Origin of the sequence: Scandinavium lactucae (assembly GCF_033843265.1) — a bacterium.
In the GTDB taxonomy this organism is placed as follows: domain Bacteria; phylum Pseudomonadota; class Gammaproteobacteria; order Enterobacterales; family Enterobacteriaceae; genus Scandinavium; species Scandinavium lactucae.
Map to the genome: position 1 here is coordinate 344,096 of NZ_JAWXRD010000001.1, position 57,671 is coordinate 401,766.

Below are 57,671 nucleotides of genomic sequence, written 5' to 3' on the forward strand. Positions count from 1 at the left end.
CACAGGGTCAGCAGCAGGATGCGCACCCACTGATCGTTTTTCCACACGTCTTTAAGATCACGCTTGAGTTCATCGTTGGTTTGCACCGCCGGACGCACGCGTTCACGCACGGTGGCAAAGCAGAACAGGAACATACACATGCCGATAAACGCCAGCACGGTCATCGCCATTTGATAGCCTTTGGCTTTGTTCTCGCCGCCAAACCAGTCGGCCATCGGCAGTAAGGTCAGCGACAGCAACAGGGTGGCAATGCCGACCATCACGAAGCGATAGGACTGACACGCCACGCGCTCTTTCGGATCGTTGGTGATAACGCTCCCGAGCGAGCAGTAAGGAATGTTGATCGCCGTATAGGTTATCGACAGCAGGAAATAGGTCACGAAGGCATAGATAACCTTGCTACTGTAGCTCCATTCCGGAGTGGTGAACATCAGCACGCTGAACAGCGCGTAGGGGAAGGCAATCCACAGCAGCCAGGGCCGAAAACGACCATATTTACTGCGGGTACGGTCCGCCATTGCCCCCATTATCGGGTCCGTCACCGCGTCGATGACGCGAATGGAGAGCAGTAACACCCCAACCAGCGCCGGGGCTAAACCGAAAATATCCGTATAAAAATAGTTAACAAACAACATGATAGCGCCGAAGATGATGTTGCATCCCGCGTCGCCCATTCCGTAGCCGATCTTTTCTTTTACCGATAATTTGTTGTTGTCCATCGACACTTCTCCGCAATGAGATATGCAGATGATTATTCGCAGGCTTTTGAAAAAATGCGTAGCAGGAATACGGTGATGATATGGATAAATCAGCTATGGAGGGGAAAGTGTGAAGCAGGTAACATGCTGCTGTAGCGGTTTTCAGCCGCTACAGCATGTGGATAATCAGCGTAGTGAGAGAGGATGAGATTACGCGCGAACGGCTTTCGCCCCTCTCTGTTTAACCAGATAGCCAATACCCAGAATCACAATCCACACTGGGATCAGATATACGGAGATGGCCATGCCCGGTGTCATCAGCATGATGACCAGTACGGCGGCAACGGTAAACAGGCAAATCCAGTTCCCCAGCGGATAGAACAGGGCAGGGAAGCGAGTGCTCACGCCCTGCTGCTGCTTCGCCCGACGGAACTTCATGTGCGCCAGGCTAATCATCGCCCAGTTGATGACCAGCGCAGAAACCACCAGCGCCATCAGCAGACCGAAGGCCGATTCCGGTGCCAGGTAGTTGATCAGCACGCACAGCGCGGTGAACACCGCAGACACCAGAATGGTGTTAACCGGTACACCACGTTTGTCGACTTTAGTCAGCGCTTTCGGGGCATTGCCCTGCTGGGCCAGGCCGAACAGCATCCGGCTGTTGCAGTATACGCAGCTGTTATAGACCGACAGCGCGGCAGTCAGCACCACTACATTCAGCGCGTTCGCAACGAAGGTGTCACCCAGTTCGTGGAAAATCAGCACGAACGGGCTGGTGTCAGAGGTGACGCGAGTCCACGGCAGCAGTGACAGCAGGACGGCCAGCGAGCCTACATAGAAAATCAGGATACGGTAGATAACCTGATTGGTGGCTTTCGGGATGCTCTTCTGCGGGTCATCGGCTTCGGCAGCGGTAATACCGACCAGCTCAAGGCCGCCAAAGGAGAACATGATGATCGCCATCATCATCACCAGCCCCTGGATACCATGCGGCAGGAAGCCACCCTGTTCCCACAGGTTGCGCACGGTTGCCTGTGGGCCACCGTTGCCGCTAAACAGCAGCCAGCCGCCGAACAGGATCATCGCGACTACCGCGACAACTTTGATGATGGCAAACCAGAACTCCATCTCCCCGAACACTTTCACGTTGGTCAGGTTGATGAGGTTGATCGCCACAAAGAACACCGCTGCCGATGCCCAGGTCGGGATTTCAGGCCACCAGAACTGGATGTATTTCCCGACTGCCGTCAGTTCAGCCATCGCCACCAGGACATACAGTACCCAGTAGTTCCAGCCGGACGCGAAACCGGCAAAGTTGCCCCAGTATTTGTAGGCAAAGTGGCTAAAGGAACCTGCGACCGGCTCTTCAACGACCATTTCACCTAACTGACGCATAATCAGAAAGGCCACGAACCCTGCTATCGCGTAACCGAGAATGATCCCCGGCCCTGCGGATTGAATAACGGAGGCGCTGCCCAGAAACAGGCCCGTTCCGATAGCTCCACCCAGCGCAATCAGCTGAATGTGGCGGTTTTTCAGGCCGCGCTTCAGCTGTTCGCCTTGCTGTTGACCTTCCATTATGAAACCTCGTGAGTGATTAATTTTTCTACGCTTTTTAAGAGCCCAATGGGTTCTCAGCGTGTGTCATTATGAACTTCCATATCCTGTACATTATTTTTTACAGAGCGGACGGCTGAAAGTTGCGTGTGAGTCTTCCGCAGCTGGAAGAATAGTGGTAAGTGCAGCCGAATGCACCTGCTTTGTGCAGGGATGCTGACGAGTTGCATAAAAAGAAAGCAACTGTAAATGCAGAGGCGCGAAACTTTTTCGTTTCGCGCAGGTTAAATCTCCCTCTTTGTGGGTAAACGCAAAATATGTTCTAAGTTGCAGTTCTGAAACATGCCTTCTGTAAGGTTGTTAAAATGTGCCCGGTTTACTGATTTCAATCAAAACCTGTATGGACAGAAGGTGAATACTTTGTTACTTTACCGTCACGAACTATGAATTGGTAAGACCAATTGACTCCGGGTAAATGGCTTGAGACAGGGAACCATGGCCTACAGCAAAATCCGCCAACCAAAATTATCCGATGTGATTGAGCAGCAGCTGGAGTTTTTGATTCTTGAGGGGACGCTGCGCCCCGGTGAAAAACTTCCACCTGAACGCGAGCTGGCTAAACAGTTCGACGTTTCTCGTCCCTCTCTGCGTGAGGCGATCCAACGTCTCGAAGCGAAGGGCCTACTGCTTCGTCGCCAGGGCGGCGGTACCTTTGTGCAAAGTAGCCTTTGGCAGAGCTTCAGCGATCCGCTGGTAGAATTGCTCTCCGACCACCCTGAATCCCAGTTTGACCTGCTGGAAACACGCCACGCGTTGGAAGGCATTGCCGCGTACTATGCTGCATTACGCAGTAACGAAGAAGACCGTACGCGCATTCGCGAACTGCACCGGGCGATTGAAATCGCACAGCAGTCTGGCGATCTCGATGCCGAATCCAGCGCTGTCGTCCAGTATCAAATTGCCGTCACCGAAGCCGCCCATAATGTGGTCTTACTCCATCTGCTACGCTGCATGGAACCTATGCTTGCGCAGAACGTTCGACAGAACTTTGAATTGCTGTACGCCCGTCGGGAAATGCTTCCGCTGGTCAGCAGCCATCGCACCCGAGTTTTCGAGGCGATAATGGCCAGAGAGCCGGAGCAGGCGCGTGAAGCGTCGCACCGTCACCTGGCCTTCATTGAGGAAATCTTGCTGGACCGCAGCCGTGAGCAAAGTCGTCGAGACCGTTCGCTACGCCGCCTACAGCAAAGAAAGGACTAGCAACACCTATTTTTAAGCGCCAGTTTTTAGAGCGCGGCAACTAAACGCAGAACCTGTCTTATTGCGCTTTTCGTTGCCCAAAATAGTTCGGGATGTATCGCGGCGGCAAGTGCGCGAATCCTCAGGAACATAGCAATCTATGCGACTGGGGTGAGGAAGCGCAGCCAACACAGAGACAACCCGAAATATGCAGGGCAGAAAGCGCAATGGGACAGGTTCCAGACTAATCAACGAATAGATAAGGAATACCCCCCATGTCAGACCGTTTACAAAATGACGTGGATCCGATCGAAACTCGCGACTGGCTACAGGCGATCGAATCGGTCATCCGTGAAGAAGGTGTTGAGCGTGCTCAGTATCTTATTGATCAACTGCTTTCCGAAGCCCGCAAAGGCGGTGTGAACGTGGCAGCTGGTGCCGGGGCAAGCAATTATGTGAACACGATTGCCGTTGAAGATGAACCGGAATACCCGGGCAATCTGGATCTGGAACGTCGCATTCGTTCTGCTATCCGCTGGAACGCGATCATGACCGTTCTGCGCGCGTCCAAGAAAGACCTGGAACTGGGTGGCCACATGTCCTCCTTCCAGTCTTCTGCGACCATTTATGAAGTGTGCTACAACCACTTCTTCCGTGCGCGCAATGACAAAGACGGCGGCGACCTGGTGTACTTCCAGGGCCACATCTCTCCGGGCGTTTACGCACGTGCCTTCCTTGAAGGTCGTCTGACCGAAGAGCAGATGAACAACTTCCGTCAGGAAGTTCACGGCAACGGTCTGTCCTCATACCCGCACCCGAAACTGATGCCAGAATTCTGGCAGTTCCCGACCGTTTCCATGGGTCTGGGCCCAATCGGTGCTATCTACCAGGCTAAATTCCTGAAATATCTGGAACACCGTGGCCTGAAAGACACCTCTCAGCAGACCGTTTACGCCTTCCTGGGCGACGGTGAGATGGATGAGCCAGAATCCAAAGGTGCAATCACCATCGCGACCCGCGACAAACTGGACAACCTGTGCTTCATCATCAACTGTAACCTGCAGCGCCTTGATGGCCCGGTCACCGGTAACGGCAAAATCGTTAACGAACTGGAAGGCATCTTCAGCGGTGCTGGCTGGAACGTGGTGAAAGTCATGTGGGGCGGTCGTTGGGATGAGCTGCTGCGTAAAGACACCAGCGGTAAGCTGATTCAGCTGATGAACGAAACCGTTGATGGCGATTACCAGACCTTCAAATCCAAAAACGGCGCGTATGTGCGTGAGCACTTCTTCGGTAAATATCCGGAGACCGCTGCCCTGGTTGCCGACTGGACTGACGATCAGATCTGGGCCCTGAACCGTGGTGGTCACGATCCGAAGAAAGTCTACGCTGCACTGAAAAACGCGCAGGACACCAAAGGCAAAGCGACCGTTATCCTGGCTCATACCGTTAAAGGTTATGGCATGGGCGAAACTGCCGAAGGCAAAAACATCGCTCACCAGGTGAAGAAAATGAACATGGACGGTGTTCGCTACGTCCGCGATCGTTTCAACGTGCCGGTATCCGATGCTGACATCGAAAAACTGCCGTACGTTACCTTCCCTGAAGGTTCTGAAGAACACACCTATCTGCACGCTCAGCGTCAGAAGCTGCACGGCTACCTGCCGAGCCGCCAGGTGAACTTCACCGAGAAACTGGAAATGCCTGCGCTGGCTGATTTCTCTCAGCTGCTCGAAGAGCAGAACAAAGAGATCTCCACCACCATCGCTTTCGTGCGTGCCCTGAACGTGATGCTGAAGAACCCGTCTATCAAAGACCGTCTGGTTCCAATCCTCGCCGATGAAGCGCGTACCTTCGGTATGGAAGGTCTGTTCCGTCAGATTGGTATCTACAGCTCCAACGGCCAGCAGTACACCCCGCAGGACCGTGAGCAGGTAGCGTATTACAAAGAAGATGAGAAAGGTCAGATCCTGCAGGAAGGTATCAACGAACTGGGTGCTGGCGCATCCTGGCTGGCTGCTGCGACCTCTTACAGCACCAACAACCTGCCAATGATCCCGTTCTACATCTACTACTCGATGTTCGGCTTCCAGCGTATCGGCGATCTGTGCTGGCAGGCTGGCGATCAGCAGGCTCGCGGCTTCCTGGTCGGCGGTACCTCCGGTCGTACGACGCTGAACGGCGAAGGTCTGCAGCACGAAGATGGTCACAGCCATATTCAGTCTCTGACTATCCCGAACTGTATCTCTTACGACCCGTCTTACGCGTACGAAGTTGCTGTCATCATGCATGACGGTCTGGTTCGCATGTACGGTGAGAAACAAGAGAACGTGTTCTACTACATCACCACCCTGAACGAAAACTACCACATGCCGGCGATGCCGGAAGGTGCTGAGGAAGGTATCCGTAAAGGTATCTACAAACTCGAAACCGTTGAAGGTAGCAAAGGTAAAGTTCAGCTGCTGGGCTCCGGTTCTATCCTGCGTCACGTTCGTGAAGCAGCGCAGATCCTGGCGAAAGATTACGGCGTGGGCTCTGACGTGTACTCCGTCACCTCCTTCACCGAACTGGCCCGTGACGGTCAGGACTGTGAGCGCTGGAACATGTTGCACCCGATGGAAACGCCACGCGTTCCGTACATCGCTCAGGTGATGAACGACGCGCCGGCAGTGGCATCGACTGACTATATGAAACTGTTTGCTGAACAGGTTCGTACTTATGTACCGGCTGATGATTACCGCGTACTGGGTACTGACGGCTTTGGTCGCTCTGACAGCCGTGAAAACCTGCGTCACCACTTCGAAGTTGATGCTTCTTATGTGGTGGTTGCAGCCCTGGGCGAACTGGCTAAACGTGGCGAAATCGACAAGAAAGTGGTGGCGGAAGCAATCACCAAGTTCAACATCGATGCAGATAAAGTTAACCCGCGTCTGGCGTAAGAGGTAAAAGAAGAATGGCTATCGAAATCAATGTGCCGGACATCGGGGCTGATGAAGTTGAAATCACCGAGATCCTGGTCAAAGTTGGCGACAAAGTTGAAGCAGAACAGTCGCTGATCACCGTAGAAGGCGACAAAGCCTCTATGGAAGTTCCGTCTCCACAGGCTGGCATCGTTAAAGAGATCAAAGTCTCTGTCGGTGACAAAACCGAGACCGGTAAACTTATCATGATTTTCGATTCTGCCGACGGTGCAGCAGCTGCACCTGCTCAGGCAGAAGAGAAGAAAGAAGCGGCACCTGCTGCTGCCCCAGCTGCGGCTGCGGCGAAAGATGTTAACGTACCGGATATCGGCGGCGACGAAGTTGAAGTTACCGAAATCATGGTCAAAGTGGGCGACACCGTTGCCGCTGAACAGTCGCTGATCACCGTTGAAGGCGACAAAGCCTCGATGGAAGTTCCGGCTCCGTTCGCGGGCGTTGTGAAAGAGATCAAAATCAACACCGGCGACAAAGTGTCTACCGGTTCCCTGATTATGGTCTTCGAAGTGGCGGGTGAAGCACCGGCTGCTGCACCTGCTCAGGCCGCTGCTCCAGCCGCCGCTGCGGCTCCGGCTGCAACCGGCGCGAAAGACGTTAACGTACCGGACATCGGCGGTGACGAAGTTGAAGTGACCGAAGTGATGGTGAAAGTGGGCGACAAAGTTGCCGCTGAGCAGTCACTGATAACCGTTGAAGGTGACAAGGCTTCAATGGAAGTTCCGGCTCCGTTCGCAGGTACCGTAAAAGAAATCAAAATCAGCACCGGCGACAAAGTGTCTACGGGTTCTCTGATCATGGTCTTCGAAGTTGAAGGCGCAGCCCCTGCTGCGGCTCCGGCGGCTGCACCCGCTGCTGCGGCTCCAGCTCAGGCAAAAGCGGCTCCGGCTGCAGCCCCTGCGGCGAAAGCGGAAGGCAAATCTGAGTTCGCTGAAAACGACGCTTACATCCACGCGACTCCGCTGATCCGCCGCCTGGCGCGCGAATTCGGCGTGAACCTGGCGAAAGTGAAAGGCACCGGTCGTAAAGGCCGTATCCTGCGCGAAGACGTTCAGGCCTACGTGAAAGACGCCGTCAAACGCGCAGAGTCTGCACCTGCCGCTGCCACAGGTGGTGGTCTGCCGGGCATGCTGCCATGGCCGAAAGTTGACTTCAGCAAGTTTGGTGAAATCGAAGAAGTGGAAATGGGCCGCATCCAGAAAATCTCTGGTGCTAACCTGAGCCGTAACTGGGTGATGATCCCGCACGTTACGCACTTCGACAAAACAGATATCACCGATCTGGAAGCGTTCCGCAAACAGCAGAACGAAGAAGCCGCTAAGCGCAAACTGGACGTGAAATTCACCCCAGTGGTCTTCATTATGAAAGCCGTTGCAACCGCGCTGGAGCAGATGCCTCGCTTCAACAGCTCCCTGTCTGAAGACGGTCAGAAGCTGACGCTGAAGAAATACATCAACATCGGTGTGGCGGTTGATACCCCGAATGGTCTGGTTGTTCCAGTCTTTAAAGACGTGAACAAGAAGAGCATCACCGAACTGTCTCGCGAGCTGATGGCTATCTCTAAGAAAGCCCGTGATGGCAAGCTGACCGCTGGCGAAATGCAGGGCGGCTGCTTCACCATCTCCAGCCTGGGCGGCATCGGGACAACTCACTTCGCGCCTATCGTTAACGCGCCGGAAGTGGCTATCCTCGGTGTGTCCAAGTCGGCGATGGAGCCGGTGTGGAATGGTAAAGAGTTCGTTCCGCGTCTGATGATGCCGATGTCTCTCTCCTTCGACCACCGTGTGATCGACGGCGCTGATGGTGCTCGCTTCATTACCATCATCAACAACACCCTGGCTGACATTCGCCGCCTGGTGATGTAAGCGAAAAAGCCGGCCAATCGGCCGGCTTTTTTCTGGTAATCTCATTGCGCACCATGAGGTTATCGCTGCAAAAGACAAATCGTTTGCCGTTTGTTGTTTCAAAATTGTTAACAATTTTGTAAAATACGGGCGGATAGAACGTCCCGGTGGCAATGGGCGTTAAAGACCAGGGACCGCCGGAAATAAATTACAGAGGTCATGATGAGTACTGAAATCAAAACTCAGGTCGTGGTACTTGGGGCAGGCCCGGCAGGTTATTCCGCTGCCTTCCGTTGCGCTGATTTAGGTCTGGAAACCGTCATCGTCGAGCGTTACAGCACCCTCGGTGGTGTTTGTCTGAACGTCGGCTGTATCCCTTCTAAAGCACTGCTGCACGTTGCGAAAGTTATCGAAGAAGCCAAAGCGCTGGCTGAACACGGTATCGTCTTCGGTGAGCCGAAAACCGATATCGACAAGATTCGTACCTGGAAAGAAAAAGTAATCACCCAACTGACCGGCGGCCTCGCTGGTATGGCCAAAGGCCGTAAAGTGAAAGTGGTCAACGGTCTGGGTAAATTCACCGGTGCTAACACGCTGGAAGTGGAAGGCGAAAACGGCAAAACCGTAATCAACTTCGACAACGCGATCATCGCGGCGGGTTCCCGTCCGATCGAACTGCCGTTCATTCCGCATGAAGATCCGCGCGTATGGGATTCCACCGACGCTCTGGAACTGAAAACCGTACCGAAACGCCTGCTGGTCATGGGTGGCGGTATCATCGGTCTGGAAATGGGTACCGTGTACCATTCGCTGGGTTCAGAGATTGACGTGGTTGAAATGTTCGACCAGGTTATCCCGGCTGCCGATAAAGACGTGGTTAAAGTCTTCACCAAGCGCATCAGCAAGAAATTCAACCTGATGCTGGAAACCAAAGTGACTGCCGTTGAAGCGAAAGAAGACGGTATTTACGTTTCCATGGAAGGCAAAAAAGCCCCTGCTGAAGCGCAGCGTTACGACGCGGTGCTGGTGGCTATCGGTCGTGTGCCGAACGGTAAAAACCTCGACGCAGGCAAAGCAGGCGTGGAAGTCGACGACCGTGGTTTCATCCGCGTTGACAAGCAGCTGCGCACTAACGTGCCGCACATCTTTGCTATCGGCGATATCGTCGGTCAGCCAATGCTGGCACACAAAGGTGTTCACGAAGGTCACGTAGCCGCGGAAGTTATCGCCGGCATGAAGCACTACTTCGATCCGAAAGTGATCCCATCCATCGCGTACACTGAGCCAGAAGTTGCCTGGGTTGGTCTGACCGAGAAAGAAGCGAAAGAGAAAGGCATCAGCTACGAAACCGCCACCTTCCCGTGGGCTGCTTCTGGCCGTGCTATCGCTTCCGATTGCGCAGACGGTATGACCAAACTGATTTTCGACAAAGAAACTCACCGTGTTATTGGTGGTGCGATTGTCGGCACCAACGGCGGCGAGCTGCTGGGTGAAATCGGTCTGGCTATCGAAATGGGCTGTGATGCAGAAGACATCGCGCTGACCATCCATGCTCACCCGACTCTGCATGAGTCAGTGGGTCTGGCGGCAGAAGTGTTCGAAGGTAGCATCACCGACCTGCCGAACCCGAAAGCGAAAAAGAAATAAGTTTTCTGAATGTAAGAAGCGGCCTTAGGGCCGCTTTTTTTATGTCTGTAAAAAACCAGTCAGGACAAGGTTTGGAGCTAACTTGTTTATTTAAAAACATTTCTACGTAAACATCTGTGCACATCTATTCGTTATCATGAGTATAATAACTAGGTAAACTTATAGGGTGAAAACTATAAATGAGGTGCAGCATGAAAACTTTTCTGACTACCGCAATCCTGGCAACGACGCTGTTTTCTGGTCTGGCATTGGCCGACGATCCGGTTATCCCGTGGGCGGATAACAGCGGTGGAACTGAAACCACGCACATCGCGGCCATGGGCGAGAACCTGAATGCGCAGCATCAGGCTATCTCTAAAACTCAGGAAGGCGTTTGGGCCGCCAACTCCGGCAGCATTAAAGCTGATGAAGGCGCACTGTCCAGCACTCGACCTGCCGTTGTCGCACAGCCAGGCCTGATGCCGCATCAGGGCTAAGCTGTAGTCGGGTCAGCACAGCGCCACCCGACACAAATATGACAGTAGGTCGGGTCAGCGCAGCGCCACCCGACACAAATATGACAGTAGGTCGGGTCAGCACAGCGCCACCCGACACAAATATGGCAGTAGGTCGGGTCAGCGTAGCGCCACCCGACACAAACAGAGCTTAGCGTTTAACGTTATCCAGTGCCGCTTGCGCACAAGCTTCGTCCAGGTTGCCACCCGGCGCACCGCCGATACCGATAGCCCCGATCACCTCATTCCCGTCTTTTACCGGTAATCCCCCGGCCAGCAATAACAGGCCCGGGATATCACGTAAATTCTGCGCACCCGCGTTGTTCTGCGCCGCCTCCATCACTTTGCCACTGGCATTTTTCATACTCAGGGCTGTAAAGGCTTTCATTTCGCTGGCCTTCACGGTGTGCGGCCCGGCGTTATCGGTACGCTGAACGGCTTTGATCACACCCGCGCGGTCGACCACGGTTACCGTTACCTGATAGTTGTTCGCGGTGCAGGATTTGATGGCTTCCTGCGCCAGGCTATTGGCCTCGGCCAGCGAGATGTTTTTCTGGCTCAGTGATTCGGCCTGGGCGGCAGTGGTCGCGAACCCGGCAAGCAATGCAGCGGTAATGATGAATTTGTTCATGGCGTTGTTCCTCGTTGTTGTTGGTCATTATCCTAACAACGTGGAACAGCCAACGTAATTCGGAGGAATACGCAGCGATCCTGGTAATTATACGTAGTGCAGCTTGTCGTATTCGCGGATCGCCTGCACCAGACTGCTGACGCCGAGTTTGTTAAAAATGGCCGCCCGGTGCGCCTCGACGGTTCGCGTCGACAGGGCCAGACGCACCGCCACCTCTTTGTTGCTGGCCCCGGTGATCAGTTCGTGCAGCACATCCGTTTCGCGAGCGGTTAGTTGGGCGAAAAGCTGTTTGGCCTGGATATGTTCCTGCCAGGCGTGCGAGCGGGTTTCGCTTTCGGCAAAGGCTAAATGTACCGTTTCGATTAGCCGGTCCGCATCCAGCGGTTTGGTGAAAAATTCAAAAACGCCGTGATGAAATGCCCGACGGCAGGCGTCGATAGAGCCGTGACCGGTCATCATCACCACTGGCAGCAGCGGATGTGAGGCACTGTTCTGCTCAAGCCAGGTCAGCCCGCTGCTACCCGGCATCCGCATATCCAGCAGCAGACATCCCGTCAACATCCTGTCGGGTGTGCAGGCCGTACTAAAGGCATCGATCGAGTCGAAACTCTGTGTCGTCCAACCCAGGGTGGAGAACAGAAAAGAGAGCGACTCCCGAATTGAGGCATCGTCATCGACGATAAAAATATGCTTTTCCATCGAGTGCTATTTCTCTCTTATTAGCCACAAACTAATTTGTGCCCCGCCACCCGGGGCGTTCGCCAGCTCAAGGCTACCGTTCATACGGGTCATGAGTGATTCGCTCAGCGTCAGGCCGAGGCCTAATCCGCCAAGGCGTTCGCTGAACAGCGGCATCAGGGCGAGCTTCAGGGCTTCAGGGCTCAAGCCGGGGCCACCATCGGAAATCGTCACTTTCACCCGGTAGCCTGCCGCTTCACTGGCAATGTGTACCCAGCCCTGTGGACTGTCCGCCTGAGCCTGAATCGCGTTGTTTAACAAATTATGCAGCACCTGCTCCAGCCACAGCCTGTCGGCCTGTACGTACAGCGCGCTGAAATCGTGGGTAATGTAAATCTGTTTTGAGCCTGGCTCACGTTCCAGCAAATTGCCCACCCGCTGCCAGCTATCGGCCAGATTGACGCGGGTCATCGTGACTTCCTCCTGAACCAGATGGGCGCGAAAACGGGTCAACAGGTCGTTAATCCGCTGCGTCTGGGTCAGGGCCGAGCGCATGGCGTGTTGTGCCTCGTCAATACGTCCTTGATCCAACTGACGGATCCCGCCCTGGATCCACATCTGTGTAGCGGTCAGCGGTTGGTTAATTTCATGGACCACGCCCGCCGCCATTTCCCCCAGGGTGTTCAATCGAGCGTGTTGATAATAGTCCGCCCGCTGGCGATCGCTGCGCTGCTGTTTACGTCCCCACAGCAGCAGCATCGTCATGCTGATGATAAAAGCCCATCCGGCGACCAGCAGCACATGAGGTAATAGTGCCACCCTGAACCAGTGAGGCGTGGCGCTGGCCTGCAAAATAAACGGCTGAAAATGTTGTGGGAACTGTCGGGTCCAGTGCCAGCGATACGACCCGGGCGTCGGATTTTCCGTCAGGCTCAGGCGAATATCAGCGAAGTGCGCATCCGGGTGAAGCTGAGGGGCCAGATTGACCTGCACCCGAATCTGGCGATAGGGGTTATACAACCAGTAGCTCGTGGCAGAGAGCGGTTCGACGCGAGGCGCATCCAGCGCTCTGCCAGTGGTCTTTTCCAGAGACTGAATTTGCGGGAACTTTTGCCGTAGCAACGCCAGGTCTTCATCACCGTTGAGGATGGGGATGACCGATTCATTCTGGGTCAGAGCGGTACTGATGGTACTGAACAGCGCGGTGAATGCCCGATCATATTGCCAGTATTGGCGACGAATCTGTTCCGCGTATAGCAGAGCGCTGCACACCAGGCAGGCGGCCAGCCAGAGAAGCATGCCCCGGGCGATATAAGCGCGTTGAGTTGTCATCTGCATCCAAAAGTCCCGCGGTTAAATGTGATGATAAGTACCACAGAGAACAGGGGCTCGTCAGCAGGAAGTTGAAATGTGCATGAGTTCACGCCATTGCCACACTGCACGCCCGAGATTCTGAGATCCCGTTTCCTCCTTAGTCATTTATTTGCGTTGTATTTGCTGAGTGTATGTAATGAATGTCCTGCATAGATATTTATAACTTAACCCTTAATATAATCCGAAAATATATCATGGTTAATGGGGATTCATCCTGTATCTGGTAGGGTGAGTATGATGTTCATAATTTTTTGACAATTATAAGAAGGTCGGAATTCGTAATGGTCTTATAAGGAGATGTATATGTTAAAGATAGTCTCATTATTTTTCCTGGTGATGATGCAACTCTGTTTGTCAGTGTCTCATTCTGCCCAAAAAGAAGAGGTCAGTGAAGGTCAGCGGCATAAGCTGCCGATGCAGAGGTTTATGGTCTATGTTGAAAAGCCCGGCGACTACAGTCTCGATATTTTAGTGAAGCGTAAATACCCTTATGGGAAAGATTTAAATGCTGAAGACACTTTATCACACGACGAAGAAGAGAAAAATATTCGAGATTTTATAAAAAAACTTTCAGGTGTGATTGTTGTTTATGATTTATCGGCCAAGAAAAAAATATTAGAGTACAACCTTCCATTTTCAATTGAAAATACCAATGGCTTTTGCTGTAGTCAATTTTATTGGGGGGGCGAAGAATTATGGGAAGGTTTGACTTTATCAGGTGGGAAGGTAAAGAGTGTTGGTAATTACATGATATATTCTGAACTTTATACTGCAGATAAGCGTTACGATGAATATGTTTTAACATTCATTGCTGCGCATGGCTTTAAATAATAATCTGGGGCGAGTAGTGAATGATTCGTTTAGAAAGGATAGTTAAAGAGCCTCCGAAGATAAAGACCAGGGGCTTATCTATAATGCCACCATTGAACTGTCGCAAAAGAATTTAATCATTGATGGGCGAGAAATGGCGTTCGAGTCTGGAATGCAGGTAACAGCTTTTCAAGCGGCCAGCCGGAAATCGCCTGGCCGCTTAACTATTTTACTGTACGGGCTGCCAGGCTTTATCCGTCCTGAAAGCTTCCAGAGTTTGGGCTTTCTGCTGTGACTCAATTCCCAGGTCGGTCTGATAAACGGTGTCATTACCGTCAATCATAAAGCTCATGATCCCGGTCTCTCCGTATCTAACCGGCCAGGCAATCAGAGCGAATCCCTGTTTGTCGCTATCCGGAATAATGCGGAAACGATAGCCATGATAACCTGCGTCAGGCTCTGTCGGGCTGTAGGCCGGGCCCAATGGGCTTGGTTCTTCACCCGGCTGTGTTGGCCAGTACAGGCCGTCTTTCTGGCCTTCAGAACTTAACAACTTTTGTGCATAAGTCTGGAAGCGCTGATAGTAATCCTGCTGTGCGTCAACATAGGCATGCATCGCCTGAATAGCTGACAGCTCGTTGCGGCCGATTTCACGGGTCTGAATTTCATCCGCGGCTTGAGCCATATCGAAATGCCAGCCTTCTGCGGTTTTTATCATCGGGATAGGCAATTGCCACTCTTCACGCCCGACGTTCAGGAATGCGGTATCGGCCTCAGTCACAATTTTATGGCCCACTTTCCAGTCGCGCAGGAAACGCGCCACCGCCTGTGGATCAGCCCCTTCCGGTGGTAAATATTGCTGCCAGTTATCGCCGAGCAGATCGTTGAGGGCGGTTTCATTTTGCGTAGTAATCGCGTCGACCAGGGCCGTTGAGGCCTTTTCCGGCGTAGTAAAATGCTGTTGGGCCAGGGCGGGCAGGGCAAACAGCGCCAGCCAGCCGGTCATCATCAGTTTTTTCATAGCTGCTCCTTAGCGGTGACGCAGTTCGCGGTGTTGAGAGACATTACGCTGGACTGCCGCGCGCTGATTGCTGTCGAGATGCGCGGAATTGCGGCTTTGCGTTCCCCGCTGGCGCTGAGCTTCCCACGACGGCGAACGGCTATCGTTGCCACTCAGGGCGTTGGAACGGAAGTTTTGCGCCTGCTGCTGGCGTTGTTGATGCTGCTGCGGCGTCACTGAGGCCCGATGCTGCTGTACCTGAGATTTCGCCGCTTCACGGTGCTGCTGTTGCTGCGCAGTGGGATTTTGAGCCCGTGATTTCACTTCCTGACGGTGCTGCTGTTGTTGCGCCGTCGGATGCTGCACTCTGTTTTTCGCCGCCGCCCGGTTCTCTGGCGTGTCATAGCCACGGTAGTTACTCCGCTGGGTTATTTTGTTGAGCTGCTGCGATGCGGCCTGACGCTGGACGTCACGATTACCCGCTTTGGCTGCCACACCGCCCGCTGTCAGACCTGCCGCCGCGCCGTTGTGGGTGCGCTGCTGAAACTGATCCAGCGCTGCCTGGCGCTGATCGGTCCGGTTGGCTGGCGCATGCTGGGTGGCACTCAGACCGCCGGAAACGTTGGTCTGATGGAATCGCTGTGCCACGTTGTTGTTCGGGTACGGCACGTTGTTTCGGAACGTCGGGTTGTGCTGCCAGTTCAGGTTTTTACCGTCTAAATGCTGATTACTGAAATGGTTATAGTTGTTGACGTCGATATCGATGTTGTTATTTCCGCCGCCGTGATAGCCCCCGTGTCCCCAGTCATCGTCATGATGATGGTAGTCATCATCCCAGTCGATGCTGCTGAACAGCGCCCAGGTAGTGGCCACGCCCAGGCTGTATCCGAGGCCATTCATATAGCTGTTGGTGAATTGCTGGCCCGGCGTCGGCGGTAAATAGACTGGCGGATAAGAGGTATTCGGCCAGGTGCCGTACACCGTGTTCGGGTTATAGGTTGGAACATACACCACGTTCGGATCGGTGGACTCTATCTTGATAATTTGTGTCGTCGGAGCCGGTTCAACCACCGTGGTCGTGCTGGTTTTGGTCGTGGTGGCGGACGCCGGTGGCGGCGCGATGCTGGTGGTGGTCACTTTCTGCTGCGGCGACGATTTCAGCGTCCCGGTTTGCTGAGCCACTGCGCGCAGTTTTTGCACCGAGTCCATCACGTCCTGCGGTTGGGCCAGAAACGCGTTGCCTAAGTCCTGCACCCACTGCGGGTTTTCACCCATCAGCGACAGCAGCGCCGGGAAGGCAACCAGCGATTTCACGCTTGGATCCCACGGTTGGTTGGCGACCGCCTGCACGGCGGGATCGCCCTGCATGGTCGGGTTATCCTGCGACCACTGTACCGCTTGCAGAACGTTGCTCGGGTAGGTTGAGGCCATCAGCACCTGCGACAATAAATTGTCCGGATAGAGCGCGACAGGTGCCACCCACTGATCGATTTGCGCGGCGGTATACGTCGTAGCGACCGGTTGAGCAGCGACAGGTGCAGGTGCAGGTATTGTTGGGGTCGCTGGTGTAGCGGCAACGGGTTGGACGACAGGGGCAGGCGCGGGAGGCGTTTCGGCGGCCCGGCTTTTAACATACAAAGTACCCGAGGCGGCTAACAGCCCGGCGCTACAAATCAGCGCAAGGATATGGGGCTTGAAAGGCAACGTCATTTTGATCTCCTGGCGCAAAAATTTTGGCCTGTGTCAGAGAGTATTGCCGAAAATGGCAACCATGCCGCGAGTATAGGGAGACTTATTTTTTGTTTTTGACTTATGTGGTGATTTCACACATTGGTACGATTCCGTAGGAAAGATTACCCCGTCAAAAAGCCTTTCAGACTGCATTATGCTGGCCTTAACGATTCAGCAAAATTTTAATGTTGCTTTTTTGTAAACGGATTAACACCCCCCCTAAATCCTGCTATGCTGCCCGACGCGGTATCGGGCAAAGTACCCTACTAACTGCTGTCTCACAGGAGCGTGAAGAGAACGCCGGCCGCATGCACATTGTGATCATGTGCATTACGATAATGAGAGCGAGGAGATACCGTCGTGCTAGAAGAATACCGTAAGCACGTAGCTGAGCGTGCCGCCGAGGGGATTGTTGCAAAACCTTTAGATGCAACCCAAATGGCCGCACTCGTCGAGCTGCTGAAAGCACCGCCCGCGGGCGAAGAAGAATTCCTGTTAGACCTGCTGATTAACCGAGTACCGCCAGGCGTTGATGAAGCCGCCTATGTGAAAGCCGGTTTCCTTGCCGCTGTCGCCAAAGGCGAAGCAACCTCTCCACTGGTGTCCCCTGAAAAAGCTATCGAACTGCTGGGCACCATGCAGGGCGGCTACAATATTCATCCGCTGATTGACGCGCTGGACAGCGCAACTCTGGCTCCGATTGCAGCCAAAGCCCTGTCCCACACCCTGCTGATGTTCGATAACTTCTACGACGTGGAAGAGAAAGCGAAAGCGGGCAACCGCTACGCCAAACAGGTGATGCAATCCTGGGCAGATGCTGAATGGTTTACCAGCCGTCCGCAACTGGCGGAAAAAATCACCGTCACCGTGTTCAAAGTTACCGGTGAAACTAACACCGATGATCTGTCACCGGCCCCGGATGCCTGGTCTCGTCCGGATATCCCCCTGCACGCCCTGGCGATGCTTAAAAACGCCCGTGAAGGCATTGAGCCGGATCAGCCGGGCGCGGTTGGCCCAATCAAACAAATTGAAGAATTAAATAAGAAAGGCTTCCCGCTGGCCTACGTCGGCGACGTCGTCGGGACCGGTTCTTCGCGTAAATCCGCCACCAACTCCGTTCTGTGGTTTATGGGCGACGACATTCCGCACGTGCCGAACAAGCGCGGCGGTGGTCTGGTTCTCGGTGGTAAAATCGCCCCTATCTTCTTCAATACCATGGAAGATGCGGGCGCGCTGCCAATTGAAGTGGACGTGAATAACCTGAACATGGGCGACGTTATCGACGTTTATCCGTTCAAGGGCGAAGTGCGTAACCACGAAACCAACGAACTGCTGGCGAGCTTTGAGCTGAAAACCGACGTGCTGATCGACGAAGTGCGCGCCGGGGGCCGTATTCCGCTGATCATTGGCCGCGGTCTGACCACCAAAGCGCGCGAAGCGATGGGCCTGCCGCACAGCGACGTGTTCCGTCACGCGAAAGATGTGGCAGAAAGCACCCGCGGTTACTCTCTGGCGCAGAAAATGGTTGGTCGTGCTTGCGGCGTAGCCGGTGTGCGTCCAGGCGCTTACTGCGAACCGAAAATGACCTCCGTCGGCTCTCAAGATACCACCGGTCCAATGACCCGTGATGAGCTGAAAGACCTGGCGTGCCTGGGCTTCTCGGCAGATTTGGTGATGCAGTCCTTCTGCCACACCGCGGCTTATCCGAAGCCGGTTGACGTGAGTACGCATCACACCCTGCCAGACTTCATCATGAACCGTGGCGGCGTGTCCCTGCGTCCGGGCGACGGTGTTATCCACTCGTGGCTGAACCGTATGCTGCTGCCGGATACCGTGGGCACCGGCGGTGACTCCCACACCCGTTTCCCGATCGGCATCTCCTTCCCGGCGGGATCTGGCCTGGTGGCATTTGCCGCCGCGACCGGCGTAATGCCGCTCGACATGCCGGAATCCGTGCTGGTGCGCTTCAAAGGTAAAATGCAGCCGGGTATCACCCTGCGTGACCTCGTACATGCCATTCCGCTGTACGCTATCAAGCAAGGTCTGCTGACCGTAGAGAAGAAAGGCAAGAAGAACATCTTCTCTGGCCGGATTCTTGAAATCGAAGGCCTGCCGGATCTGAAAGTCGAGCAGGCGTTCGAACTGACCGATGCGTCGGCAGAACGTTCTGCGGCGGGCTGTACCATCAAACTGAATCAGGCACCGATCGAAGAGTATCTCAACTCTAACATCGTCCTGCTGAAGTGGATGATTGCAGAAGGCTACGGCGACCGTCGTACCCTGGAGCGTCGTATTCAGGGGATGGAAAAATGGCTGGCGGACCCACAGCTGCTCGAAGCCGATGCTGACGCCGAATACGCGGCGGTGATCGACATCGATCTGGCCGACATCAAAGAGCCAATCCTGTGTGCACCGAACGATCCGGATGATGCGCGTCTGCTGTCCGACGTTCAGGGCGATAAGATTGACGAGGTGTTTATCGGTTCGTGCATGACCAACATCGGTCACTTCCGCGCGGCGGGTAAGCTGCTGGATACCCATAAAGGCCAGTTACCAACCCGTCTGTGGGTAGCCCCGCCGACCCGTATGGATGCCGCACAGCTGACGGAAGAGGGCTACTACAGCGTCTTCGGTAAGAGCGGCGCACGTATTGAGATCCCGGGTTGCTCCCTGTGCATGGGTAACCAGGCGCGTGTGGCGGACGGATCAACGGTGGTCTCCACCTCGACCCGTAACTTCCCGAACCGTCTGGGTACGGGCGCTAACGTGTACCTGGCATCTGCTGAACTGGCGGCCGTTGCGGCGCTAATCGGCAAACTGCCAACGCCGGATGAGTATCAGACCTTCATGGCGCAGGTCGATAAGACTGCGGTGGATACCTACCGTTATCTGAACTTCGATAAGCTCTCTCAGTACACCGAGAAAGCCGACGGCGTGATTTTCCAGACCGCAGTATAAAAGCTAACCCTCTCCCGCCCGGGAGAGGGTTTTATTTCCATTCTTCACCTCCACCACGCTTTTTTTCTCCTCCCTAACTGCGATAATTACCTCAGGTGCAATGCAGCGGTGACGCGTTGCCGTATACGAGGAATACACTATGGATTACGAATTTCTGCGCGACATTACCGGAGGCGTAAAAGTGCGGATGTCGATGGGCCATGAGGCCGTCGGACACTGGTTCAATGAAGAGGTGAAAGATAACCTCGCGCTGCTGGACGAGGTTGAACAGGCGGCTCAGACGGTAAAAGGCACTGAGCGATCCTGGCAACGAACGGGCCATGAGTACACGGTCTGGATGGACGGTGAAGAAGTGATGGTGCGTGCCAATCAGCTGGAAATTTCCGGCGATGAAATGGAAGAAGGGATGAGCTACTACGACGAGGAAAGCCTGTCGATGTGTGGCGTAGAAGACTTTCTGCAGGTGGTGGCGGCTTACCGCGAATTCATCAATCAGAAGTAAAGTGCATGACCGGGCGGAGCGTCCCTGCTCCGTGATGGCTTAAACGGCAGGCATATTGCGGCCGGAGTAGATTTCGCGCATCTCTTTCCAGAGCAGGTCGGTAATGGCCTTCCGCTCTTCTTCACTCAAGTCTTCCGGTTGGGTGTGGAACATATAGTGTTTCAGGTCGAATTCCTTCAGCAACATCTTGGTATGGAAGATGTTCTCCTGATAGACGTTCACATCCAGCATGTCATACAGCGCCTTCATGTCATCAGACATAAAGTTCTGAATGGAGTTAATTTCGTGATCGATAAAGTGCTTCATGCCGTTCACGTCGCGGGTAAACCCCCGCACGCGATAATCGATGGTCACGATATCTGACTCCAGCTGGTGGATCAGGTAATTCAGCGCATTCAGCGGGGAAATCACCCCGCAGGTCGAGACTTCGATATCTGCGCGGAAGGTACACAGACCGCCTTCTGGATGGCTTTCCGGATAGGTATGCACGCAGATATGGCTTTTATCGAGATGGGCGACCACGGCTTCCGGCAGCGGGCCCGGGTGTTCAGTGGTGTCGATAAGTTTCGGGTCAACCGGCTCTTCGCTCACCAGAATGGTGACGCTGGCTCCCTGGGGCTCGTAATCCTGACGCGCGATATTAAGAATATTGGCACCGATAATCGAGCAGGTCTCTGACAGGATTTCGGTCAGACGGTTGGCGTTATAGAGTTCATCGATATAGGCGATATAACCATCGCGCTCTTCTGCCGTTTTTACGTAGCAGATATCGTAAATACAAAAACTCAGGCTTTTGGTCAGGTTATTAAAGCCATGCAGTTTAAGCTTTTTCAATTGGGCTCACCTCCTCGGTCGCAGACAGGGCGTTCTGCAGATATTGCGGTAAGGCAAAGGCCGCGGTATGGATAGCCGGATTATAGTAGCGGCAGGTCAAACTGGCCTGATGGAAACGGGCCAGGATAATCTCAGTTGAGAGATGGCGCAACGCTTCGTTGTCCGTCGCCCAGGCGAAGGTCATGATGCCGCCATAATAGGTTGGAACAGCCGCCTGATAGAAGCTCACATCGCCAAAGTAGTGGCTAAGCTTGCGGTGACTGTCGAGCGCTTCGTCCTGTTGCAGGAAGCACACGCCGTTCTGCGCCACGAAGATCCCACCCGGATTCAGGCAGCGTTTGCAGCCTTCATAGAACGCAGAGGTAAACAGACTTTCGCCCGGCCCGATTGGGTCAGTGCAGTCTGAGATAATCACGTCAAACGTTTGCGTCGTCTGGTTAACAAAATTGACGCCGTCGTCAATCACCAGCGTAAAGCGCGGATCGTCGTAGCTCCCGGCATTATGATTTGGCAAATACTGACGGCAGAAGGAGACCACGCCCGCATCGATTTCCACCATGGTAATGGTCTCGATGTTTTTGTAGCGGCTCACTTCGCGCAGCATCGCGCCGTCGCCGCCGCCGATAATCAGCACGTGTTTGGCGTGACCGTGGGCCAGCAGGGGAACGTGAGTCATCATCTCGTGATAGATAAACTCATCGCGTTCGGTGGTTTGCACCACGCCGTCCAGCGCCATCACGCGCCCGAATGCGGCGTTCTCGAAGATAATCAGATCCTGATGATCGGTTTTCTCGTGATACAGCACCTTCTCAACGGCAAAGTATTGACCAAATTGGTCGTGCAGCGTTTCATGCCACAGAGTGTTGTCAGCCATGGGGGAATACCTCCTTCATGACCGCCGATGCACGGTCATTATTTCAGCAGAGAGGGGTTACTTGACGTAGGCAAGCAGGCTTAGCGAATCGCGAGCCAGCGCTTTGCACTTTTTGGAAGTCGGGATGCGGATGCCGCTCAAATCGCGATAGCTGTCTTCGCCGAGCGCCTTCATGTTAAAGGTGTCGTAGTTGCTGAGATCCCATTGATTTTGCTGGGCAAAAAAGACCAAAGCACGACGAATTTGCTGGTTCGGCAGATTCTGGTAGCCACAGTCGTTTTTCAGGAACACAAATACCGCCGTCAGATCGGCCATATCTTCGGCCTCGGACTCGCTTAATGCGTAGCTGTTAGAGGAGATAGCAAGCAGCGTTCCGAGTACCACAGTTCTAAAAAACGTCTTCATTTTAGTTACCAATGCATCCACGAAATTCAACGTTAGCACACTTCTAAAAGGTGCGCAGGGCTTATTTAGAGGGATTATGCTTGACCTTCCGGTAAGGGAAAGGTTTAAGCTCAATAATTCGCCTGCAGACGCAAAGGGAGTGAAGATGCAACGTCGTGAATTTATCAAATTAGCCACCGCTGTTGGGGTTGCCAGCGCATTACCGTTATGGAGTCGGAGCGTGCTAGCGGCCGAACGGCCAGCACTACCGATCCCCAATTTACTCACCGCTGATTCCCGTGGCCGTATTGCGTTGACGGTGCAAAGCGGTAAGAGCCAGTTTGGCCCGCACACTGCCACCACATGGGGTTACAACGGTAATCTGCTGGGTCCCGCGCTGCAGCTGCAGCAGGGCAAAGTGGTCACGGTGGATATCCACAACCAGCTCGCCGAAGAGACCACGGTTCACTGGCACGGGCTGGAAATCCCCGGCGACGTCGATGGGGGGCCACAGGGTATTATCAAGCCCGGGGCTACCCGCTCCGTGACCTTTACCCCAACCCAGCAGGCCGCCACCTGCTGGTTCCATCCACACCAGCACGGTAAAACCGGGCATCAGGTGGCGATGGGGCTGGCGGGGCTGGTGCTTATCGAAGACCCGCAGATTCATGCGCTGCTGCTGCCTAAGCAGTGGGGGATCGACGATGTGCCGGTCATCATTCAGGACAAGCGCTTCAGCGCCGATGGGCAGATTGATTATCAGCTGGATATCATGAGCGCAGCGGTTGGTTGGTTTGGCGACACGCTCCTGACCAACGGCGCGATTTATCCGCAGCATACTCCGCCGCGAGGCTGGCTGCGTCTGCGTCTGCTCAACGGCTGTAACGCCCGTTCGCTCAATCTGGCGACCAGCGATAACCGCCCGTTGTATGTGATTGCCAGCGACGGCGGCATGTTGGCCGAGCCAGTGAAACTGTCTGAACTGCCGATGCTGATGGGCGAGCGCTTTGAGGTGCTGGTGGAAACCCGCGATGGCAAACCGTTTGACCTGCTGATGCTGCCGGTGAACCAGATGGGCATGGCGGTTGCGCCGTTCGATAAAGCCCATCCGGTGATGCGCATTCAGCCGGTGCAAATTCCGGCCTCTGCCACGCTGCCGGATACGCTTGCCACGCTGCCCGCGCTGCCGTCTCTGGAAGGCCTGACGCAGCGTAAATTCCAGCTGTCGATGGATCCGATGCTCGACATGATGGGGATGCAGGCGCTGATGAAGAAATACGGCAAACAGGCGATGGGCGGCATGGACCATGGGCAGATGATGGGCCACGGCACTATGCAGATGGGCGGACACATGGATGGAATGAAGCATGGCAACATGGGGCACATGAATCATGGTGCTCAGGGCTTCGATTTCCACAATGCCAACCGGATCAACGGCCAGGCATTCGACATGAACACGCCGATGTTCGCCGCCAGCCGCGGTCAGTTCGAGCGCTGGACGATTTCAGGTGAGGGCGACATGATGCTCCACCCATTCCACATTCACGGTACCCAGTTCCGCATTCTGTCGGAAAATGGCAAACCGCCAGCGGCCCATCGTGCAGGCTGGAAGGATACGGTACGCGTGGAAGGAGCGGTCAGTGAAGTGCTGGTGAAGTTTGATCATCAAGCGTCGAAGGACCATGCCTATATGGCGCATTGCCATCTGTTAGAGCATGAGGATACAGGGATGATGCTTGGATTTACGGTGTAAATAATGCCCGGCGGCGCAAACTTGCCAGGCCTACAAGACTCGCTCCGTAGGCCGGTAAGCGCATCGCCACCGGGCAGGAATATAACGGCAACCCTCGGGTTGCCGTTTTGCTTTTACTTCGCGTCGTCCGGTAACGCGTAGGCCACAATGTAGTCGCCCATCTTCGTACCAAACGAACCGTGACCCCCTGCGGAGATGACAACGTACTGCTTGCCATTCACTTCATAGGTCATCGGTGTCGCCTGACCACCGGCTGGCAGACGGCCTTCCCACAGCTTATCGCCGTTGGTCATGTTGTAGGCACGCAGATAGTTATCCGCAGTGGCCGCAACAAACAGCACGTTACCGGCAGTGGAAATCGGGCCACCCAGCATTGGCATCCCCAGATTGAATGGCAGTTTAAACGGCATTGGGAAGCCCAGGCTGTCCTGCGGCGTACCGATACGTTTTTTCCATGCGATCTGGTTAGTTTTCAGATCCAGTGCGGAGATATAACCCCAGCCTGGCTGTTTGCACGGCAGGCCAAACGGCGACAGGAACGGGTTCAGCGTCACGCCATACGGCACGCCGTACTGTGGCTGAATGCCGGTTTCGGTACCGGAACCTTTGGCGTCAGTCGGTTGTTCCATCGGATTACCCGGACCGCGCGGCATCAGACGGGAAACGAACGGCAGAGCGATCGGGTTAGCGATAGCCACCTGACGGTTCGGGTCAACGGAAATTCCACCCCATTCGAACATCCCCAGGTTACCCGGGAACACCAGCGTGCCCTGCTCAGACGGTGGCGTGAAGATGCCCTCGTAACGCAGCTGATGGAACATCACGCGGCACACCAGCTGGTCGAACATGGTCGCACCCCACATGTCCGCGCCGCTCATGTCTTTCTTCGGACGGAAGGAGAGGTCAGAGAACGGCTGAGTTGGGCTCAGACGGTCGCCTTTTGCAGGACCCTGTGGAACCGGTTTTTCTGGAGCAGGAACAACCAGCTGACCGTTACGACGATCGAGCACGAAGATGTTCCCGGTTTTGGCCGGGGCGTACACCACCGGCACGGTTTTGCCGTCTACGGTGATATCTGCCAGCGTCGGCTGTGATGGATGGTCCATATCCCAGAGATCGTGGTGAACGGTCTGGTAACTCCAGGCCAGCTTACCGGTGGTCGCATTCAACGCCACGATAGAGTTGGCATAGCGTTCCTGTTCCGGTGTGCGGTTGCCGCCCCAGATATCCGGAGTGGAGACGCCCATCGGCAGATACACCAGGTCCAGCTTCGCGTCATAGGCCGCAGGTGCCCATGAGTTCGGCGAGTTCAGGCTAAACTTGTGCTCATCGTTCGGGATAGCGTTCGGATCTTTCGCACCCGGATCGAAGGCCCACAGCAGTTTCCCAGTGTTCACGTCGAAACCACGGATCACGCCAGACGCTTCACGGGTCGAGAAGTTATCGGTCACGGACCCGGCGATGACGATGGTGGTATCGGTCACGATCGGCGGCGACGTCGGCTCGTACATGCCCGGCGTGGTGACCGGCTGGTTAGTCTGCAGATTCAGCACGCCTTTGTTGCCAAAGCTTTCGCACAGCTTGCCGTTATCGGCATTCAGCGCGAACAGACGTCCGTCGTTTACCGGCAGCAGGATACGGCGCGGGCAGTCTGCAACGACATTCGCCGGGGCGCTATCCGCTTTTGCTTCGTGATAAGACACGCCGCGGCAGGTTACGTGCTGGAAGAAGGTGTTGGTATTGAGCTGCGGGTCGAAGTGCCATTTCTCTTTCCCGGTGGCCGCATCCAGAGCAAACAGACGCTGGTGCGCGGAACAGAGATACAGCATGTCGCCGACTTTAATTGGCGTCACTTCGTTAGTGATTTCACCCGGATCGTTCGGCTGCTTCAGATCGCCAGTCCGGAAGACCCAGGCTTCTTTCAGCTGATGAACGTTGTCGGCGTTGATTTGCTTCAGTGGAGACCAGCGCTGGCCTTCCTGATTACGACCATATGCAGGCCAGTCCTGATCGGCAACCTGAGAAATCGGGGTCGCAGGCGTGACGTCGGTGCTCAGCGTGCCGTTGATTTCCTGCGGATCGTGGAAGCCCGCCCAGGTCAGAATGCCCCCGGAAATCAGCAACACCACCACCAGGGCGGCAACAGCCCCGCTGGATGGCACAATCAGGCGACGCCAGACAAATGGCAGGATAAGCCAGATGCCGAAGAACACCAGAATGTCGCTGCGCGGCGTCAGTGCCCAGAAATCGAAGCCGACTTCCCAGACGCCCCAAATCATGGTCACCAGCAGCACCAGCGCATACAGCCACAGGGCGGAACGCTTACCGCGCCACAGCATGGCGGTGACGGCCAGCATCACGAGTCCGACGATAGGGTAGTACCATGACCCGCCTAAGGAGACGAGCCAGACCCCACCGATTAAGAGATACAGCCCGCAAAAGGCTGCAAACAGCGCCGTCAGCTTCACCAGAAGCCCGGTCTGTTGTGGTTTTGTTTCTGCCATAGAAAGCACACCTGTATGTTGTTAATTTTTTAGTAGCAATTAATTATAGGATTTAACAAGTGTGATCGGAATCACAAATTGAGCTTTCTTATCTCATACACCCCATAAATGCTTTTGCTGGTATACTGCATGGCTTGCCGATCAACGGCGTAGGCACTGGTCCGCGTGGTTGAGAGATTTACCCTGAAATCATATGGTTAGTGTTATGAAACATACTGTTGAAGCATGAAACACCTTGATTACATGCTTTCTCATATTTTCATGCTTTTCTTATTTTAACTTATTTTATCAATAAGATATGTTTAGGCTTGTTTCAGTGCTTATTCATGATTTTTCGCTGTAACAAAGTCCAAACTCCCGGTTATCATTCGCCGCCTGTTATCCACGTCCAGCGACCCGGACACTGCCCACCAGCTTTTAACTGATAACTGAACAGCGCGACTCTGTGGAAGCACTCGCCATTAAGCGCGGCACAGACCCGGTGAGTGACCTGTGCGCCGCGCTATATTTCATGGGAGAGCCGAAAGGCATGATGATGGGCGGCGGCACGTGGGCAGGCCAGCCAGAGCCAAAGGTCTACCTCTATCACTGCTATCTGGCCTTTATGGACTATCACAACCTCGGTAAGCCGCTGTCAGTGGAAAAGTTTTCCCGCACAGTCAGACAGGCCGCAAAGGAATACCGGGCGGTTTATTTGACCCGAAAAATCAACGGCAGGACGCAGACTAACGTCAACCTGAACGAACAGGCAGACGAATTTCTGCCCCACGCATGGGGCGGTGATGTGCCGGACGCTGACCCCCCTGCCTAAGTTTTACCCCCGGCTTACGTCTACACCGCTACCAGAAGCCCCACAACACCAGACAGGACAGGGCTTACAGACAGGTAGAGGTAACTATAACTCCCTCTACCTTACGTCTACCACCACAGTGGATTATTATTAAAGGGAAAAGTGACAATTTTAGTCGTTAGTAGAGCAGTAGCCCTGCGCAACGCCAAAAAGATTTACAGGGAGGATAATAATCCCTGCACCTCTAGCCCACCAGGACGGTCCGCATCGTCAAATTTTTACACCCGCGAAATTAATAAATAACTCAGAATGACCCGTATAACCGAAGAAGCCCACCAGCAGGTTTAGCTGGTGGGAATAGGGCGAAGATCATTTCATCGAAAGCAGTTTTTCATAATCTGGATAGATATGTTGAATTTGTTCATTGCTGCCATCAGGATAAATAGCTGTCAGATTTCCGGGGCTATCTGGTGGATTCAAAGTTACAATTTTGCTGAGATGAATGATTGGTTCAATCTCGATATTTTGAGTGTCTTTAATTTGAAAACGTCTTCGCCATTTTTCAAATTCAGTATTCCCACCGAAAAATTTTAAACTAGCTGTGCTATCAATGTGATTCGCGACCATAGGGAAAAAATCTGCTTTTAAACTCAGATCCCCACTAACTTCTTTAGCTCTCCCTGTACCATAACCATCGCTTAGACCATAGCGACCAAAGTCAAATATATAATTGGTCGCAATAACCTCTTTTCCCTTCGCCAGTGAGTTATTCATAGATAGCTGGAAACTAATCCGAAGCGAACTAAGATACCACTGACACGAGCCACCGCCCTCAATAGCTACTCGCTGTTGCCAGATATTACTGCTTCCCTGCTGGCTAAATTGTTGCTCAAAGTCGTTATAACCGGGGATATCATGCGGCTCATTGCTTGAGTTGTAACGAACGGTTTTACACTTTTCAGAGCGATACAATAGCTCCGCTGGCAGCAACGTCACACCATCAGGCACCCTGAAGCTTACATTTACCCATTTAGCATCTTTGGGGGGATTAAGTGTGCGGTCAGTTCGATCTCCACATCCGTAGAGCAATACGAGCACTGGCAGGATGACAGCAATTTTTGTTTTATCTGGAAAATTCAACGTCTTCCTCCGTGGCTGCTGCAAAGCGAATAAGTGAGTTTTTCCCCGTTTCTTCGCTCTGCGTCCGTTGCAGGGCTATCGGCAACATGTCCTGAAGAGCCAGAAACTCACGATTTCGTTTAACCTCATCTTCATTCGCATTTTGTGAAGCGCCTTTGTCCACTTCTTCTTTAAATCGCTCCCGCATTTCCTTTCGACTCATGGGAAGTTCAGGGTCTGCCAGTTCCAGAACCTGATTGTGGATGTAAGGCAGATAACGATGTGCCATCGAATGGCTCAGGGGATTGGAAACAAGGCCATCCAGCGCAGGATTCGTATTTTTCGGAAAGACCTTCTCAAGGCTAGCCGGGTTCAGACACTGGATAAATGCAGCCTGGTGTTCCCCGGTTGATTTCAGGCATTCATCATTCAGGGCAGGCACCAGAAAAAGCTTCACATGAGCATAATGCGGGGTGTACATCTGACCATCGACCAGGCTTTTTTGACCAGGGCCAGTTAGCTTCATAGAACCTTGTTGTGCCTGGAAGAAAATAACGGTGTTACCGTGATGCCAGTATGGATCTTTCTTCAGCTCAATTCCCAGTTGTAGTTCCATATCTTTCTGCCAGAGTGACACGGGTAAACCAGCAACGGACACCGCCAGCCAGTTGAAACCAAGCCTTGAACCCAGCGGTCCAAGCTTCTGATAAAACAAATTATCCACATCAATATCTATAGGCACCTGCGGCACCGTATCATTGTCATTAACGTGGCGGTAGTGAGTAATGCTGTCCAGATATGGCATTGCCGCCCGTGTGAAAGTACGGGGCATTCCATAGGTGTACAACACGGGTTGATTAGCTTTCATCTCGGCTGCATAGAGCAATGCCAGAGAACCGCCCAGACTGTGGCCGCAAATAAATAGTTCTTTCCTTTTATCCAATGCAATTTTTACCGCATCCAATTCGTCTCCGAATTTTCTTTTTGCCAGTTCATAAGCCTCAAGGAAACCACCGTGAACATTTCCCGCACCAGCAAGTTCTGGCAGGCAGCTTTTAGGACCAAAAGAAGCATCAGTCAGGGCATTTAAAAGGCTGTCGGTTCCACACCATGCGACCAAAACATAACCACCACACTCTACCGTAAACAGGCGAGTGTCCCCTTCGGGGTTATCACCCTGCCCGGTGTTCAGGTATACGGGAGGCAGATAGCGATCACTGAAGGGTACATCCACCGCCAGTGTATGAAAATAAGACGGGAACTCTGAAAATCGAGGGATACAAGATAAATCCTGGCATTGTTGGCGGAAGAAATAATCAATCGTGCTATTTTCAGCTTCGGCGGAATAAACCAGGTCAGCCATGATACCAAGATTATAACCATTCATAAGGTCATAATCATGGGTATTGTGCAGACCCATCACCCACGCCCGGAACGGGCAAATTTCGATAACGTGGCGCTTTCCGAGTGCCTCCCGCGCTATCTCAGTGCCCTTTAACGACTTTCCCGGCTGAAAATGAAACTTTGGTGGCTCACTATCCGTCCAGCCTTTAATATCCGGCAGGCGATCGCAAAGTTCACCAATCGTCACATAGTGGTGAATATGCCCGGCAGTTTCTGCTTTTTCCTGCACATCAGATCGCCATGCAGGATCGCGGGTTTCTGGTTTAAATATATTGTTGCTTATTGGCTGAGTGTTTGGGTTACGGCGGACACCCAGCGGACGTAGCTCCATCTCATCGGCCAGTTGCTGACCATCAACCTTCACATCAACCGTGATCCAGTAAAGGTCATCAAAGCGGACCAGTCCCTGAGCGTCGGTGACACCTGCTGGCGGATTAGGTGGTGGAGTGGGGTTGTAGTGGTAGCCGCGACTTTGCGCTATCGCCACTTCCTTAGCTGAGGCCAGCGGGGGGTACTCCAGCCGCACATTCAGCCCGGAAACAGGCTTGTTATTCTCATCTACAAACTGGAATTCCAGCCAGTACTTGTGCTGCTCTCCACGGCAGAAAACGACTTTCACTTTTGGCATTATGCTTGTGACAGTCGTGTTGTCACCGATGATTTCCATCCCCACGCCATTATCCTTAATTTTAAAATGGTTAAGCAGCGTACATCATACATCGCTCAGGACTTAATCAAAATTACCGTGCAGGAATAATATGTTACGGAAAATGGCGTAGTCTTAATTCATATCGTCTTCACAAAAATGCTCAACGTAGCTGGATGGCTGTAAAGAAGGTTAACCCAATGCTAATGACCAAAGCCGCCTATGCCCGGCACAAAGGCGTAAGCCGTCAGACTGTATACGAATGGATAGCCAGAGAGGAGCTTGTGCTGGTGGGCGGTAAAATTGACGCAGGCGCAACAGATCAGAAAGCGACCAGGCAGTTTGTCATTCCTGATGCGTGGGCAGATGAAGACAAGAAAGTGAATATTTCCCCCGGAGCCACGATGTTTTCACGCGATGATGATTATTAACAGGAAGGCTATCAGCCTCTTGCCGTGAATGCAGAGCAGGCCGCCTCAACGTATGACGAATTACAGGCCCGCAGACTGGATGCGTCTGACGCGCTGGGAATTGAGATAAGAACGCTGGATATCGAGGGAGACGAAGAACACATCACAGGGATTGCGCTGTATGACCCTGAGCTGGAATGATTTTGTGTATAAAACGAAACAGATACCTGACACTTTCCGCACTAACCCATTGTTAAATAATGATAAGCCACTGGTGTGCAAAAATGCACCCTTCTTCGCACTTTACACACTGCCCTGTAAGCCGCGCCACGTCTGGCCTGAGCGTCGAATCTGTAAGCCGAAAATGCCGAAAGCGGCTAAAATTCGCATATGATTTCGTATCGGTTTTTTGCGGAGTGTCAACCATGAGCCTGTGGGTGAAACCTGTTACCCGGCATTACACACATGAGTACCCGGCACTGGAGGGGGAAAGGCTTGCTGTTCTGATGACACTGCACCCGGCGCTGTGGGGCGCTGTACTGGACGCTGAGCGCGATAGCCTGCCGCCTGTGTCTGAATCTGCACTATGCCTGTCAGAGCGAAACACCAAAAGTCCGCCAGTTGCGCCGAATGCGCAAGGAACGTTACGCCGTATGGGGTGAACACGAACCCGATATCAATAACCTTTTTATCGCCCCGCACCTGTTCCCCAAACCTGACGGGATGCACTGGCGCACCTTTGAGGAAAGATGCTGGCGGATGATGGAGCGTGAAAGCCGCTACTTTGCCGCCCTGCGCTACAGACTTGACCTCGGGAGGCTATAGAAATGAGCAGACCAACGAAATACCGTGAAGAATTTGCGCACCTTGCCCTGACGCTATGCCGCCTCGGGGCGACCGATGCAGAGCTGGGCACCGCGCTTGATGTGGACGAACGCAGCATAAACCGCTGGAAGAAACTATATCCTGAGTTTTGTCAGTCCATAAAAAGGGGCAAGCTGTTTGCAGATGCGCGGGGGGTGGAAGCGTTGTACCAGAAAGCCACAGGCTATCTGCACCTACAGGACGATATCCGGGTTATCAATGGCGAGGTGGTGAAAACGCAGACCATACGTCATTACCCACCGGACACCACTGCCTGTATTTTCTGGCTGAAGAACCGCCGCCCCGAATACTGGCAGGACAGACCCGCACAGCGCCAGCCAGAGCCGGAAGTGGTCATCATGCATAACACGCTGCAAATCCCCGGAGCCTTTCAGCCGGTCGCACCCACGGAAGACGGATAAGACGAATTTCGGAATGTAGAGAATTTAAGCGAATCAGGATAGCGCTTCCATACAGGCAGGTGAAAAGATACTTATGACGGGGTGGCCTTGCCACGGGGTGCTGACATCGTGGGCAACGGCTAATTTTTCGCATTCATTGGCATCATCACAATGTGATTAACTGATTGATTTTAAGTGTATAAATGTTTTGAAGATGATTGTTTGTCTATTTTGCGCTCAACATCATGAAGGGCACTTAGGCACGGAAATTTCCTCTTCGCTTTTAGGTGCAACTTAAGCCAGTCAGATTGGGATGCTGTGAAGTCGGTGCGCTGGTATAATCAATTGATGTTCTCGTGCTGGTGGGTATGTGCGAGGCTGTGCAAACTAATGTGTATCAATCGGTGTATCAATAATTTCATCTCACGTTCCGATTGGTTTGTATTTTTAGATTTAAAAACAGTTGGTTATGGTTTTTATGAAACATATTGTTGAAGTGATGATCCCGGAAGCGGAGATCAAAGCACGTATCGCCGAATTGGGCCGTCAAATTACCGAACATTATCAGGACAGCGGCAGCGAAATGGTGCTGGTTGGCCTGCTGCGTGGCTCATTTATGTTTATGGCGGACCTGTGCCGTGAAGTACATGTCCCCCATGAAGTCGATTTTATGACGGCTTCCAGTTACGGCAGCGGTATGTCGACCACTCGTGATGTGAAAATCCTTAAAGATCTCGATGAAGATATCCGCGGTAAAGATGTGCTGATTGTCGAGGACATTATCGACTCCGGGAACACGCTCTCTAAAGTGCGTGAAATCCTCAGCCTGCGTGGTCCGAAATCGCTGGCGATTTGCACCCTGCTGGATAAACCAGAGCGTCGTGAAGTTGAGGTGCCGGTCGAGTTTGTGGGCTTCTCGATTCCTGATGAATTTGTGGTGGGGTATGGCATTGATTACGCGCAGCGTTATCGCCATCTGCCGTATGTCGGGAAAGTGGTGCCCCTCGACGAATAAAAAATTGCCCGGTGAGACCGGGCATTTTTTACTGATTTATTTGTGATTAATGTGGCGGGTATGGAGGTTGGAAATCGCTTTGCGGTAACCCTGCTCCAGGCTTTCGCGGTTAGTCGCGGTGACGTCGAGGTCACGCAGCAGGCCGTCGTGAATGCCGTAAGCCCAGCCGTGAATATTCACTTTCTGCCCGCGTTTCCAGGCAGACTGCATGATAGTCGAGTGGCCGAGGTTATAAACCTGCTCCATAACGTTCAGTTCGCACAGGGTATCAAGGCGACGTTCCTGCGGCATTTCGCCGAGCAGGGAGCTGTGTTTGAACCAGATGTCGCGAATGTGCAGCAGCCAGTTGTTGATCAGACCCAGTTCCGGGTTCTCAACCGCTGCCTGCACGCCGCCGCAGCCGTAGTGACCGCAAATGATAATGTGTTCGACTTCCAACACATCAACCGCATATTGCACCACAGACAGGCAGTTTAAGTCGGTGTGAATCACCAGGTTTGCTACGTTACGGTGAACGAACAGTTCACCCGGCTCAAGACCCGTCAGACGTTCAGCAGGAACGCGACTGTCGGAGCATCCAATCCATAGAAAGCGCGGTTTCTGCGCCTGTGCCAGTTTCTCAAAGAAACCAGGATCCTCTTCATGCAGCATCTTTGACCATAGTGCATTATTGCTGATGAGTGTATCTATGTCTTTCATGGAAGTTAATGACCTGTAACCAAGTAAGTGCGTTGCGCTAATATAGGTCAACTCGGCTTTATTTAAAACCATACATCGATTGCAAGAATTTAATAAGAGACATTGAATGACCATTGCACTTGAATTGAAACAGCTTAAAAAGACCTACCCGGGCGGCGTTCAGGCGCTGCGTGGCATTGACCTGACGGTCGAAGCCGGGGACTTTTATGCGCTGCTGGGCCCCAACGGTGCGGGAAAATCCACGACAATCGGGATTATCAGCTCGCTGGTGAACAAAACTTCCGGTCAGGTGAACGTCTTTGGCTACGATCTCGCGAAAGACGTGGTTAACGCTAAGCGTCAGCTCGGTCTGGTGCCGCAGGAGTTCAACTTCAACCCGTTTGAAACGGTGCAGCAGATTGTTGTCAACCAGGCCGGTTACTACGGCGTTGAACGCAAAGAAGCGGTTGCCCGCAGCGAAAAATACCTGAAGCAGCTCGATCTGTGGGAAAAACGCAACGAACGTGCGCGGATGCTATCCGGCGGCATGAAGCGTCGTCTGATGATTGCCCGCGCGCTGATGCATGAGCCGAAATTGCTGATCCTTGATGAGCCAACGGCGGGTGTAGACATTGAACTGCGTCGTTCGATGTGGAGCTTCCTCAAAGATCTCAACGATAAAGGCACCACCATTATTCTTACCACCCACTATCTGGAAGAAGCAGAAATGCTGTGCCGTAACATCGGCATTATCCAGCACGGCGAGCTGGTGGAAAACACCTCGATGAAAAACCTGTTGTCAAAGCTGAAGTCGGAAACCTTCATCCTCGACCTCGCGGCGAAAAGCCCGCTGCCGAAGCTGGAAGGGTATCAGTACCGTCTGGTCGATACCTCCACGCTTGAAGTGGAAGTGCTGCGCGAGCAGGGGATCAACAGCGTCTTTGCACAGCTGAGTGAGCAGGGCGTGCAGGTATTAAGTATGCGTAACAAGGCTAACCGTCTGGAAGAGCTGTTCGTCACGCTGGTTCACACTACGTCAGGAGAACAGGCATGATGCAGCTGTATTGGGTGGCGCTGAAAAGTATCTGGGCCAAAGAAATTAACCGCTTTATGCGGATCTGGATTCAGACCCTGGTGCCACCGGTCATTACCATGACCCTCTATTTCATCATCTTCGGTAACCTGATTGGTTCTCGGATCGGCGAAATGCATGGCTTTACCTACATGCAGTTCATTGTGCCGGGCCTGATCATGATGGCGGTGATCACCAACGCCTACGCCAACGTCGCCTCTTCGTTCTTCAGCGCCAAGTTCCAGCGCAATATTGAAGAGTTGCTGGTGGCCCCGGTGCCGACGCATGTAGTGATCGCCGGTTACGTCGGCGGCGGCGTGGCGCGCGGGCTGTGTGTCGGGGTGCTGGTCACTGCCATTTCGCTGTTCTTCGTCCCGTTCCAGGTTCACTCCTGGCTGTTCGTTGGGCTGACCCTGCTGCTGACGGCTATCCTGTTCTCACTGGCGGGTCTGCTGAATGCGGTGTTTGCCAAAACGTTTGATGATATCAGCCTGATCCCGACCTTCGTGCTGACGCCGCTGACCTACCTCGGCGGGGTGTTCTATTCCCTGACGCTGCTGCCGCCGTTCTGGCAGGCGCTGTCACATCTGAACCCGATTGTGTACATGATAAGCGGCTTCCGCTTCGGCTTCCTCGGTATCTCCGACGTGCCGCTGTTCACCACCGTTGGCGTACTGGTGGTATTTATCGTCGCGTTTTATGCTACCTGCTGGTATCTCATCCAGCGCGGTCGCGGGCTGCGCAGCTAAGCCTCTCTTTTGGCCGGGCCGTACTCTGCGCCCGGCCAACCAAACCTTGATCGATCGCACCCCTCCTCAACTTTCACTCCGCTAAACTACTTGCCTGCTTAGGAGCTGGACTATGTTGGGTTGGGTCATTACCTGTCATGACGATCGGGCGCAGGCGCTGCTGGATCAACTCGAAAAGAAGTATGGAACACTGCCCCAATGTCGGGCGGTGAGCTTTTGGCGTGGGCTCAGCACCAATATGCTAAGCCGGATGATGTGTGATGCGCTGCATGAAACCGACAGCGGCGATGGGGTGATTTTTCTGACCGACAGCGCCGGGGATGCGCCGTATCGTGTTGCCGCGCTGATGAGTCATAAACATTCACACTGTGAAGTCATCACGGGCATCAGCTATCCGCTGATCGAGAGTATGCTGCCGCTGCGTGAAACGCTCAGCAGCGAGGCGTTTCGCAATACGATCGTCGAGCGGGGTTCACCTGACGTCAGCAGTCTTTGGCACCAACAGCAAAAAAATCCCCCGTTTGTTCTGCTGCATGACCTGTATGCGAATTAACCATTGGTATTGACCCTACTTTTGTTAAACTACCGGCTGATTTATCGCATCGGTTAGAGTGCATGTTGATTCGCGTTATCGTCTCCTTTTTACTTTTTCTCTCCGGCAGTGTCTTTGCCAGTCTGCTGAGCCAGCACGGACAGCCTGTCCGCTATATGCAAACCACTGAAAACGCCATCATTTGGGCGCAGGTGGGCAATGACGTGATCACCGTTGGCAACGTGCGCGCCGGGCAAATCCTCGCGGTGGTGCCCACCGATGCCGATTATGACGAATTCAGCTTCGGTTTTGGCACCGGCTTTATTGATAAGGGGCACCTCGAACCGGTGCAGGGCACTCAGCAGGTAAAAGACAGCCTCGGTGATCTGAACAAGCCGCTGAGCAATCAGAATCTTATCACCTGGCGGGCTACGCCGATGTACACCGCGCCGAATGCCAGCAGCGCCCAGTTTGGCGTGCTGGCCGCCAATCTACGCTATCCGATTAGCAGCAAACTCCAGGACGGCCTGCATCAGACCTGGTATCAAATTCGCATCGGCAACCGGCTGGCGTGGGTCAGCAGCCTTGATGCCCAGCAGGATGACGGCATCCCCATCCTGACCTACCATCACATTCTTCGCGACGAAGAGAACACCCGCTTCCGTCACACCTCGACCACCACCTCGGTACGCGCGTTTAGTAACCAGATGACCTGGCTGCGCGACAGGGATTACACCACCCTGACGATGTACCAGCTGGAAGGGTATATCCGCAATAAAATGAATTTACCCGCCCGCGCGGTGGTGATCACCTTCGATGATGGTCTGAAGTCAGTCAATCGCTATGCGTACCCGGTGCTGAAAGAGTATGGTTTCAGGGCCACGGCGTTTGTTATCTCGTCGCGTATCAAGCGCCATCCACAGAAGTGGGCTCCGAGATCGCTGCAGTTTATGAGCTTTTCAGAACTGGAACAGATTCAGGACGTGTTTGATGTGCAGTCGCACACCCACTTTTTGCATCGCGTGGATGGTCATCGACAGCCGATATTGCTCAGCCGCAGTTATCACAACCTTCTGTTTGATTTCGAGCGTTCCCGTCGCGCGCTGAGCCAGTTCAATCCGCACGTGCTGTATCTGTCCTATCCGTTTGGCGGCTATAACACCACGGCATTGCAGGCAGCGAATGACGCTGGTTTTCATATGGCGGTGACGACGGTGAAAGGGAAGGTGAAACCGGGGGATAATCCGTTCTTACTCAAACGGCTGTACATCTTAAGAACGGATTCGTTAGACACAATGTCGCGGCTGATCAGCAATCAGCCGCAGGGGTAATATTTACGCGACCTGAACCGGGATGGCTTTCGCCGTGCGCTTCATTTCGTTATCGCCTTCAAAATAGGCCACGTTTGGACGCCAGGTGCGTGCCTCGGCGTCAGACATAGTGACGAAGCTGGCGATAATCACGATATCGCCCACGTCGGCATTGTGTGCCGCCGCGCCGTTCACCGAGATGATTTTCGAGCCACGTTCTGCGGCAATCGCATAGGTGGAGAAACGCTTGCCGTTGTTCACATTCCAGATATCAATGGCTTCGTTTTCAAGAATACCGGCGGCGTCGAGGAAATCCTGGTCGATGGCGCAAGAGCCTTCATAATGCAGATCCGCATGAGTGACTTTCACGCGGTGAAGCTTGCCCTGCAGCATAGTGCGAATCATAACGTTACCTTTGTTGCTGTTTTCTCCCTCTCCACTTAGGGAGAGGGTCGGAGTGAGGGGATATATTCACCAGAATGATGGCAGTATTGCCCGTTTCTCAAGGTGTGTCTACTGGCTTAATTCGACCGTCTTATTGTCGATCAGACGCGCCTGACCCAGCCATGCCGCCATCAGGATAACCGCGCGTTTACTGGACGCCGACAGCTCCAGCAGCGTGTCGGCATCGCGAATCTGAATGTCGTCGGCGCGGAAACCTTTCTCATTAAGATCCTGTCCCGCCAGGGCTACCATCTCGTCCAAATCCCGTTCACCCGCCAGCAGTTTTTCGGCCATGGCATTCATCACTTTGCTCAGGCCTGGCGCGATTTTACGCTGGTCGTTGGTGAGATACCCATTGCGCGAACTGAGCGCCAGACCGTCCTTCGCCCGCACCGTTGGCACGCCGATGATATCGATGTCATAGCCCATATCGGCCACCATCTTGCGGATCAGCGCCAGCTGCTGGAAATCTTTCTCCCCAAAACAGGCAACGTCAGGCTGCACCAGGTTAAACAGTTTGCTGACGATGGTCGACACGCCGCGGAAATGGCCCGGACGGCTGGCACCTTCGAGCATCGTTGAAATGCCCGGCACGTCGACAAAGGTCTGGGTATCCGTGCCCTGCGGATAGATATCGGCTGGGGCAGGGGCGAACACAAAGTCCACTTTACGCTTGTTCAGCTTCTCGCTGTCTTCCTGCAAAGTGCGCGGGTAGCGAGCCAGATCGTCAGCGCGGTCGAACTGCATCGGGTTCACGAAGATACTGGCCACCACCACATCGGCGGCAGCTTTGGCTTCATCAACCAGCTTCATATGGCCATCGTGCAGGTTGCCCATGGTCGGCACCAGCGCAATGCGCTTACCTTCCTGACGCAGACGACGGATATGCTGGCGCAGCAGCGGCAGGGTTTCGATAATCAGCACAACAAACTCCTTAATGGAAACTGTGTTCTTCGCCCGGATAGATCCCGGATTCGACCTCGGCAATATACTGCCGCACTGCGGCGCGCATGTCGCCCGAATCGGTCAGGAAATTTTTTGCAAACTTAGGAATATGACCGCCGGTAATACCGAACGCGTCGTGCATGACCAGAATTTGTCCGTCGGTGACGTTGCCTGCCCCGATGCCAATAACCGGAATGGTTAACGCTTCGGTGATGCGTTTGGCCAGTGCGACCGGGACGCATTCCAGTACCAGGAGTTGAATGCCTGCGGCTTCCAGCGCCAGCGCATCGTCAAACAGGATTTGCGCGGCATCGCCACGGCCCTGAACTTTATAGCCACCAAAGACGTTCACTGATTGCGGCGTCAGGCCGAGATGACCACACACCGGCACGGCACGTTCCGCCAGCATTTTGACCGTTGGCGCAAGCCAGGCCCCGCCTTCGAGTTTCACCATATTAGCGCCCGCACGCATCACCACGGCAGCGTTCTCAAACGCCTGCTCCGACGTGGCGTAGGCCATAAACGGCAGGTCCGCGAGCAGCAGACAGTTAGGCGCACCCCGGCGCACGGCGCGGGTGTGATAAGCAATATCCTCTACCGTGACTGGCAGCGTGGAGTCGTGTCCCTGGACCGTCATACCCAATGAATCACCCACCAGCATGACGTCAATTCCGGCATCGGCGAACAGTTTCGCAAAGCTGAAATCATAGGCGGTGATGGTGGCGAAGCGTTTCTTTTCCTGTTTGCATTTCTGCAACAGAGAGATAGTGGTGGGTTTCATAGCGTTTCCTGATAACGAAAGCCGAATCTAGCGGCATTGTATCAGTCACATTCAGGTGGGCAATGACTTTGAAATTTACCAGTGAGCAGGTTTTGAGCAATCGAGGCGTTGCAGCAGGGTCGTCAGCGGGGTGCCGTCGGGGAAAATGAGGTCTGGTGCGATTTCTGCCAGCGGCCACAGCATAAATCCGCGGTTGTGCATGTCGTAATGCGGCACGGTCAGGCGGTCGCTGTTCAGGGTGAGGTCGCCAAACAGCATGATGTCGAGGTCCAGCGTGCGCGGGCCCCAGCGTTCGGCTTTGCGTACCCGGCCTTGCTGAAGTTCAATATGCTGAGTGTTATCCAGCAGAATTTCCGGGGCCAGTACGGTCTCCAGCGCCACGGCGGCGTTGAGATAATCAGGCTGGTCCTGCGGGCCGAGCGGTGGCGTGCGGTAAAACGACGAAACCGCCACCACGGTGGTGTGCGGGATCTCGCCGAGAGCAGCAAGGGCGGCATTCACCTGATTGAGCGGTGAGGCCAAATTGCTGCCGACGGCGATATAAACGCGTGTCACGCAGCGCCACCCTGACGTGGGGCGCGTTTGCGAGGGCGACGATGGCGACGACGCGCAGCAGGCTCTTCATCCAGACCGTTGAGCATGTCTTTTTGCGCCGGTGGTGCAGCCACCTGGAACTCACCCCACCACTGCGTCAGACGTTGCAGTTCGTGGTTGCCTTCGGCTTCTGCGCGCAGGGCCAGCAGATCGTAGGCGGCGCGGAATTTAGGATGCTCCATCAGCTTCCAGGCGCGTTTGCCCTGACGACGCGACATGCGCAGCTGAAGCTGCCAGATGTCACGCACCAGGCTGGTGATACGTTTCGGGATCGCCAGCGAACGGCAGGCTTCGTCGAGCACGTCGTTCATCGCCAACGCGAAAGCGTCGAAATAGGCCAGCCCGCTTTCCTGGGCAATGCGCTGAGCGGTTTCCAGCAGCGGATACCAGAACATCGCCGCAAACAGGAACGCCGGATTAACGCGCATATCGTTATGAATGCGGTTATCGGTGTTTTTCAGCACCTGGCTGAGAATGCGTTCCATTGGGCTATCACCGTTTTCGGTGAAGTTGCGGGTGATGGTCGGGAACAGCGGCTGGAACAGGCTGTATTCACGCAGCAGCTTATAGGTTTCAAACCCGTAGCCTGCCTGCAACAGCTTCAGTGATTCTTCAAACAGACGCGCCGGTGGCACGTCGTTGATGAGGGTAGCCAGGCGTGGGATAGGCTCGGCGGTATCCGGGCTGATACGCATATTCAGCTTGGCAGCAAAGCGCACCGCACGCAGCATCCGGACCGGATCTTCACGGTAGCGGGTTTCCGGATTGCCAATCAGGCGAATCACGCCATCCTGCAAGTCACGCATTCCGCCGACGTAATCGCGAACGGTAAAGTCGGCCACGCTGTAGTAAAGGCTGTTGATGGTGAAGTCGCGACGCTGGGCATCTTCTTCGATTGAGCCGAAAATGTTATCGCGCAGCAGCATGCCGTTTTGCCCACGCTGCGAGGTGGCGCGATCGTCCGGGGAACCATCGTGATGGCCGCGGAAGGTGGCGACTTCAATAATTTCCGGGCCAAACATCACGTGAGCCAGGCGGAAACGGCGACCAATCAGACGGCAGTTGCGGAACAGCTTACGCACCTGTTCCGGCGTGGCGCTGGTGGTCACGTCAAAATCTTTTGGTTTTTTGTCCAGCAGCAAATCGCGCACGCCACCGCCGACGAGATAGGCCTCGTAGCCCGCTTTGTTCAGACGGTAGAGCACCTTGAGGGCATTTTCACTGATATCTTTGCGGGAAATAGCGTGCTGTTCACGCGGGATGACCGTCATTTCTGGTTTTGCATCAACGGTTTCAGCCCCGGTTTCTTCACGGGTTAGCACCTTACGGCAAAAATTAGCGACTCGGGTAAAAATGTTGCACCTCGGTTTTCGTGTCAGTCGGAAGTCGTGAGGACAAAAAATAGCGGCTAATCATAGCTCAGCGTGACGCATTTGAGAATGCCGTATTTTGGCGACAGCCGAAAGGTTCCAGTTTGCCACCGCATTTTCCAGCAGATCTTCGAGCGTCATGTCCTGCCACTCATTAACAATAGTCTGATTAAGAAACTGTAATGCCCGGATTAATTCCGGACGCGGGTCGCCGGTCGATAATGCGGGGGCATGGTTTTGTTTTGACAGCTTGTTGCCGTCGCTATTCAGCGCCAGCGGCAGATGAATATAGTCCGGCACCGGCCAGCCGAAATGTTGGTACAGCGAAATTTGCCGTACCGTCGGCTCGATTAAATCCGCGCCGCGCACGATTTCCGTCACGCCCTGAACATGATCGTCGACCACTACAGCAAGATTGTAGGCAAATAATCCATCGCGACGATGAATAATAAAATCTTCCCGCGCCAGCGGTTCATTGGTCACAACGGTCCCGCGCAGCTTGTCGTTAAATTGCAGCACGGGCCGGGTTTGATGTAAACGCACCGCTGCATTATGCGGGCCGAGATGCAGGGCGCGGCAATGGCCATCGTACAGGCCGCCCACACGTTGAATACGAGCCCGTGTGCAGGTGCAGTAATAGCTCAGCCCTTGGTCATGCAGCCAGGCGAGGCGTTCCCGATAGGCGTCATGGCGCTGTGACTGCCACAGCACGTCGCCATCCCAATGCAAACCATAATGTTCCAGCTGACGCAGAATCGTGTGTGCGGCACCGGGAACTTCACGGGGGGGATCAATATCTTCAATACGCACTAACCACTTTCCCTGACGGGCACGGGCCTGCAAATAACTGCCGAGGGCAGCAATCAATGAGCCGAAGTGGAGTTCGCCAGACGGGGAGGGAGCAAAGCGCCCAATATAATCAGAATTTGCCATATTGCTAAAAAGAATAAGGCGGGAGAATGCTCCCGCCAGAATTGTATTATGCGAAACGGATGACTTAGCCTGCCATCTGCTTTTCGCGGATTTCCGCCAGCGTTTTGCAGTCGATGCACAGGTCGGCAGTCGGACGCGCTTCCAGACGACGGATACCGATTTCAACACCGCAGGATTCGCAGTAGCCGAAATCTTCGTCTTCGACCTTCTTCAGCGTTTTTTCGATCTTCTTGATCAGCTTACGCTCGCGGTCACGGTTACGCAGTTCGAGGCTGAACTCTTCTTCCTGCGCGGCACGGTCCACCGGGTCCGGGAAGTTCGCTGCTTCATCCTGCATATGAGTTACGGTACGATCAACTTCATCCCTGAGTTGGTTACGCCACGCTTCAAGAATACGCTTGAAGTGAGACAGCTGGGCTTCGTTCATATACTCTTCACCCGGCTTCTCTTGGTATGGCTCCACCCCAGCGATGGCGAGAATACTCAGGGACGATGTTTTACGGATTTGCCCTTCTTGCATGTTGCTTCTCCTTAACACGCACTATCGATCCCCATGTGGGGGAAAAATCAGGCCGCTATAAATAGCAGATGCTTTTCAGGATAGCAATTGTCTAAACGTTAGACTTGACAACCCTGTGAGGAAAAGCGTATTTGCGCACGCGACCAGCACATTTATTACTCAACCATTGATACCGGTGATAACACCACGGGCAACGGCTCTTTCAGAGTGATATTATCGGCAGAAAGTTCCGCTTTATAAGCCAGAATTTCGACCCCCTTGTTTTGTGCCTCATTCAACAACTGCGCGTACTTTGGATCGATATGGCGCGCGGGTGAAAAACGGGTAATGGCAGAGTGAAGTACCGCAAATAACACCACGGCACGATCGCCTGAGGCCGCCACGCCCATCAACTCTCGCAAATGCTTCTGACCCCGTTCAGTGACTGCATCGGGGAAGTAACCATACTCTCTTTCGGCTAAGGTTACCGATTTCACTTCAATATAGCAGTTGCGGCGATCGTCTGCCTGTAACATGAAATCAATACGGCTGCGTTCTTCGCCATATTTCACTTCACTTTTCAACACGCTATAGCCTTTAAGTTCCGAAATAACGTCTGACGCGATCGCCTCTTTTACCAGCTGATTGGCCCGTAACGTGTTAACACAAATAAAGGCCCCGGTTTGGGTCTCAGTCACTTCCCAGGTATGCGGATATTTGCGCGCTTTGCTGTCCGACGTTGAGTACCAGACGGTATCGCCCGGCGTGGCGCAACCGGTCATCGCCCCGGTATTGGCGCAGTGCAGGGTAAATTCTTCTCCCTCGGCAGTCACGACATCGGCGAGAAAGCGTTTATAGCGTTTGATCAGACGGGCGGGTTTAAGCGGCGGTAAGAATTGCATAATTTCCCTTTATTCGTTGAGTGTCCAGCGCTCAAGGCGGGTATATCGGGTGCGTCCCCGGGCGTAGTCAGAACGGAAGAGCGCGAAGCTGCTGACAGGCACCTGCCAGCTGAACCCCGGCGCGGGGATCGGCACCGCATGGGCCGTATTGCGCAGCAGCGTGATATGGGGATGAAACGGCTGCGGGCTTTGATAACAGCCGCTGCGTGCGGCCTGTGAGCGCAGCATATTGGCTAGCTGTAGCACCCCGCGCGGCGGCTGGCGCGTGCCAAGCCACACCACCTGTGAACGCAGCCATTGCCCGGCATCGTTGAGATCCAGGGTAAAACCCGGCTGGCGGATGCGTCCAGCCATCGCCGCCAGCGCCCGCTGTTTTTCTGCACTGACGTCCCCGAGAAACGCCAGCGTCAGATGCAAATTCGCCGCGGCAATTGGGCGACCGCAGTCGGGCGGAAAATTCGCGGCCCGCCAGTGGATGATCTGTTGCTGAACGTCGTCGGGGAGCTCAAGAGCGAAAAACAGTCTTTTGGGTTCGGGCATGCCAGGGGCTCGGTAATGATTTGGCGCAATGCTACAATGCCGGGCCATTTAAAGTCACCCCCTGGAGTCCTTTGTGTCGTCATTGCCGGTCGCCGTTGTCCTTCCCGAACTTATTCAGGCGCTGAATGCCGCGCCGCAGGTGCTGTTAAACGCACCCACCGGTGCCGGTAAATCCACCTGGCTACCGTTGCAAATCCTGCACGCGGGGGGCATTGACGGCAAAATTATTCTGCTGGAACCGCGCAGGTTGGCGGCGCGGAACGTTGCTCAGCGGCTGGCGGAACTGCTGAACGAAAAACCGGGCAACACCGTTGGCTATCGGATGCGGGGTGAAACCTGCGTCGGCAAAAACACCCGCCTTGAGGTGGTGACCGAGGGCATCCTGACCCGCACTCTCCAGCACGATCCTGAACTGAGCGGCGTCGGGCTGGTTATCCTCGATGAATTTCATGAGCGCAGCCTGCAAGCGGATTTGGCGCTGGGGCTGCTGCTTGATGTCCAGCAGGGGCTGCGTGACGATCTAAAACTATTAATTATGTCGGCGACGCTGGATAACGCCCGCCTGCAAACCCTGCTGCCTGACGCGCCGGTGATCGCTTCCGAAGGTCGGGCTTATCCGGTTGAACGCCGCTATCAGGCGCTCCCGACCCATCAGCGTTTTGACGAAGCGGTGGCGATGGCGACTGCCGAACTGCTGCGTAATGAACCCGGCTCACTGCTGCTGTTTTTACCCGGCGTGGGTGAAATCCAGCGCGTGCAGGAGCAGCTGGCTACGCGCGTCGGCACTGATGTGGTGCTCTGCCCGCTGTACGGGGCGCTGTCGTTAAACGACCAGCGCAAAGCGATTCTTCCGGCGGAAAAGGGCACCCGCAAAGTGGTGCTGGCGACGAATATTGCCGAGACCAGCCTGACCATCGAAGGCATCCGGCTGGTGGTCGACTGTGCGCAGGAACGGGTGGCGCGTTTTGACCCGCGAACCGGCCTGACGCGCCTGGTCACCCAGCGCGTCAGCCAGGCGTCGATGACCCAGCGTGCGGGCCGCGCCGGGCGTCTGGAGCCGGGCATTTGTCTGCATCTGCTGGGGAAAGAGCAGGCCGAACGCGCCGCGGCGCAGGGGGAGCCAGAAATTCTGCAAAGCGACCTGGGCGGGCTGGTGCTCGAACTGTTGCAATGGGGATGTCAGGATCCGGCGCAGCTGAACTGGCTGGATCAACCGCCCGCTATCCATCTGGCGGCAGCCCGCACATTACTGACTCAGTTGGGTGCGTACGACGGCAAACGGCTCACCGCGCAGGGCCAGCAAATGGCGACGCTCGGCAACGATCCGCGTCTGGCGGCGATGCTGGTTGCCGCCAAAACGGCGGACGACGTGGCGACGGCGGCGAAGCTGGCCGCCGTTCTGGAAGAACCTCCGCGCGGCGGTAATGCTGACCTGAGCATGGCGTTTTCGCGCAATCAGCCCAACTGGCAGCAGCGCGTCAGGGCGCTTATCCAGCGGCTGGGCACGCCTGCCGGTACGCCGGATGCCGGGCGCATCAGTGTCTTACTGGCGCACGGTTTTGCCGATCGCATCGCCCGTCGTCGCGGCCAGGAAGGCCGTTATCAACTGGCGAATGGTATGGGCGCGATGCTCGATGCCGACGATGCGCTGGGGCGACACGAATGGCTGATAGCGCCGCTGTTGTTACAGGGAAGCCAGTCGCCCGATGCCCGAATTTTGCAGGCGATGGCGCTGGACATTGACGCGCTGGTGGCAGAATGCCCCCAGCTTCTGACCCAGTCCGACACCATCGAATGGGATGAACAGCAGGGGACGCTGAAAGCCTGGCGGCGTAGCCGTATCGGCCAGCTGACGGTGAAGGTCCAGCCGCTGGCGAAACCGTCGGAAGACGAACTGCATCAGGCGATGCTCAACGGCATTCGGGACAAAGGCCTAAGCATTCTCAACTGGACGCCGGAGGCGGAACAGCTACGCTTGCGTATTCAGTGCGCCGCACGTTGGCTGCCGGAAGAGGAGTGGCCTGTGGTCGATGACGAGGCGCTGCTGGCCGGGCTGGAAAGCTGGCTGCTGCCACACATGAGCGGTGTCCATTCGCTCAAAGCCCTGAAGGCGCTGAATGTCACCGACGCATTACAGGGGCTGTTGCCGTGGTCATTGCGACAACGTCTGGTGAGTTCGTTACCCACGCATTACACTGTGCCGACCGGAAGTCGGATTGCGCTGCGATATGATGCGGATAATCCGCCGGTGCTGTCGGTGAGAATGCAGGAAATGTTCGGCGAGGCGACTACGCCGACCATCGCTGAGGGCCGCGTGGCGCTGGTGCTGGAGCTGTTGTCTCCGGCACAGAGGCCATTGCAAATTACGCGCGATCTGAGCGCGTTTTGGGCAGGCGCGTACCGCGAAGTGCAAAAAGAGATGAAAGGGCGCTATCCGAAACATGTCTGGCCTGACGATCCGGCCAACACCGCGCCGACCCGACGCACGAAGAAGTATTCGTAAACTCTCCCGAAAAGGAGAGGGCACAAACAGTAAATTGAGAGGTTTCTTCTTTCAACATTGCGTGAAAGAAAAGAGAATCAGGCGCTTACGCCTGAATTTAGCGGAGAAAAAGTATGGCGGGGAATGACCGCGAGCCGATTGGACGTAAAGGCAAGCCTGCGCGTCCGGCTAAGCAAAAGGTTAGCCGTCGTCGTCTCAGGGACGAAGAGTACGACGACGATGATTACGAAGATGAGGATGAAGAGCCGATGCCGCGTAATGGAAAAGGTAAGGGCAAGAAGCCGCGTCGCAAGTACGGCTGGTTCTGGCTGCTGGTAAAAATCGGTATCGTCTTTGCGGTACTGATGGCCATTTACGGCGTCTATCTGGACCAGAAAATCCGCGCCCGTATTGACGGTAAAGTGTGGCAACTGCCCGCGGCGGTCTACGGTCGGATGGTGAACCTCGAACCGGATATGTCGGTCAGCAAGAACGAGATGGTGCGTCTGCTGACGGCCACGCAGTACCGCCAGGTGACGGCGATGACCCGTCCAGGCGAGTTTACCGTGCAGGCCAATAGCATCGAGATGATTCGTCGTCCGTTTGATTTCCCGGACAGTAAAGAAGGACAGGTGCGTGCGCGTCTGACCTTCGATGGCGATCGTCTGGACTCGATTACCAATATGGAGAACAACCGCCAGTTCGGTTTCTTCCGTCTTGATCCGCGTCTGATAACCATGATGTCGTCGCCGAACGGTGAACAGCGTCTGTTTGTGCCGCGCAGCGGTTTCCCGGATCTGTTGATCGACACGCTGATCGCCACCGAAGACCGTCATTTCTACGAGCACGACGGGATAAGCTTCTACTCGATGGGGCGTGCTGTGCTGGCGAACCTGACGGCGGGCCGCACGGTGCAAGGGGCAAGTACCCTGACTCAGCAGCTGGTGAAAAACCTGTTCCTCTCCAGCGAACGCTCCTACTGGCGTAAAGCCAACGAAGCGTACATGGCGTTGATCATGGATGCCCGTTACAGCAAAGACCGTATTCTTGAGCTGTACATGAACGAGGTTTATCTCGGTCAGAGCGGTGATAATGAGATCCGCGGCTTCCCGCTGGCGAGCCTGTACTACTTTGGCCGCCCGGTGGAAGAGCTGAGCCTTGACCAGCAGGCACTGCTGGTGGGCATGGTGAAAGGCGCGTCAATTTATAATCCGTGGCGTAACCCTAAACTGGCGCTGGAGCGTCGTAATCTGGTCCTGCGTCTGCTGCAACAGCAGAATGTTATCGATCAGGAGCTGTACGACATGCTGAGCGCGCGCCCTCTGGGTGTGCAGCCGCGCGGCGGCGTCATTTCACCGCAGCCAGCATTTATGCAGATGGTGCGTCAGGAGTTGCAGGCTAAGCTCGGCGATAAAGTGAAAGATCTTTCCGGTGTGAAAATCTTTACCACCTTCGATTCCGTTGCGCAGGATGCCGCTGAAAAAGCCGCTACTGAAGGCATTCCGGTGCTCAAGAAACAGCGCAAGCTGAACGATCTTGAAACCGCGATGGTCATTGTTGACCGTATGACCGGTGAAGTGCGGGCCATGGTTGGCGGCGCGGAACCGCAGTATGCGGGCTATAACCGCGCGATGCAGGCGCGTCGTTCGATTGGTTCTCTGGCAAAACCAGCGACCTATCTGACCGCGCTGAGTCAGGCGAATACCTACCGCCTGAATACCTGGATTGCCGATGCGCCAGTCACTATTCATCTGTCGAACGGCCAGACATGGTCGCCGCAGAACGATGATAAGCGCTTTAGCGGTCAGGTAATGCTGGTGGACGCGCTGACCCGTTCGATGAACGTACCAACGGTTAATCTTGGAATGGCGCTGGGTCTGCCAGCGATCACTGATACCTGGCAGAAACTGGGTGTGCCGAAAGAGCAGCTGCATCCGGTTCCGGCGATGATTCTGGGGGCGCTGAACCTGACGCCAATCGAAGTGGCGCAGGCGTTCCAGACCATCGCCAGCGGCGGTAACCGTGCGCCGCTCTCCGCGCTGCGTTCGGTGATTGCTGAAGATGGCACCGTGCTGTACCAGAGCTATCCGCAGGCTGAACGTGCTGTTCCGGCTCAGGCGGCGTACATGACGCTGTGGACCATGCAGCAGGTTGTGCAGCGTGGTACGGGTCGCCAACTGGGTGCGAAGTACCCGAACCTGCATCTGGCGGGGAAAACCGGGACCACCAACAACAACGTCGATACCTGGTTTGCCGGGGTTGACGGACGTGAAGTGGTCATCACCTGGGTCGGTCGCGATAACAACCAGCCGACCAAGCTGTACGGGGCCAGCGGCGCGATGTCCATTTACCAGCGCTATCTTGCCAACGAGTCGCCGATCCCACTGGATCTGACTCCGCCGGAAGATATCGTCAACATGGGCGTCGACGAAAACGGCAACTTTATCTGCGGTGGCGGTGGTATGCGCCAGCTTCCTGTCTGGACCACCGATCCGGGTCAGCTCTGCCAGCAGAGCCAGGCGATGCAGCAACAGCAGCAGGACGCGAATCCGTTCAGCGGCTCAACGCAGCAGCAACAGCAGCCGCAACAACAGCAACCGCAACAACAGCAACCGCAACAGCAGCAACAACCTGCGCAGCAGGAAAAAAGCGACGGTGTCGCGGGCTGGATTAAAGATATGTTTGGCGGTAATTAAGACCTTACCCCTCATCCACTCGGGTGGGGGGTTTATTTGAACCTCGGCTTAACCTTCTTTTAACTCCCTACTTACCATCAGGTTATTTTTTAAACCCTCAATTCTGGTAGGGGCGTATTCCGCTTGCTATGCCTTCTGCGTTTCGCCTATTATTCTGCGGCATAATAATAATTCTCGTTTACGTTATCATTCATTCAATATCATCAGAGAAGACTCATGGCGCGTCCTAACACTGCTCAGCCAATTAATACCTCCGTGCGCAAACTCGCACTGGTAATAGCCACAGCGGTCAGCGGCATGTCTGTCAGCGCACAGGCTGCAACCCCCGCGAAAGAAGAAACCATTACCGTGACGGCCGCACCGGTCGCACAGGAAAGCGCGTGGGGCCCGGCGGCAACCATCGCGGCGAAACACTCCGCCACCGCCACCAAAACCGACACGCCGATTGAAAAGACGCCGCAGTCTATTTCGGTGGTGACACGTGCCGAAATGGACATGAAGCAGCCCGCGACGGTGAAAGAAGCGCTGGCCTATACGCCGGGTGTGTTCTCCACTCGCGGCAGCTCCACGACTTATGATGTGGTGTCCATTCGCGGTTTCACCACTTCTACAACGGTTAATACCAATCAATACCTCGACGGCATGAAGCTTCAGGGTGATAACTACTCTGAAATGTCGATGGACCCGTATTTCCTCGAACGCGTAGAAGTGATGCGCGGTCCGGTATCCGTGTTGTACGGGAAAAGTAACCCCGGCGGTATCGTCAGCATGGTCAGCAAGCGCCCGACCACTGAACCGCTGCGTGAAATCCAGTTCAAAATGGGCACCGACAATCTGTGGCAGACCGGGTTCGACTTCAGCGATGCGATTGACGATGACGGCGTGTGGTCTTATCGCCTGACCGGTCTTGGCCGCAGTCAAAACGCGCAGCAGGAAATGGTGAAATCCACCCGCTACGCCATTGCGCCCTCGTTCAGCTGGCGTCCGGATGATAAAACTGATTTCACCTTCCTGAGCAACTTCCAGAGCGATCCGGATGCAGGTTACTACGGCTGGCTGCCGCGCGAAGGGACGGTAGTGCCGTATCACGATGCAAATGGCAATCAGCATAAGCTGCCAACCGACTTCAACGAAGGCGACCCGGATAACAAGATTTCTCGCCGCCAGAAAATGGTGGGCTACAGCTTCGCCCACGAATTTAACGATACCTTCACCGTGCGTCAGAACCTGCGCTACGCCGAAGTGAACACGCTGTACCGCTCAGTGTACGGCAACGGCTATATCGCGCCGGGCCAGATCAGCCGCGCCTATGTTCGTTCAGATGAAAACATGAATAGCTTCACCGTGGACAACCAGCTGCAATCCAAATTTGCCACTGGCGACGTGGATCACACGCTGTTGACCGGGGTGGACTATATGCGGATGCGCAATGATATAGACGCTGACTACGGTTCAGCCGATCCTATCAGCATGGATAACCCGCAGTATGGCGATCCGAATATCAATGTAACCTTCCCGTATGCGGTGCTGAACCGTCAGGAACAGACCGGCCTGTACGTGCAGGATCAGGCGGAATGGGATAAGTGGGTACTGACCCTGGGCGGGCGTTATGACTTCGCTAAAACGTCGACTCTGACGCGTTCGTCGAACACCACTGCTGAAGTTAACGATCATCAGTTCACCTGGCGCGGTGGCCTGAATTATCTGTTTGATAACGGGATTTCTCCGTACTTCAGCTACAGTGAATCCTTCGAGCCACTCTCCGGTGCCACGATGAATGGCAAACCGTTCAACCCGTCTAACGGCAAGCAGTACGAAGCGGGTGTGAAGTACGTACCGAAAGACATGCCAGTGGTGGTCACGGCGGCGGTGTATCAGCTGACCAAAGATGGCAACCTGACGGCGGATCCAAGCGCGCCAACCAGCGGCTTTAGCGTGCAGGGCGGCGAGATTCGATCCCGTGGCGTAGAGCTGGAGGCGAAAGCGGCACTGAATGCCAACCTCAACCTGACCGCGTCTTACACCTTCACCGATGCGAAATACACCCAGGACACCTGGTATGAAGGTAAACGTCCGGCAGAGATCCCACGTAACATGGCGTCACTGTGGGCGGATTATACCTTCCATGAAACGGCGCTGAGCGGTCTGACGATCGGGGCGGGCGGACGCTATATCGGCAATACTGTCAGCTACTATTCAGCCAACTCGCCGAAAGCGTATCAATCGTTCAACGTGGCGGGATATGCGCTGATGGATGCCACCGTGAAATACGATCTGGCACGTTTCGGTCTGCCGGGATCGTCGGTGGGGGTGAACGTCACCAATCTGTTCGATCGTGAATACGTTTCCAGCTGCTACAGCGAATATGCGTGCTACTGGGGATCCGAGCGTCAGGTTGTGGCCACTGCCACCTTCCGTTTCTAACTCTCTTTCAGGCGCGGTTTTCCGCGCCTTTTTACACGTTGGTCGCTATGCAGGAAAATACCGCCGTTCCCGACACCACGTTCGCCCTGAACGATGTTACCTTCCGTGTGCCAGGCCGTACGCTGCTGCACCCGCTTTCGCTGACCTTTCCAGCGGGCAAAGTCACTGGCCTTATCGGCCATAACGGCTCGGGAAAATCCACGCTGCTAAAAATGTTGGGCCGTCACCAGCCGCCTTCTGAAGGCGATATTCTGCTGGATGGTCAACCGCTGGACAGCTGGAACAGCAAGGCCTTCGCGCGTAAGGTGGCGTATCTGCCGCAGCAGTTGCCGCAGGCTGAAGGGATGACGGTTCGCGAACTGGTGGCGATTGGTCGCTATCCGTGGCACGGCGCGCTGGGGCGTTTTGGTGCCGCAGACCGTCAGAAAGTGGAAGACGCGATTGCGCTGGTCGGCCTTAAACCGCTGGCTCACCGCCTGGTGGACAGCCTCTCCGGTGGCGAACGTCAGCGTGCGTGGATTGCAATGCTGGTGGCGCAGGACAGCCGCTGTCTGCTGCTGGATGAACCGACCTCGGCGCTGGATATCGCGCATCAGGTTGACGTCCTGGCGCTGGTCCATCGCCTGAGCCAACAGCGTGGCCTGACGGTGATCGCTGTGCTGCATGACATCAACATGGCGGCGCGCTACTGCGATTATCTGGTGGCGCTGCGCGGGGGCGAAATGATTGCCCAGGGCACGCCAGAAACGCTGATGCGCAGTGACACGCTGGAACACATTTACGGAATTCCGATGGGGATCCTGCCGCATCCAGCAGGTGCCGCCCCGGTAAGCTTTGTCTATTGATGAATGACTCTCTCCTGATTAGCCGTCGTCGTTTACTGACGGCGATGGCGGTGTCGCCTCTGCTCTGGCAGATGAATAGCGCGCGTGCCGCGACGGTGGATTTGACCCGCATTGTGGCCCTCGAATGGCTGCCGGTCGAGCTGCTGCTGGCGCTGGGGATCACCCCTTATGGTGTCGCTGATATTCCCAACTACAAACTGTGGGTCAATGAGCCTGCTTTGCCTGCGTCGGTGATTGATGTTGGCCTGCGCACCGAACCGAACCTCGAACTGCTGACCGAAATGAAGCCGTCGTATATGGTGTGGTCGGCAGGCTATGGCCCGTCGGCGGATAAGCTGGCGCGTATCGCCCCAGGGCGGGGTTTTAATTTCAGCGACGGCAAAAATCCGCTGGCTAATGCGCGGCAGTCACTGATGGAAATGGGTCAATTGCTGGGCCGTGAACGGCAGGCGCAGGCGCATCTCAACCATTTCGATGATTATGTGGCGCAGCATAAACCGCGTTTTGCCGCTCGTGGGGCTCGACCGCTGTTGATGATTACGCTGCTCGATGCGCGGCATGTGCTGGCCTTCGGCCCGAACTGCCTGTTCCAGCAAATCCTTGATGACTATGGCATCGTCAATGCCTGGCAGGGGGAAACCAACTTCTGGGGCAGTCAGGTGGTCGGCATCGACCGGCTCGGCGAGTTTAAAGACGTCGACGTTATCTGCTTCGATCACGGTAATGAGACCGAGATGCAAAAAATGATCGCCACGCCGCTGTGGCAGGCGATGCCGTTTGTGCGCCAGCAGCGATTCCAGCGCGTGCCAGCGGTGTGGTTCTACGGTGCGACACTGTCGGTGATGAATTTTATCCGGATTCTGGATACGGCGCTGGGAGGCAAAGCATGAGCCCGCGTAGTGCTCGTCTCCCGGCGGTAGTGCTGCTGTTGTTGTTTATCGCCTCGGCGTGGCTGAGCTGGCATAACTTCAACGTGGCGCTACCGCGCGCCCAGTGGCAGGAAGCGCTGTGGCAACCGAATGTCGACAGCATTCGCCAGATGCTGTTCCACTACAGCTTGCTGCCCCGGCTGGTGGTTTCGCTGCTGGTGGGCGCAGGGCTTGGGCTGGTCGGGGTTCTGTTCCAGCAGGTGTTGCGTAATCCTCTCGCTGAACCGACCACGCTGGGCGTGGCGACCGGGGCGCAGCTCGGGATCACCATCACCACCCTGTGGGCATTGCCCGGCGTATTTACCACGCAGTTTGCCGCGCTGGTCGGCGCATGCGTGGTGGGCGCGCTGGTGTTTGGCGTCTCGTGGGGCAAACGCCTCTCTCCGGTGACGCTGATCCTCGCCGGGCTGGTGGTGAGTATGTACTGCGGGGCAGTGAATCAGCTGTTGGTCATCTTCCATCACGATCAGCTGCAAAGCATGTTCCTGTGGAGCACCGGGACGCTGACGCAAACCGACTGGAGCGTGGTGCAAAAGCTGTGGCCGCAGCTGCTCGGCGGCGTGATGTTGACGCTGTTGCTGCTGCGTCCGTTAACCTTGATGGGGCTGGACGACGGCGTGGCGCGTAACCTCGGCCTGGCGCTGTCGCTGGCGCGTCTCGGGGCACTGACGCTGGCGATTGTGATAAGCGCGCTGCTGGTCAATGCGGTGGGGATCATCGGCTTTATCGGCCTGTTCGCGCCGCTGTTGGCGAAAATGCTCGGCGCACGTCGGTTGCTCTCCCGGCTGATGCTGGCCCCGTTGATCGGGGCGCTGATCCTTTGGCTGTCTGACCAGCTGATTGTGTGGCTGTCTCAGGTGTGGATGGAAGTCTCCACCGGTTCCGTGACCGCGCTGATTGGTGCGCCGCTGCTGCTGTGGCTGCTGCCGCGTCTGCGCAGTATCAGCGCTCCGGCGATGGATGCGGGCGATCGCGTGGCGGTTGAGCGTCAGCGGGTGCTGGCGTGGTCACTCGGCGGTCTGGCGCTGCTGCTGTTGGGGATGCTGGCCGCGCTTTCGCTGGGGCGTGATGCGCACGGCTGGCACTGGGCGAGTGGCGATTTACTTAGTGCGCTGATGGAATGGCGTGCGCCCCGCATTCTGGCGGCGCTGGTCGCCGGGATGATGCTGGCGGTGGCGGGGTGTATTATTCAGCGCCTGACCGGCAACCCAATGGCGAGCCCGGAAGTGTTGGGGATTTCGTCCGGGGCGGCATTCGGCGTGGTGCTGATGCTGTTCTTCGTGCCGGGCAATGCCTTTGGTTGGCTATTGCCTGCGGGCAGTCTGGGGGCGGCTGCGACCCTGATGATCATTCTGATTGCCTCGGGACGCGGAGGATTCTCCCCGCACCGGATGCTGTTAGCCGGGATGGCGCTCAGTACCGCCTTCACCATGCTGCTGACCATGTTACAGGCCAGCGGCGATCCGCGCATGGCGCAGATCCTGACCTGGATAGCCGGTTCGACCTATAACGCGTCGTATCAGCAGGTGCTGTACACCGGGCTGGTGATGGGAGTCCTGTTTGCACTGACCCCGCTGTGTCGTCGCTGGCTGGCTATTCTGCCGCTGGGCGGTGATACCGCACGGTCGGTCGGAATGGCACTTACGCCGACGCGGGTGGCATTGTTGCTGCTGGCCGCCAGCCTGACGGCAACGGCGACGATGACCATTGGACCGCTGAGCTTTGTCGGCCTGATGGCCCCGCATATTGCGCGAATGATGGGCTTCCGCCGGACGATGCCGCACATGATCCTGTCTGCACTGGTAGGGGGGATTTTGCTGGTGTTCGCCGACTGGTGCGGAAGGATGATTCTGTTCCCGTACCAGATCCCGGCCGGGTTGCTGTCGACGTTTATCGGTGCGCCGTACTTTATCTATCTGCTGAGAAAACAGAGTCGGTAATGTTCCCCGGTGGCGCTGTGCTTATCGGGGTGACGATAGTAGGCCGGGCAAGCGTAGCGCCGCCCGGCATCGACTTTACAGTTTTGCAAATACCTTACGCGCGGCATCAATAGTGTTGTTGATGTCCTGCTCGGTATGCGCCACGGACATGAAGCCCGCTTCGAACGCCGACGGAGCCAGATAAACGCCTTCTTCCAGCATCAAATGGAAGAATTTCTTGAAGCGCTCCACGTCGCATTTCACCACGTCCTGATAGCAGGTCACGGTTTTCGCATCGGTGAAGAAAATCCCGAACATTCCGCCCACGTTATTCACTACCAGCGGCACGCCGGTTTCACGCGCAGCCCGCAGCAGGCCATCAGCCAACTGGTTGGTCAGGTTGGTCAGGGTTTCATGCACTCCAGGCTGAGCGACTTCGGTCAGACAGGCAAATCCGGCTGCCATCGCAATCGGGTTCCCTGACAGTGTCCCGGCCTGATACACCGGGCCGGTTGGGGCCAGCGCGTCCATGACTTCGCGACGACCACCGAATGCGCCCACCGGCATACCGCCGCCGATGATTTTGCCCAGGCAGGTCAGGTCTGGCACCACGTTGTAGTAATCCTGTGCGCCTGCCAGCGCCACGCGGAAGCCGGTCATCACTTCGTCAATGATAAACAGCGCACCAAACTCGTCGCACAGCGCGCGCAGGCCCGGCAGGAAGTCCGGCTGCGGTGGAATGCAGTTCATGTTGCCTGCCACCGGTTCGACGATGATACAGGCGATATCCTGCGGGTATTGCTCGAACGCCGCACGCACGGAGGCCAGATCGTTATAGGTGCAGGTCAGGGTGTGTTTAGCGAAATCGGCTGGAACGCCTGGGGAGTTCGGCTGGCCGAGGGTCAGCGCCCCGGAACCGGCTTTCACCAGCAGGCAGTCGGCGTGGCCGTGGTAACAGCCTTCGAATTTGATGATTTTGTCACGGCCAGTAAAGCCGCGCGCCAGACGAATGGCGCTCATGGTGGCTTCGGTGCCGGAGTTCACCATTCGTACCATGTCCATGGTTGGAACCAGTTCAGTGACCAGCTCCGCCATTTTGACTTCCATCTCGGTCGGCGCGCCGAAGCTCAGACCGCGAGACGCCGCTTCAATCACCGCGTTACGAATCGCAGGATGGTTGTGCCCCAGCACCATCGGACCCCAGGAACCGACGTAATCGATGTAGGCCTTACCGTCTACATCGTACAGATATGCGCCGTCGGCACGTTCAACAAACAGCGGGGTCCCGCCGACGCCGGTAAAGGCGCGTACCGGGGAGTTAACGCCGCCGGGGATCAGTTCGCGGGCCGCGCTGTACAGATTCTCAGATTTACTCATTGCCAGGTTCCTGGTTCGTTGAAAGCATGTTAGCGGACTATTCTAAGTTATTCCCCGAAGGTTATGAAAGTTTTGCCCAATTGAAACAATGTAATAATGCGGGAATTTTTAGGCGACGGGTCGCCAGCTGGTGGCTACAATGCAGTCTGCAATTCATCCTGGCAACAAATGATAATGTCATGAAAGCAGAAACGCCCTCTTTTGAATCACAGCAATTTGTTCGTTTGCGCCGCGGGGAAGCGGTGCGTCGTTTAGTTCGCAGGGATAAAACACCGTTACTCATTCTCTTAATGGCCGCTGTGGTCGGGACGCTGGCCGGGCTGGTGGGTGTCGCGTTCGAGAAAGCCGTCAACTGGGTGCAGCATGTGCGCATTGGCTCCCTGGCCCAGGTGGCAGATCACTGGTTTTTAGTCTGGCCGCTGGCTTTTATCTTCTCGGGACTGCTGGCGATGGTCGGCTATTATCTGGTGCGCCGTTTCGCACCGGAAGCGGGGGGATCGGGCATTCCTGAAAT

50 protein-coding genes (2 of these 50 running past the window's edge) are annotated in these 57,671 nt (G+C 55.1%); 26 read left to right on the forward strand and 24 right to left on the reverse strand.

Features of this window, described 5'->3' with window-relative positions:
• Nucleotides 1-719, reverse strand: the 5' portion of a protein-coding gene (locus SIK69_RS01580) for a glycoside-pentoside-hexuronide (GPH):cation symporter (RefSeq protein ID WP_319785244.1). The gene continues 685 nt to the left of window position 1, outside the view; 719 of the gene's 1,404 nt are visible here — the first part of the coding sequence; the start codon lies at nucleotides 717-719; the stop codon falls past the left edge of the window.
• A 189-nt stretch (nucleotides 720-908) separates the two neighbouring features.
• The gene (aroP, locus tag SIK69_RS01585) at nucleotides 909-2,276 is read right to left on the reverse strand and encodes an aromatic amino acid transporter AroP (RefSeq protein ID WP_319628161.1); all 1,368 of its coding nucleotides are present in this window, start codon (nucleotides 2,274-2,276) and stop codon (nucleotides 909-911) included.
• 474 nt (nucleotides 2,277-2,750) lie between these two features.
• On the opposite strand from aroP, the gene pdhR reads away from it, so the two are divergent.
• From pdhR to SIK69_RS01610, 5 genes are all read left to right on the forward strand, one after another.
• Nucleotides 2,751-3,515, forward strand: a complete 765-nt coding sequence (gene pdhR, locus SIK69_RS01590) for a pyruvate dehydrogenase complex transcriptional repressor PdhR (protein ID WP_319628160.1) — start codon at nucleotides 2,751-2,753, stop codon at nucleotides 3,513-3,515.
• Between the two features lie 254 nt (nucleotides 3,516-3,769).
• Nucleotides 3,770-6,433, forward strand: coding sequence for a pyruvate dehydrogenase (acetyl-transferring), homodimeric type (gene aceE / locus SIK69_RS01595; RefSeq protein WP_319628159.1), 2,664 nt, complete (start codon nucleotides 3,770-3,772; stop codon nucleotides 6,431-6,433).
• 14 nt (nucleotides 6,434-6,447) lie between these two features.
• Entirely contained in the window at nucleotides 6,448-8,334 is a 1,887-nt protein-coding gene (gene aceF, locus SIK69_RS01600) for a pyruvate dehydrogenase complex dihydrolipoyllysine-residue acetyltransferase (RefSeq protein WP_319628158.1), read from the forward strand.
• Nucleotides 8,335-8,535: 201 nt separating this feature from the next.
• On the forward strand, nucleotides 8,536-9,960 hold the full coding sequence (gene lpdA / locus SIK69_RS01605; protein ID WP_110510792.1) for a dihydrolipoyl dehydrogenase: 1,425 nt from the start codon (nucleotides 8,536-8,538) through the stop codon (nucleotides 9,958-9,960).
• Nucleotides 9,961-10,151: 191 nt separating this feature from the next.
• Nucleotides 10,152-10,436 (forward strand): hypothetical protein, encoded by a 285-nt coding sequence (locus tag SIK69_RS01610; RefSeq protein ID WP_319628157.1) that lies wholly within the window; start codon nucleotides 10,152-10,154, stop codon nucleotides 10,434-10,436.
• Between the two features lie 169 nt (nucleotides 10,437-10,605).
• Here the strand turns inward: SIK69_RS01610 and SIK69_RS01615 are convergent, their stop codons facing one another.
• From SIK69_RS01615 to SIK69_RS01625, 3 genes are all read right to left on the reverse strand, one after another.
• A complete protein-coding gene (locus tag SIK69_RS01615) occupies nucleotides 10,606-11,085 on the reverse strand; it encodes a GlcG/HbpS family heme-binding protein (RefSeq protein WP_319628156.1) in 480 nt (159 codons plus the stop codon).
• Nucleotides 11,086-11,172: 87 nt separating this feature from the next.
• On the reverse strand, nucleotides 11,173-11,784 hold the full coding sequence (locus SIK69_RS01620) for a response regulator transcription factor (RefSeq protein WP_319628155.1): 612 nt from the start codon (nucleotides 11,782-11,784) through the stop codon (nucleotides 11,173-11,175).
• Nucleotides 11,785-11,790: 6 nt separating this feature from the next.
• Nucleotides 11,791-13,101, reverse strand: coding sequence for a sensor histidine kinase (locus SIK69_RS01625; protein WP_319785245.1), 1,311 nt, complete (start codon nucleotides 13,099-13,101; stop codon nucleotides 11,791-11,793).
• Nucleotides 13,102-13,440: 339 nt separating this feature from the next.
• Between SIK69_RS01625 and SIK69_RS01630 the strand changes: the two genes are divergently transcribed.
• Nucleotides 13,441-13,968: a hypothetical protein gene (locus SIK69_RS01630; RefSeq protein WP_319785246.1), complete on the forward strand. Its 528-nt coding sequence runs from the start codon at nucleotides 13,441-13,443 to the stop codon at nucleotides 13,966-13,968.
• A gap of 208 nt (nucleotides 13,969-14,176) precedes the next feature.
• Here the strand turns inward: SIK69_RS01630 and SIK69_RS01635 are convergent, their stop codons facing one another.
• Together SIK69_RS01635 and SIK69_RS01640 are read right to left on the reverse strand one after the other, a co-directional pair.
• The gene (locus SIK69_RS01635; RefSeq protein WP_319785247.1) at nucleotides 14,177-14,968 is read right to left on the reverse strand and encodes a DUF2950 family protein; all 792 of its coding nucleotides are present in this window, start codon (nucleotides 14,966-14,968) and stop codon (nucleotides 14,177-14,179) included.
• Between the two features lie 9 nt (nucleotides 14,969-14,977).
• The gene (locus SIK69_RS01640; protein WP_319628151.1) at nucleotides 14,978-16,657 is read right to left on the reverse strand and encodes a DUF3300 domain-containing protein; all 1,680 of its coding nucleotides are present in this window, start codon (nucleotides 16,655-16,657) and stop codon (nucleotides 14,978-14,980) included.
• A 381-nt stretch (nucleotides 16,658-17,038) separates the two neighbouring features.
• Here SIK69_RS01640 and acnB point away from each other — a divergent pair, with 381 nt between their 5' ends.
• Entirely contained in the window at nucleotides 17,039-19,636 is a 2,598-nt protein-coding gene (acnB, locus tag SIK69_RS01645) for a bifunctional aconitate hydratase 2/2-methylisocitrate dehydratase (protein ID WP_319785248.1), read from the forward strand.
• 139 nt (nucleotides 19,637-19,775) lie between these two features.
• Nucleotides 19,776-20,138, forward strand: a complete 363-nt coding sequence (yacL, locus tag SIK69_RS01650; protein ID WP_319628149.1) for a protein YacL — start codon at nucleotides 19,776-19,778, stop codon at nucleotides 20,136-20,138.
• A gap of 39 nt (nucleotides 20,139-20,177) precedes the next feature.
• On the opposite strand, the gene speD is transcribed toward yacL, so the two are convergent.
• From speD to SIK69_RS01665, 3 genes are read right to left on the reverse strand one after another with little or no spacing between them, the layout of a single operon-like run.
• Complete coding sequence (gene speD, locus SIK69_RS01655; protein WP_319628148.1) at nucleotides 20,178-20,972, reverse strand: adenosylmethionine decarboxylase; 795 nt, start codon at nucleotides 20,970-20,972, stop codon at nucleotides 20,178-20,180.
• Nucleotides 20,959-21,846: a polyamine aminopropyltransferase gene (gene speE / locus SIK69_RS01660; RefSeq protein ID WP_319785249.1), complete on the reverse strand. Its 888-nt coding sequence runs from the start codon at nucleotides 21,844-21,846 to the stop codon at nucleotides 20,959-20,961. Before speE ends, speD begins: the two co-directional genes overlap by 14 nt.
• Before the next feature lie 57 nt (nucleotides 21,847-21,903).
• Nucleotides 21,904-22,251, reverse strand: a complete 348-nt coding sequence (locus SIK69_RS01665) for a YacC family pilotin-like protein (protein WP_319628146.1) — start codon at nucleotides 22,249-22,251, stop codon at nucleotides 21,904-21,906.
• Nucleotides 22,252-22,396: 145 nt separating this feature from the next.
• Here SIK69_RS01665 and cueO point away from each other — a divergent pair, with 145 nt between their 5' ends.
• Nucleotides 22,397-23,983 (forward strand): multicopper oxidase CueO, encoded by a 1,587-nt coding sequence (cueO, locus tag SIK69_RS01670; protein ID WP_319785250.1) that lies wholly within the window; start codon nucleotides 22,397-22,399, stop codon nucleotides 23,981-23,983.
• A gap of 113 nt (nucleotides 23,984-24,096) precedes the next feature.
• On the opposite strand, the gene SIK69_RS01675 is transcribed toward cueO, so the two are convergent.
• Nucleotides 24,097-26,487, reverse strand: coding sequence for a glucose/quinate/shikimate family membrane-bound PQQ-dependent dehydrogenase (locus SIK69_RS01675; RefSeq protein WP_319628144.1), 2,391 nt, complete (start codon nucleotides 26,485-26,487; stop codon nucleotides 24,097-24,099).
• A 445-nt stretch (nucleotides 26,488-26,932) separates the two neighbouring features.
• Between SIK69_RS01675 and SIK69_RS01680 the strand changes: the two genes are divergently transcribed.
• Nucleotides 26,933-27,298 carry a primase-like DNA-binding domain-containing protein gene (locus SIK69_RS01680; RefSeq protein WP_319785251.1) on the forward strand — a complete coding sequence of 122 codons (366 nt, stop codon included), beginning with the start codon at nucleotides 26,933-26,935 and terminating at the stop codon, nucleotides 27,296-27,298.
• A 348-nt stretch (nucleotides 27,299-27,646) separates the two neighbouring features.
• Here the strand turns inward: SIK69_RS01680 and SIK69_RS01685 are convergent, their stop codons facing one another.
• Both SIK69_RS01685 and SIK69_RS01690 read right to left on the reverse strand, forming a co-directional pair.
• Nucleotides 27,647-28,417 carry a hypothetical protein gene (locus tag SIK69_RS01685; RefSeq protein ID WP_319785252.1) on the reverse strand — a complete coding sequence of 257 codons (771 nt, stop codon included), beginning with the start codon at nucleotides 28,415-28,417 and terminating at the stop codon, nucleotides 27,647-27,649.
• Nucleotides 28,401-30,467 carry a Tle2 family T6SS lipase effector gene (locus SIK69_RS01690; RefSeq protein ID WP_319785253.1) on the reverse strand — a complete coding sequence of 689 codons (2,067 nt, stop codon included), beginning with the start codon at nucleotides 30,465-30,467 and terminating at the stop codon, nucleotides 28,401-28,403. The genes SIK69_RS01685 and SIK69_RS01690 overlap by 17 nt, the downstream gene beginning before the upstream one ends.
• Nucleotides 30,468-30,646: 179 nt before the next feature.
• Between SIK69_RS01690 and SIK69_RS01695 the strand changes: the two genes are divergently transcribed.
• The 5 genes from SIK69_RS01695 to hpt all read left to right on the forward strand — a co-directional run bounded on the left by SIK69_RS01695 (nucleotide 30,647) and on the right by hpt (nucleotide 33,136).
• A complete protein-coding gene (locus SIK69_RS01695; protein ID WP_319785254.1) occupies nucleotides 30,647-30,877 on the forward strand; it encodes a hypothetical protein in 231 nt (76 codons plus the stop codon).
• Nucleotides 30,878-30,901: 24 nt separating this feature from the next.
• Entirely contained in the window at nucleotides 30,902-31,057 is a 156-nt protein-coding gene (locus SIK69_RS01700; protein ID WP_319785255.1) for a hypothetical protein, read from the forward strand.
• A gap of 429 nt (nucleotides 31,058-31,486) precedes the next feature.
• Entirely contained in the window at nucleotides 31,487-31,681 is a 195-nt protein-coding gene (locus SIK69_RS01705; protein WP_319785256.1) for a hypothetical protein, read from the forward strand.
• Between the two features lie 2 nt (nucleotides 31,682-31,683).
• Nucleotides 31,684-32,142 carry a terminase gene (locus SIK69_RS01710; RefSeq protein WP_319785257.1) on the forward strand — a complete coding sequence of 153 codons (459 nt, stop codon included), beginning with the start codon at nucleotides 31,684-31,686 and terminating at the stop codon, nucleotides 32,140-32,142.
• A 457-nt stretch (nucleotides 32,143-32,599) separates the two neighbouring features.
• Entirely contained in the window at nucleotides 32,600-33,136 is a 537-nt protein-coding gene (gene hpt / locus SIK69_RS01715) for a hypoxanthine phosphoribosyltransferase (protein ID WP_319785258.1), read from the forward strand.
• Nucleotides 33,137-33,172: 36 nt separating this feature from the next.
• On the opposite strand, the gene can is transcribed toward hpt, so the two are convergent.
• Complete coding sequence (gene can / locus SIK69_RS01720; RefSeq protein WP_319628142.1) at nucleotides 33,173-33,835, reverse strand: carbonate dehydratase; 663 nt, start codon at nucleotides 33,833-33,835, stop codon at nucleotides 33,173-33,175.
• A 106-nt stretch (nucleotides 33,836-33,941) separates the two neighbouring features.
• Between can and SIK69_RS01725 the strand changes: the two genes are divergently transcribed.
• The 4 genes from SIK69_RS01725 to SIK69_RS01740 all read left to right on the forward strand — a co-directional run bounded on the left by SIK69_RS01725 (nucleotide 33,942) and on the right by SIK69_RS01740 (nucleotide 37,498).
• Entirely contained in the window at nucleotides 33,942-34,868 is a 927-nt protein-coding gene (locus SIK69_RS01725) for an ABC transporter ATP-binding protein (RefSeq protein WP_319785259.1), read from the forward strand.
• Complete coding sequence (locus tag SIK69_RS01730) at nucleotides 34,865-35,635, forward strand: ABC transporter permease (protein WP_319628140.1); 771 nt, start codon at nucleotides 34,865-34,867, stop codon at nucleotides 35,633-35,635. The genes SIK69_RS01725 and SIK69_RS01730 overlap by 4 nt, the downstream gene beginning before the upstream one ends.
• A gap of 112 nt (nucleotides 35,636-35,747) precedes the next feature.
• Nucleotides 35,748-36,188, forward strand: coding sequence for a PTS sugar transporter subunit IIA (locus tag SIK69_RS01735; RefSeq protein ID WP_319628139.1), 441 nt, complete (start codon nucleotides 35,748-35,750; stop codon nucleotides 36,186-36,188).
• Nucleotides 36,189-36,250: 62 nt separating this feature from the next.
• On the forward strand, nucleotides 36,251-37,498 hold the full coding sequence (locus SIK69_RS01740; RefSeq protein WP_319785260.1) for a polysaccharide deacetylase family protein: 1,248 nt from the start codon (nucleotides 36,251-36,253) through the stop codon (nucleotides 37,496-37,498).
• 3 nt (nucleotides 37,499-37,501) lie between these two features.
• On the opposite strand, the gene panD is transcribed toward SIK69_RS01740, so the two are convergent.
• The 9 genes from panD to thpR all read right to left on the reverse strand — a co-directional run bounded on the left by panD (nucleotide 37,502) and on the right by thpR (nucleotide 44,485).
• Entirely contained in the window at nucleotides 37,502-37,882 is a 381-nt protein-coding gene (gene panD / locus SIK69_RS01745) for an aspartate 1-decarboxylase (protein WP_159770969.1), read from the reverse strand.
• Between the two features lie 108 nt (nucleotides 37,883-37,990).
• Nucleotides 37,991-38,845, reverse strand: coding sequence for a pantoate--beta-alanine ligase (gene panC / locus SIK69_RS01750; RefSeq protein WP_319785261.1), 855 nt, complete (start codon nucleotides 38,843-38,845; stop codon nucleotides 37,991-37,993).
• A 10-nt stretch (nucleotides 38,846-38,855) separates the two neighbouring features.
• Nucleotides 38,856-39,647 (reverse strand): 3-methyl-2-oxobutanoate hydroxymethyltransferase, encoded by a 792-nt coding sequence (panB, locus tag SIK69_RS01755; RefSeq protein WP_319785262.1) that lies wholly within the window; start codon nucleotides 39,645-39,647, stop codon nucleotides 38,856-38,858.
• A gap of 75 nt (nucleotides 39,648-39,722) precedes the next feature.
• On the reverse strand, nucleotides 39,723-40,202 hold the full coding sequence (gene folK, locus SIK69_RS01760; RefSeq protein ID WP_319785263.1) for a 2-amino-4-hydroxy-6-hydroxymethyldihydropteridine diphosphokinase: 480 nt from the start codon (nucleotides 40,200-40,202) through the stop codon (nucleotides 39,723-39,725).
• On the reverse strand, nucleotides 40,199-41,596 hold the full coding sequence (gene pcnB / locus SIK69_RS01765) for a polynucleotide adenylyltransferase PcnB (protein ID WP_319785287.1): 1,398 nt from the start codon (nucleotides 41,594-41,596) through the stop codon (nucleotides 40,199-40,201). Before pcnB ends, folK begins: the two co-directional genes overlap by 4 nt.
• Before the next feature lie 57 nt (nucleotides 41,597-41,653).
• Complete coding sequence (gene gluQRS, locus SIK69_RS01770; RefSeq protein ID WP_319785264.1) at nucleotides 41,654-42,544, reverse strand: tRNA glutamyl-Q(34) synthetase GluQRS; 891 nt, start codon at nucleotides 42,542-42,544, stop codon at nucleotides 41,654-41,656.
• Nucleotides 42,545-42,608: 64 nt separating this feature from the next.
• Nucleotides 42,609-43,064, reverse strand: a complete 456-nt coding sequence (gene dksA / locus SIK69_RS01775; RefSeq protein WP_097162920.1) for an RNA polymerase-binding protein DksA — start codon at nucleotides 43,062-43,064, stop codon at nucleotides 42,609-42,611.
• Between the two features lie 155 nt (nucleotides 43,065-43,219).
• Nucleotides 43,220-43,945, reverse strand: a complete 726-nt coding sequence (gene sfsA / locus SIK69_RS01780) for a DNA/RNA nuclease SfsA (protein WP_319628133.1) — start codon at nucleotides 43,943-43,945, stop codon at nucleotides 43,220-43,222.
• 9 nt (nucleotides 43,946-43,954) lie between these two features.
• Entirely contained in the window at nucleotides 43,955-44,485 is a 531-nt protein-coding gene (gene thpR / locus SIK69_RS01785; RefSeq protein WP_319785265.1) for an RNA 2',3'-cyclic phosphodiesterase, read from the reverse strand.
• 73 nt (nucleotides 44,486-44,558) lie between these two features.
• On the opposite strand from thpR, the gene hrpB reads away from it, so the two are divergent.
• The 6 genes from hrpB (at nucleotide 44,559) to fhuB (ending at nucleotide 55,801) form a co-directional block, all read left to right on the forward strand.
• Complete coding sequence (gene hrpB / locus SIK69_RS01790) at nucleotides 44,559-46,988, forward strand: ATP-dependent helicase HrpB (protein WP_319785266.1); 2,430 nt, start codon at nucleotides 44,559-44,561, stop codon at nucleotides 46,986-46,988.
• 113 nt (nucleotides 46,989-47,101) lie between these two features.
• Nucleotides 47,102-49,663: a bifunctional glycosyl transferase/transpeptidase gene (gene mrcB, locus SIK69_RS01795; RefSeq protein ID WP_319628130.1), complete on the forward strand. Its 2,562-nt coding sequence runs from the start codon at nucleotides 47,102-47,104 to the stop codon at nucleotides 49,661-49,663.
• A 216-nt stretch (nucleotides 49,664-49,879) separates the two neighbouring features.
• Entirely contained in the window at nucleotides 49,880-52,087 is a 2,208-nt protein-coding gene (gene fhuA, locus SIK69_RS01800; RefSeq protein ID WP_319628129.1) for a ferrichrome porin FhuA, read from the forward strand.
• Nucleotides 52,088-52,134: 47 nt separating this feature from the next.
• Nucleotides 52,135-52,932: a Fe3+-hydroxamate ABC transporter ATP-binding protein FhuC gene (gene fhuC / locus SIK69_RS01805; RefSeq protein WP_319628128.1), complete on the forward strand. Its 798-nt coding sequence runs from the start codon at nucleotides 52,135-52,137 to the stop codon at nucleotides 52,930-52,932.
• On the forward strand, nucleotides 52,932-53,822 hold the full coding sequence (gene fhuD / locus SIK69_RS01810; RefSeq protein ID WP_319785267.1) for a Fe(3+)-hydroxamate ABC transporter substrate-binding protein FhuD: 891 nt from the start codon (nucleotides 52,932-52,934) through the stop codon (nucleotides 53,820-53,822). The genes fhuC and fhuD overlap by 1 nt, the downstream gene beginning before the upstream one ends.
• Nucleotides 53,819-55,801 (forward strand): Fe(3+)-hydroxamate ABC transporter permease FhuB, encoded by a 1,983-nt coding sequence (fhuB, locus tag SIK69_RS01815; protein ID WP_319628126.1) that lies wholly within the window; start codon nucleotides 53,819-53,821, stop codon nucleotides 55,799-55,801. Before fhuD ends, fhuB begins: the two co-directional genes overlap by 4 nt.
• Before the next feature lie 75 nt (nucleotides 55,802-55,876).
• On the opposite strand, the gene hemL is transcribed toward fhuB, so the two are convergent.
• Complete coding sequence (hemL, locus tag SIK69_RS01820; protein ID WP_319628125.1) at nucleotides 55,877-57,157, reverse strand: glutamate-1-semialdehyde 2,1-aminomutase; 1,281 nt, start codon at nucleotides 57,155-57,157, stop codon at nucleotides 55,877-55,879.
• A 179-nt stretch (nucleotides 57,158-57,336) separates the two neighbouring features.
• Between hemL and clcA the strand changes: the two genes are divergently transcribed.
• On the forward strand, nucleotides 57,337-57,671 hold the beginning of the coding sequence (gene clcA, locus SIK69_RS01825; protein ID WP_319628124.1) for a H(+)/Cl(-) exchange transporter ClcA. Its footprint extends 1,084 nt past the window's final position; only the first 335 of its 1,419 coding nucleotides appear in the window; the start codon lies at nucleotides 57,337-57,339; its stop codon lies off the right edge, out of view.

What these genes read in the sequence shown, in the direction of transcription:
- SIK69_RS01630 (WP_319785246.1), top strand. Translation starts at nt 13,441, where the DNA reads ATGTTAAAGATAGTCTCATTATTTTTCCTGGTGATGATGCAACTCTGT.
- cueO (WP_319785250.1), top strand. Translation starts at nt 22,397, where the DNA reads ATGCAACGTCGTGAATTTATCAAATTAGCCACCGCTGTTGGGGTTGCC.
- SIK69_RS01620 (WP_319628155.1), bottom strand. Translation starts at nt 11,784, where the DNA reads ATGGAAAAGCATATTTTTATCGTCGATGACGATGCCTCAATTCGGGAG.
- mrcB (WP_319628130.1), top strand. Translation starts at nt 47,102, where the DNA reads ATGGCGGGGAATGACCGCGAGCCGATTGGACGTAAAGGCAAGCCTGCG.
- aroP (WP_319628161.1), bottom strand. Translation starts at nt 2,276, where the DNA reads ATGGAAGGTCAACAGCAAGGCGAACAGCTGAAGCGCGGCCTGAAAAAC.
- fhuB (WP_319628126.1), top strand. Translation starts at nt 53,819, where the DNA reads ATGAGCCCGCGTAGTGCTCGTCTCCCGGCGGTAGTGCTGCTGTTGTTG.
- SIK69_RS01735 (WP_319628139.1), top strand. Translation starts at nt 35,748, where the DNA reads ATGTTGGGTTGGGTCATTACCTGTCATGACGATCGGGCGCAGGCGCTG.
- yacL (WP_319628149.1), top strand. Translation starts at nt 19,776, where the DNA reads ATGGATTACGAATTTCTGCGCGACATTACCGGAGGCGTAAAAGTGCGG.
- SIK69_RS01730 (WP_319628140.1), top strand. Translation starts at nt 34,865, where the DNA reads ATGATGCAGCTGTATTGGGTGGCGCTGAAAAGTATCTGGGCCAAAGAA.
- lpdA (WP_110510792.1), top strand. Translation starts at nt 8,536, where the DNA reads ATGAGTACTGAAATCAAAACTCAGGTCGTGGTACTTGGGGCAGGCCCG.
- gluQRS (WP_319785264.1), bottom strand. Translation starts at nt 42,544, where the DNA reads ATGGCAAATTCTGATTATATTGGGCGCTTTGCTCCCTCCCCGTCTGGC.
- SIK69_RS01610 (WP_319628157.1), top strand. Translation starts at nt 10,152, where the DNA reads ATGAAAACTTTTCTGACTACCGCAATCCTGGCAACGACGCTGTTTTCT.
- dksA (WP_097162920.1), bottom strand. Translation starts at nt 43,064, where the DNA reads ATGCAAGAAGGGCAAATCCGTAAAACATCGTCCCTGAGTATTCTCGCC.
- hemL (WP_319628125.1), bottom strand. Translation starts at nt 57,157, where the DNA reads ATGAGTAAATCTGAGAATCTGTACAGCGCGGCCCGCGAACTGATCCCC.
- aceE (WP_319628159.1), top strand. Translation starts at nt 3,770, where the DNA reads ATGTCAGACCGTTTACAAAATGACGTGGATCCGATCGAAACTCGCGAC.
- panD (WP_159770969.1), bottom strand. Translation starts at nt 37,882, where the DNA reads ATGATTCGCACTATGCTGCAGGGCAAGCTTCACCGCGTGAAAGTCACT.
- SIK69_RS01705 (WP_319785256.1), top strand. Translation starts at nt 31,487, where the DNA reads ATGCGCAAGGAACGTTACGCCGTATGGGGTGAACACGAACCCGATATC.
- SIK69_RS01635 (WP_319785247.1), bottom strand. Translation starts at nt 14,968, where the DNA reads ATGAAAAAACTGATGATGACCGGCTGGCTGGCGCTGTTTGCCCTGCCC.
- SIK69_RS01740 (WP_319785260.1), top strand. Translation starts at nt 36,251, where the DNA reads ATGTTGATTCGCGTTATCGTCTCCTTTTTACTTTTTCTCTCCGGCAGT.
- sfsA (WP_319628133.1), bottom strand. Translation starts at nt 43,945, where the DNA reads ATGCAATTCTTACCGCCGCTTAAACCCGCCCGTCTGATCAAACGCTAT.
- SIK69_RS01625 (WP_319785245.1), bottom strand. Translation starts at nt 13,101, where the DNA reads ATGCAGATGACAACTCAACGCGCTTATATCGCCCGGGGCATGCTTCTC.
- SIK69_RS01725 (WP_319785259.1), top strand. Translation starts at nt 33,942, where the DNA reads ATGACCATTGCACTTGAATTGAAACAGCTTAAAAAGACCTACCCGGGC.
- can (WP_319628142.1), bottom strand. Translation starts at nt 33,835, where the DNA reads ATGAAAGACATAGATACACTCATCAGCAATAATGCACTATGGTCAAAG.
- SIK69_RS01675 (WP_319628144.1), bottom strand. Translation starts at nt 26,487, where the DNA reads ATGGCAGAAACAAAACCACAACAGACCGGGCTTCTGGTGAAGCTGACG.
- fhuD (WP_319785267.1), top strand. Translation starts at nt 52,932, where the DNA reads ATGAATGACTCTCTCCTGATTAGCCGTCGTCGTTTACTGACGGCGATG.
- thpR (WP_319785265.1), bottom strand. Translation starts at nt 44,485, where the DNA reads ATGCCCGAACCCAAAAGACTGTTTTTCGCTCTTGAGCTCCCCGACGAC.
- SIK69_RS01615 (WP_319628156.1), bottom strand. Translation starts at nt 11,085, where the DNA reads ATGAACAAATTCATCATTACCGCTGCATTGCTTGCCGGGTTCGCGACC.
- SIK69_RS01710 (WP_319785257.1), top strand. Translation starts at nt 31,684, where the DNA reads ATGAGCAGACCAACGAAATACCGTGAAGAATTTGCGCACCTTGCCCTG.
- aceF (WP_319628158.1), top strand. Translation starts at nt 6,448, where the DNA reads ATGGCTATCGAAATCAATGTGCCGGACATCGGGGCTGATGAAGTTGAA.
- fhuC (WP_319628128.1), top strand. Translation starts at nt 52,135, where the DNA reads ATGCAGGAAAATACCGCCGTTCCCGACACCACGTTCGCCCTGAACGAT.
- panB (WP_319785262.1), bottom strand. Translation starts at nt 39,647, where the DNA reads ATGAAACCCACCACTATCTCTCTGTTGCAGAAATGCAAACAGGAAAAG.
- SIK69_RS01695 (WP_319785254.1), top strand. Translation starts at nt 30,647, where the DNA reads ATGCTAATGACCAAAGCCGCCTATGCCCGGCACAAAGGCGTAAGCCGT.
- speE (WP_319785249.1), bottom strand. Translation starts at nt 21,846, where the DNA reads ATGGCTGACAACACTCTGTGGCATGAAACGCTGCACGACCAATTTGGT.
- pdhR (WP_319628160.1), top strand. Translation starts at nt 2,751, where the DNA reads ATGGCCTACAGCAAAATCCGCCAACCAAAATTATCCGATGTGATTGAG.
- SIK69_RS01640 (WP_319628151.1), bottom strand. Translation starts at nt 16,657, where the DNA reads ATGACGTTGCCTTTCAAGCCCCATATCCTTGCGCTGATTTGTAGCGCC.
- SIK69_RS01690 (WP_319785253.1), bottom strand. Translation starts at nt 30,467, where the DNA reads ATGGAAATCATCGGTGACAACACGACTGTCACAAGCATAATGCCAAAA.
- fhuA (WP_319628129.1), top strand. Translation starts at nt 49,880, where the DNA reads ATGGCGCGTCCTAACACTGCTCAGCCAATTAATACCTCCGTGCGCAAA.
- SIK69_RS01665 (WP_319628146.1), bottom strand. Translation starts at nt 22,251, where the DNA reads ATGAAGACGTTTTTTAGAACTGTGGTACTCGGAACGCTGCTTGCTATC.
- hpt (WP_319785258.1), top strand. Translation starts at nt 32,600, where the DNA reads ATGAAACATATTGTTGAAGTGATGATCCCGGAAGCGGAGATCAAAGCA.